This is a genomic window from Pseudomonas sp. P20 (assembly GCF_016463925.1).
Lineage (GTDB): Bacteria > Pseudomonadota > Gammaproteobacteria > Pseudomonadales > Pseudomonadaceae > Pseudomonas > Pseudomonas aeruginosa.
In genome coordinates this window covers 226,411-282,724 of the sequence record NZ_JAEMVM010000013.1, presented here as the reverse complement: position 1 = coordinate 282,724, position 56,314 = coordinate 226,411, and the positions used below count along the sequence as shown (strand labels likewise).

Sequence of the window (56,314 nt, the reverse complement as noted above, 5' to 3'; positions counted from 1 at the left end):
GCCAGGGTGTACTTGGCGCCCTCCAGGTTGGCGCGCAGTGTCTCGACCGTACCTTTCTCGGCGTACTGCTTGATGTCGTTGGTCATGGTGGGCATCCAGTTGCCCAGGAATACGTCGAGGTCGTTGTTGGCCAGGGAGCGGTAGGTCACCGGCACCGAGAGCAGATTGACCTTGGTCTTGTAGCCGAGGGACTCGAGGACCTGGCGGGTGACCGCAGTGGTCACTGTGATGTCGGTCCAGCCGACGTCGGCGAAACGCACCGACGCACAGGATTCGGGCTCCGCGGCCTGGGCTGCCAGCGGTGCGCACAGAGACACGGCCAGCAGCCAAGACTTGCAACCTTTCATAGCGAACTCCTCTGCAGGGTAAGGCGCCGGCGCTACCCCGAAGGGCGCGGCGGTCTGTCTGTATCGGGCCGACCGGTAGCGGCCCTCAGCGGGCAATTCGTGAACGATCATGAAACAGGACGCATCCGTCGCCTACAGGGTGGGTCGCAACCAGTGCAGGCGGGGTCGCATTCAGTACCCGCTGTGTCGCATTCAATCATAGTGGTCTTTGCCGGCGACCAGCGGATGCCGTTTTCGGAGCGGCGCGAGCCCGTTCTCATTCCGACGCCGTGCAGGTGCAGACGCCCCTCGGCCGCAGAGGTTCCCCGATCCGGGCGCGGACGCGGCGCTTTTGGACATGGCCGGGTCGGTGGCGGATGCGGCCCGCCCCGGGGAAAGCCCGATGATGCGCAGGAATCGCGGGCGGAGGAGCCGCCACCCCCACTACGCAGGCACGGATGCCGCGGCAATCCCGGAGGCCGGCATGGCTATCAGTGTGTTCGACCTTTTCAAGATCGGTATCGGCCCGTCCAGTTCGCATACCGTCGGCCCCATGCGCGCCGCCGCGCTGTTCACCGCTGCCCTGCGCCAGCGCCAGGCGCTGTCGGCGGTGCGGCGTCTCGAAGTGCGCCTGTATGGCTCGCTGTCCGCCACCGGCGTCGGCCACGGCACCGATCGCGCGGTGATCATGGGCCTGATGGGCGAATGGCCGGATCGTATCGACCCGACCCAGATCGCCCCACGCATGGCCGCGCTGCTCGATAGCGGCCTGCTGCAACTGGACGGCCGCGTGGCGGTACCGTTCGACTGGGTGCGCGACATGCGCCTGCTCGACGAGAACCTGCCCTACCACCCCAACGCCATGACCCTGGTCGCCTACGGCGAGCAAGGCGAACTGCACCAGGAGACCTACTACTCGGTGGGTGGCGGCTTCGTGGTCGATGCGGCACAGGCCGCCTCGGGACAGCTCGACCAGGACCACACGGTGCTGCCCTACGACTTCTCCAGCGCCGAGGAACTGTTGCTGCTGTGCAAGCGCCACAACCTGCGGGTATCCGAGCTGATGCTGGCCAACGAACGCATCTGGCGCAGCGAGACCGACATCCGCGAAGGCCTGCGGCGCATCTGGCAGGCGATGCGCGATTGCGTCGACAACGGGTTGCGCAACGAAGGCATCCTTCCCGGCGGGCTCAACGTGCAACGCCGCGCCGCGCGTCTGCACCGCAACCTGCAGGAGATCGGCAAGCCCAACGTGATCGGCTCGACCCTCAGCGCCATGGAATGGGTCAACCTGTTCGCCCTGGCGGTGAACGAGGAGAACGCCGCCGGCGGGCGCATGGTCACCGCGCCCACCAACGGCGCGGCGGGGATCATCCCGGCGGTGCTGCACTACTATATGAAGTTCAATCCCGACGCCCAGGACCGCGACGTCGTCGACTACCTGCTGGCCGCCGCCGCGGTGGGCATCCTGTGCAAAAAGAACGCCTCGATCTCCGGCGCCGAGGTCGGCTGCCAGGGCGAGGTCGGCTCGGCCTGCGCGATGGCCGCCGCCGGACTGGCGGAAGTCCTCGGCGCCACCCCGGCGCAGGTCGAGAACGCCGCCGAGATCGGCCTGGAGCACAACCTCGGGCTGACCTGCGACCCGGTCGGCGGGCTGGTCCAGGTGCCCTGTATCGAGCGCAACGCGATCGCCGCGGTGAAGGCCATCAACGCGGCGCAAATGGCCTTGCGCGGCGACGGCCAGCATTTCATCTCGCTGGACAAGGTGATCCGCACCATGCGCGACACCGGTGCCGACATGCACGACAAGTACAAGGAAACCTCGCGCGGGGGCCTGGCGGTGAACGCCATCGAGTGCTGAACCGGAATTGCTCACGAAACGATCGAGACGCCACTTTTTGGCGCATATGACGCGTGACCGGGCGGTCGTCATCCGTCACACTGCGGAGTAACGGCTCGCCGCCCGTCGTTACCTTTGTCGCCACGGCCGCTGCCCCGCCTTCTCGCCGGGGGCCGCCCTGGTGCTACCGAAATGCCCAGGCGCGCGGCGCGCCGCCAGCCGTCGCCCATGCTGTCGTTGTGCCAGGTCCGAGTGGAAATACCGGGCTAAAGCCTTCCGGCTTTTTTGATTGAACGCCCAATCAATATAGGCATGGCATTTGCCTTGCTCTGGTTACAAGCAACGCCGACGGCGTGGCCCAAGCAGCCACCCGGAAATTCCAACAATCATAAAAAAAGCCTCGTGAGAGGCCTGCTTGCTCAGCGTGAGGAGATACACCCATGACCACGTACGCGCCCGGAGTCCCACCACAGAACCGAAATCCGCAGTCCATCGGCTTCCTGCTGCTGGACAACTTCACCCTGATCTCCCTGGCCTCGGCGGTGGAACCGTTGCGCATGGCCAACCAGCTCTCGGGACGCGAACTCTACCGCTGGCATACGCTGAGCCTGGACGGCCGCCAGGTCTGGGCCAGCGACGGCCTGCAGATCACCCCCGACGCCGGTACCGACAACGCCCCGGCGGTGGATTGCGTGATCGTCTGCGGCGGCGTCGGCATCCAGCGCAGCGTCACCCGCGAGCACGTCACTTTCCTCCAGGCCCAGGCCCGCCAGGGTCGGCGCCTCGGCGCGGTGTGCACCGGCAGTTGGGCGCTGGCCCGCGCCGGCCTGCTCGACGGCTACGATTGCAGCGTGCACTGGGAATGCCTGGCGGCGATGCAGGAAGCCTTCCCCCGGGTGGCCATGAGCACCCGCCTGTTCTCCATCGACCGCAACCGCTTCACCTCTTCCGGCGGCACCGCGCCAATGGACATGATGCTGCACCTGATCGGCCGCGAGCATGGCCGCGAGCTGTCGGCGGCGATCTCCGAGATGTTCATCTACGAGCGCATCCGCAACGAGCAGGACCACCAGCGCGTGCCGCTCAAGCACATGCTCGGCACCAACCAGCCGAAGTTGCAGGAGATCGTCGCGCTGATGGAGGCCAACCTGGAGGAACCGATCGACCTCGACGAACTGGCGGTCTACGTCAACGTCTCGCGTCGCCAGCTCGAGCGGCTGTTCCAGAAGTACCTGCACTGCTCGCCGTCGCGCTACTACCTGAAGCTGCGCCTGATCCGCGCCCGCCAGTTGCTCAAGCAGACGTCCATGTCGATCATCGAGGTGGCCTCGGTCTGCGGCTTCGTCTCCACCCCGCACTTCTCCAAGTGCTACCGCGAGTACTTCGGCATCCCGCCGCGCGACGAGCGCCAGGGCCAGCCGCTGGGCCAGCCGGTGGTGCTGATGCCGATCCCGCAGGACCTGGCGTTGATGCCCAACTCCTCGGCGCTGTCGGCCCTGAGCCAGGCGCAGGGCGAGTCGACCTTCGCCAGCGTGCGGATCTGACGGCGCGTCCCTGCCCGCCCCGTCCACGGGAGCGGGCAGGGCCTTGTCAGCCCCGCGGCACCAGCGCCGGCAGCAATTGCCGGGAAATCGCCTCGCGCACCGCCGGGAGCAGCGTGGCGTGCCCGCCGAGCATGTCCTCCACCAGCCGCCGCAGCGCCTGGGCGCGCTCCGGGCTGAGGCCGCGCACGGCGTATTCGCAGGCCTGCTCCGGAGTCGAGTCCGGCGGCACGCTGAAGCCCAGCGCCTGCAGGCGTTCGCGGAAATCGTCCTGGTCGATCAGATCAGCGTGCATCATCGCGGCAGCTCCTTCGATGGGGATTGCCATCGATTCTGCTGAGCCCACGTCGCTCCCGGCAAGGGGGCTGTCCCGCCTGGACATGGGCAGGTCGTTTTCGGCTAATTCGACCGCCAGCGACACCGCCACAATCGCCTCCAGCGGCTTGCGGAATGCAGCGGACGGCTTCCGGAAAACGCCAGACTCACACTGAGGGCCGTTCCTGGCTCCTTTTTCATCCCCCTCCGCGCGTCGGGCGCGGCAGGGGGATTTTTTTGCCGGAAGCCAGCTAGCCGGCGCCGAGTCCCGCCCGACAGTGTTCCCAGAAACGCTCGAAGCCCGGCGAGAGGAACTTGTCGCGCTGGCGCAGCATGTAGAAGCGCCGGCGCAACGGCGGCAGGCTGCTGCGCAGTTCGACCAGCGCGCCGGAGGCCAACTGTTCCTCGACCACCCAGCGCGACAGGCAACTGATGCCCAGCCCGGCGGCGACGCTGTGCTTGATCGCCTCGGAGCTGCCCAGGTCCAGGCTGTCTTCCAGGTAATGCAGGTGGCCCAGCAGGGCGTGGCTGACCTCCTCGCGCGTGCCCGAGCCGGGCTCGCGCAGCAGCCAGCGCGCGCGGCGCAGGGCCTCGCGGGAGACCTGGGTGCGCGAGGCCAGCGGGTGGCCGGGCGCCGCCACCACGATCAGGCTGTCCTCGAGCCAGGGCTCCACCCGCAGGCCCGGCTCGTGGCAGGGGCCTTCGATGAGGCCGATGTCCGCCGCGAAGGTCACCACGTCCTGCACCGCCGAACCGGTGTTGCCGATGCTGGCGTTGACCCTCACGCCCGGCTGCTCCCGCTCGAAGGAGGCCAGCAGGCGCGGCAGCACGTAGTTGCCGATGGTGCTGCTGGCCGCCACCGTCAGGCTCGCCTGGGGCGCGGCGGAAACCGCGAACTGCTGCTCCAGTTGCGCCACCCCGTCGAGCAGGCGCAATGCCTGGGGCAGGAAGCGGCGGCCGACCTCGTTCAGTTGCAGGCGCTTGCCGACCCGGTCGAACAGGCGCGTGGAAAGCTGCGATTCCAGCTCGTTGAGCGCGGCGCTGGTGGCCGACTGCGACAGCGAGATGGATTCCGCCGCCGCCGTGGTACTGCCGCAGCGAGCCACCGCACAGAAGATCTGGAGCTGACGGAAACTGAGGGCCATGGACTCACCTACCTGTTTTTCAGGTATTTAATACAGAAACTATTCGTTTCACAAATTCATGCCCGCTACCTAACCTGCGTCCCGTGACCTCACCTGAGGAGCGAAGGATGCACACCCTCCCCGTCAAGACCGGTACCAGACCCCTGGCCCAGGTCCAGAAACTCATCCCCGGCCTGCTGCTCAGCGCCGCCCTGGCCGGCGCGGCGATCCTCCTGGGTCGTTCGCAATGGTTGCAGCACAACGGCATCAGCGCGCTGACCCTGGCCATCGTGCTCGGCATCGTCGTCGGCAACACCCTGTACCCTCGGATCGCCGCCGGCAGCGCCGCCGGCGTCGGCTTCTCCAAGCAGATCCTGCTGCGCGCCGGGATCATCCTCTACGGCCTGCGCCTGACCTTCCAGGACATCGCCGGCGTCGGATTGCACGGCGTGCTGCTGGACGCCCTGATGCTCGCCAGCACCTTCGGCCTGGCGTGCCTGCTCGGCACCCGGCTGTTCGGCCTGGACCGCACCACCACCCTGCTGATCGGCGCCGGCAGTTCGATCTGCGGCGCCGCCGCGGTGATGGCCACCGAGCCGGTGGTGCGTGGCCGCGCCGAACAGGTCGCGGTGGCGGTTTCCACCGTGGTGGTGTTCGGCACCCTGGGCATCTTCCTCTATCCGGCGCTGTTCCAGCTCGACCAGGACTGGGGGCTGCTACCGCGCGACCCTGGCCCCTGGGGCGTGTACATCGGTGCCACGGTGCATGAGGTGGCCCAGGTGGTCGCCGCGGGTCGCTCGATCGGCATCGAGGCAGCGGATACCGCAGTGATCGCCAAGATGGTCCGGGTAATGATGTTGGCGCCCTTCCTGATCCTGCTCTCGGCCTGGCTGGCACGCGACAAGGCGCACCGCCGGCAGCACAGCGGCGCGACCAAGATCACCATTCCCTGGTTCGCCGTCGGCTTCGTACTGGTCGCCGGGCTCAACTCGCTGGTCAGCCTGCCGCCGGCGCTGGTCAGCCACGTCAACAACCTCGACACCTTCCTCCTGGCCATGGCAATGGCCGGCCTCGGCCTCGGCACGCACCTCTCGGCGATCCGCCGCGCCGGCCTCAAGCCGCTGCTGCTGGCCGCCCTGCTATTCGCCTGGCTGGTGCTCGGCGGTGGATTCCTCACCCGCCTGGCGCTCGCCTGAGTCCTCCGCCAGGAAGCCCTGCACGGCCCGCCGCAAGGCCTCGTGCAGGGCTTCCACCTCATCGATGCCGTGGCCGCGCAGGCAGCCATGGACCAGCCCGCTTCCCGGATAGAACCCTGCCTCGCCACCCGCCGCGCGTAGCGCTGCGCCATAGCGCTCGCCGTCGTCGCGCAGCGGATCGAATTCGGCAACCGCCACGAAGGCCGGCGGCAGGCCAGTGAAATCAGCGGCCTCCAGGGGTAGCGCCAGCGGCTGTCGGTGCAGCGCCGCCAGCGGCAGGTAGGCGTCCAGGCACGCCTGCACATCGCCGAGGCCGAGCAACGGCGCGTCGGCGCAGTCGATCCGCGAGGGCGATGGCGCAGCGGACAGCAAGGGATAGAGCAATATCTGCGCGGCCGGCGACGGCGCGCCGCCATCGCGCAGTGCCAGGCACAGCGCCGCCGCCAGGTTGCCGCCGGCGCTGTCGCCGGCCACCAGCAGGCGTCGCCCATCCAGCGCTTCGTCCAGCTCGCCCAGGCTCAGCGCCTGCCAGGCACGCAGGCAATCCTGCAATGCCGCCGGGAACGGATGCTCCGGCGCCAGTCGGTAATCCACCGCCAGCACCAGCAGGCCCAGGCGCGCCGCCAGGTCGGCGCAGATGAAATCGTGTGAATCGAGGCCGCCGAGCATCCAGCCGCCACCGTGCAGGTAGAGCAGCGCCGGCCAGCCACCGGGCGGTGCCGGGCGGTCGGGGCGATAGCGGCGCACGCGCACCGGCGGCGCGGCCGGCAAGCAGGAGTCGAGCACCCGCAAACCGGCCGGGCGCGGCGGCGCGAACGCCTGGCACATCCGCGCGTAGGCCGCACGTTGCGCATCCAGGCGCGGACTGTCGCTGGCGAACGCCCGGCTGTGCTCGACGAAGCGCCACATCGCCGGAGACAGCGGATACTTCGCAGCCATCGCGCTCAGCGCACCGGCGGCAGGCCGATCACCCGACCGACACCTTCCGGCACGGGGAGCGCGCGATGTGCCTCGGCGAGCGCCTCGACCCGCGCCAGCACCTCGCCTTCGAACGGTACCGAGCGCGGGCCGTCGAGGCTGACGTGGAGCAGCATCTGCTCGCTCAGCGCCAGCGCCTGCCCGCTGCCAGGCAGGTACAGGGCATGGTGGATATGCAGGCGCTTGCGATCGTGACCGAGCAGTTGCGTACGCACCTCGACCCTGGCGCCCTCCTTCACCTCATGGAGGAAGTTCAGGTGGCATTCCAGGGTGAACAGCGAGTGTCCGCTGGCGTCGCGGTTCTGGCTGTCCAGGCCGATATGCGCCATCAGCGCATCGGTGGCGTAGCTGAACACCAGCAGGTAGAACGCATCGCGCAAGTGGCCGTTGTAGTCCACCCACTCGGGCAGGACCGGCGTCTCGTAGGTCGTCAGGACTTGGCTCATGGCAGGCTCCGTGGTTGCGCTACGCCCGGCGGGGCGGAAGGCGCGTCATGTCACTCGGCGAAGGCGAAGCCGTGCCGGGCCTTGGTTTCCCTGATCGCCCCGAGCACCGCCAGCAGGCAGTCGTCGCGGTAGCGCTCGAGCTCGGCGATGCTGCGCGCGCCCTGCTGCTCGGCGGTGCCCTCCACCACCCGGTCGATCAGGGCCTCGGTGAGTTCCGGCGCCGGCAGGTAGGTCCAGGGCAATTGCAGCGCCGGGCCGAACTGCGCCATGAAGTGGCGCATGCCGGCGTTGCCACCGGCCAGGGTGTAGGTCAGGAAGGTGCCCATGAACGACCAGCGCAGGCCGGCGCCGAAGCGGATCGCATCGTCGATCTCGCCGGTCGTGGCCACGCCGTCGTTGACCAGGTGCAGCGCCTCGCGCCAGAGCGCCTCGAGCAAGCGGTCGGCGATGAAGCCGGGCACTTCCTTGCGTACGTGCAGCGGACGCATGCCCAGCGATTCGTAGACCCGCATCGCCGTCCGCACGGCCTCGGCAGCGGTGCGTTCACCGCCGACCACCTCCACCAGCGGCAGCAGGTAGACCGGGTTGAACGGGTGGCCGACCAGGCAGCGCTCGGGGTGGCTCGCCTCGGCGTAGAACTCGCTGGGCAGCAGGCCCGAGGTGGAGGAACCGATCAGCACGTCGGGCCGCGCCGCGGCGCTGATCCTGGCGTGCAGGTCGAGCTTCAGGTCGAGCCGCTCGGGGGCGCTCTCCTGGATGAAATCGGCGTCGCCCACGCATTCCTCGATGCTCGCGACGAAGCGCAGGCGCTCCTGCGCCGCGCCGGGCGCCAGGCCCTGTTTCCGCAAGGCCGGCCAGGCATTGGCGACGCGCGCGCGCAACGCCGCTTCGGCGCCCGGCGCCGGATCCCAGGCGACGACGTCGAGGCCGTGGGCCAGGGCGCGGGCGATCCAGCCGCTGCCGATGACGCCGCTACCGAGGGCGGCGAAGGTCTTGATCTCGGTGACGAAGGACATGGACATCTCCAGAAGTTGTTCCCGCCCCCGACGGGGCGGGGAGGAAGAAATCAGCGCGGCTTCAGGTTCATCCTGCGGCGCCCTTCCGCCGGGCTCAGGGCGCGCCCGCCGAGGCGCTCGATGATCTCGATGGCGCGCTCCACCAGGCTGCCGTTGCTCGCCGGCACGCCCTTGTCCAGCCAGATGTTGTCCTCCAGGCCGACCCGCACGTTGCCGCCCAGCAACATGGCCTGGGCGACCATCGGCATCTGCGTGCGGCCGATGCCGAAGCCGGCCCAGGTCGCCCCCGGCGGCAGGTTGTCGGCCATCGCCTTCATGGTCGTGGTATCGGCCGGCGCGCCCCAGGGAATGCCCAGGCAGATCTGGAACAGCGGATCCTCCAGCAGCCCTTCCTTGAGCATCTGCTTGGCGAACCAGAGGTGGCCGGTATCGAAGATTTCCAGCTCGGCCTTGACCCCCAGCTCGGTGATGCGCCGGGCGCCGGCGCGCAGTTGCGCAGGGGTGGAGACGTAGATGTAGTCGCCGTCGCCGAAATTGAGGGTGCCGCAGTCCAGGGTGCAGATTTCCGGCAGCAGCTCCTCGACATGCCTGAGCCGCTCCAGCGGGCCGACCAGGTCGGTGCCGGCACCGAACTCCAGGGGCTGCTCGCCCTTGCCGATCTCCAGGTCGCCGCCCATGCCGGCGGTGAGGTTGATGATCACGTCGGTGTCGCTTTCGCGGATACGCTCGACCACTTCACGGTACAGCGCCACGTCGCGGCTGGGCTTGCCGGTGGCGGGGTCGCGGACATGGCAGTGGGCGACGGTGGCGCCGGCCCTGGCCGCCTCGATGGCGGCCTCGGCAATCTGTTTCGGAGTGACCGGGATCGCCGGATGCCGGCCGACGGTATCGCCGGCGCCGGTCACCGCGCAGGTGACGATGACTTCATGGTTCACGGTGGTAGCTTCCTGTATTCGGGGTGTACGAAGCCCCGCCCGGCCGCGCCGGGCGGAACGGATAGGTGCGGGTTACTTCAGCGAGGCCTGGAGCGCGGCCAGGCCGTCCTTGCCGTCGAAGGTGCTCACGCCATCCAGCCAGGCCTTCAGCGGCTCGGGGTTGGCCTTCAGCCACTGCCGCGCGGCGTCGAGGGGCTGGGTGCGATCGAGGATCGGCGCCATCACCTGGCTGACCTGGGCGCTGCTGAAGCGCAGGTTGTGCAGCAGCCGGGCGACGTTGCCGCACTGCGCCTGGTAGCCGGCGGCGGTCATGGTGGAGACGGTGGCCGCGCCTTCGTCGGGACCGAACACATCCTCGCTGCCGGTGAGGTAGGTCATGTCGATCTGCAGGTTCATCGGATGCGGCTTCCAGCCGAAGAACACCACCCACTGCTTGCGCTTGATCGCCCGCTTCACCGCCGTGAGCATCCCGGCCTCGCTGGACTCCACCAGCTGGAAGCCCTTCAGGCCGAAACGGTTGTCGTCGATCATCTTCCGGGTGATGCGGTTCGAGCCGCTGCCCGGCTCAATGGCGTAGATGCGGCCACCAAGCTTGTCCTTGAAGCGGGCGATGTCGGCGAAGGTCTTCAGCCCGCCCTCGGCGACGTAGCTCGGCACCGCATAGGTGGACTGCGCGTCGGCCAGGGTCGGCGGCTCGATCACTTCGATCCGGCCTTTGTCCAGATAAGGCCTGGCGACCGGCTGCATGGTCGGTTGCCAGTAGCCGAGGAACAGGTCCAGCTGCTTGTCGGCCAGGCCGGCCAGGACGATCTGTTGCGAGGCGCTGGTCTGCTTCACCTGGTAGCCCAGGCCGTCGAGCAAGGCTTCGGCCACGGCGCTGCTGGCGACCACGTCGGTCCAGTTCACCGTGCCCAGGCGCACCGTGCGGCACTGCTCGGGTTCGGCGGCCAGGGCGGCGCCACTGGCCAGGATCAGCAGGGCGCAGCCCAGCTGGCGAATCGTCGTCTTCATCGGTCTCCCCTCGTGCGGCTATTGATTGTTTTTCTGCGAGGTGGGCGCCGGCCCCTTGCGAGACCGACCCTGGCGACCAAGGTACGCAGCCGGGACGGCGGCGAAGCGCACTGCGGCGACCAGCTCTTGCACTGCAGCGACCTGGCCATTGCCAAGCGCGGCGGGCCTGCGCTACACACAGGCTGCGCAACCTCAACCCCGGAGCGCCCCATGTCCCAGGACTTCTGGTTTCTCCTGCTGCCCGGCTTCTCGGTAATGGGCTTCGTTTCCGCCGTGGAGCCACTGCGAGTGGCCAACCGCTTCCACGCCGACCTCTACCGCTGGCACGTGCTCAGCGCCGACGGCGGTCCGGTGCTGGCCAGCAATGGCATGTCGGTGAACAGCGACGGCGCGCTGGAGCCGCTGAAGAAAGGCGACCTGCTGTTCGTGGTGGCCGGTTTCGAGCCGCTGCGGGCGGTCACCCCGGCCCTGGTGCAGTGGCTGCGCAAGCTCGATCGCAACGGCGTGACCCTCGGTGGCATCGATACTGGCAGCGTGGTGCTGGCCGAGGCCGGTCTGCTCGACGGGCGCCGCGCGACCCTGCACTGGGAAGCCATCGACGCCTTCCAGGAGTCCTACCCGCAACTGAGCGTGACCCAGGAGCTGTTCGAGATCGACGGTCCGCGCATCACCTCGGCCGGCGGCACCGCCTCCATCGACCTGATGCTCGACCTGATCGCCCAGGCCCACGGTCCGCAACTGGCGGTGCAGGTTTCCGAGCAGTTCGTGCTCGGCCGCATCCGCCCGCGCCAGGACCACCAGCGCCTGCAGGTGGCGACCCGCTATGGCGTGAGCAACCGCAAGCTGGTGCAGGTGATCGGCGAGATGGAGCGGCATACCGAGCCGCCACTGACCACCCTGGAGCTGGCCGAGCGCATCCAGGTCACCCGCCGCCAGCTGGAACGGCTGTTCCGCGTGCACCTGGACGACACGCCCTCGAACTTCTACCTCGGCCTGCGCCTGGACAAGGCCCGCCAGTTGCTGCGCCAGACCGACCTCAGCGTGCTACAGGTGAGCCTGGCCTGCGGCTTCGAGTCGCCGTCGTACTTCTCCCGCAGCTACCGCGCGCGCTTCGCCGCCAGTCCCAGCCAGGATCGCGCGGTGCTGCCGCTCAAGGCTCCCGCAGCCACGCCGCCAGGCGCGCCAGCAGGGCATCGCACGCCTCGAGCTGAGCGAGGCTGACGAACTCGTCCGGCTTGTGGCCCTGGTCCATGCTGCCGGGACCGCAGATCACCGCCGGGATACCGGCCTGGTGGAACAGCCCGCCCTCGGTGCCGAAGGCCACGGTGGAGAAATCCGTCGAACCGCTGAGCAGGCCGATCAGCTCCGCCGCCTGGCTGTCGTCTGCGGTGAGCAGGCCGGGATAGGCCGATAGCGGCGTGAAGCGGATATCGGTACTTCGCTCCACCGCGCGCATCCGCGGCAGCAGTTCGCTTTCGGCATAGTCGCGGAGTTCCTCGGCGACCTGCCGCGGGTCGTCCGCCGGCAGCGCGCGGACCTCGAAGTCGAAGCGGCACTCGGCGGGCACGATGTTCAGCGCCCGGCCGCCCTGGATCAGTCCGGTCTGCACCGTCGAGTAGGGCGGGTCGAAACGCCGGTCGTGGCGCTCCGGCACCGCCAGGCGCGCGCCGATCTCGCCGAGGCGGCCGATCAGCCGCGCGGCGTATTCGATGGCATTCACCCCCTGCGGCGCGTAGGCCGAATGGCAGGCCGCGCCGTGCACCTCGCAGCGCATGGCCAGCTTGCCCTTGTGGCCGAGCACCGGCTTCAGCTCGGTGGGCTCGCCGATGATGCACAGCAACGGCTTGTGCGGACGCCGCTCCAGCGCCGCGAGCAGCGAACGGACGCCCAGGCAGCCGACTTCCTCGTCGTAGGAGAACGCCAGGTGCACCGGCAGGCGCAACGGCGCGGCGAGGAACGCCGGGACGGCCGCCAGCACGCAGGCCAGGTAGCCCTTCATGTCCGCCGTGCCACGCCCGTAGAGGCGGCCATCGCGCTCGCTGAGCCGGAACGGCGGCACGCTCCAGGCCTGGCCGTCCGCCGGCACCACGTCGGTATGCCCGGAAAGGCAGACGCCGCCACGGTCGCTGGGGCCGATGGTGGCATAGAGATTGGCCTTGCGGCCGTCGGCGTCGAAGAACAGTTCGCTGTCGACGCCGAAACCCGCCAGGTAGTCGCGGACGTAGTCGATCAGCGCCAGGTTGGACTCGCGGCTGACGGTGTCGAAGGCCACCAGGTCGGCGAGGATGTCGCGGCTGCCGGGCATGTCGGGCTCCAGGGCGCAGGTCTCGCGCTGCGCCGTCGAGGAAGGGAACGACCCGCTCACTCGTCGCCGGGCACGCCGTAGCTCGGCGCACGGGTCGGGTCGAGGGCGCGGGTCACATAGTCCTGCATCTGCGGCTTGTAGGCGAGCCACAGTCGCTCGAGCTGGCCGATGGGGTCGTGCTCGGCCCAGTCGACGCGCAGGTCGACCACCGGCCAGAGCAGGTCGCCGACCACCGACAGCGCCGCCGAATGCACCGGCCCGGCTTCGCCACCAGCGGCCAGCGCGGCACGCATCGCCGCCAGCAGGCGCTCGGCGAGCAGGCCTTCGGCGTTCTCGAAGGCATCCACCATCGCCTCGATCACTTCCGGCGCGGCCAGCAGGTTGCCGGCCGCCACGCATTGTTCGCCGGCCCGCGCATGGTGGACGCCGAGCGCCTCGCGGCCGGTGAACAACGCGGTGCGGCCGTGCTGGTCGATCACCGTGACCTGGCGATACTGGCCATAGCCGTTGCTGCTCAGCGCCTGGTCCAGCGCTTCGCCAGGGGCCAGGCCCTGGTCGAGGCGGTCGAGGATCTGCGGGCCGAGCGCCGGCAGGGTGATGTTCTGCGTAGCCACCGCGCCGGTGCCGGCGCGCAGCCAGGGACAACGGGCGCCGACGGCGATGCTCGACGAGCTGATGGCGATGCCCAGCTGGCCGGTTTCGGCGCAGCGGCCGACGATGGAAAAGGTCATGGCGCGCGCCTCCTCATTGCTGCCAGTCGTCGGGAATCACCGCGATCACGTCGATCTCCATCAGCCACTGCGGCTGGCCGAGGGCCGAGACCACCAGTCCGGTGGAGATCGGGAACACCCCTTTGAGCCACTTGCCGACTTCGCGATAGACCGGCTCGCGGTAGCGCGGATCGATCAGGTAGGTGGTGGTCTTGACGATGTGCGAGAGGTCGCTGCCGGCTTCCTCAAGCAGTTGCTTGACGTTCTTCATCGCCTGCTCGGCCTGGGCGCGCGGGTCGCCGAGGCCGACCAGGTTGCCGTCGAAGTCGGTGCCGACCTGGCCGCGCACGTACACCGTGTTGCCGGCGCGCACGGCCTGGCAGAGATCGTTGTCCAGGGACTGGTTGGGGTAGGTGTCCTTGGTGTTGAACATGCGAATGCGGGTATGGGTAGGCATCAGCTGACTTCCTGGAGGCTGGTTTGCGGAGCTTGCGAGGCGCGGTCCTGTTCCTGGCGCTGGGCAGCGTCGCGGTATGCGAGGTACTTGCGCTGGATGGCGATGTGGTCGGCGACATGGCGCGCGTCGTGCCAGACGCCCCAGATGAACGAGGAGCCGCGCCGCGACAGCCAGGGCAGGCCGATGAAATACACGCCGGGTTCGCTGGACACGCCACGCTGGTGGCGCGGCTTGCCGTCGCGGTCGAAGGCATCGACCTGCAGCCAGCCGAAGTCGACGGCATAGCCGGTGGCCCAGATGATGCTGCCCACCCCGGCCTCGGCCAGGTCCAGTTCGAGGATCGGATCGGTCACGCACTGCGGGTCCGGCAGCCGGCGGCGCGCCTCGGGCTCTTCCGGCAGGTCAAGGCCGTTGCGGGCGATATAGGCGTCGGCGGCGTCGAGCAACGCCAGGTAGTTCTCGTCGCCGCGCGCCAGGTTCTCCGCCAGGTCCGGCCGGAAGGTCGCGACGCCGTCGACGAAGGATTCGGTCAGTCCGACCAGGGTCACGCCCTGATGCGCCAGGGCGCGGAAGTCCACGGTATGTCCGCCGCGGGCACCGCTCACGGCGATGGTCACATGCTCGCGCCCGGGCTTGGCGACTTCCGCATCCCATTCGCCGAGCACGCCCAGCCACCAGCAGAAGTCGCGGTTGCGGTAGGAACGCGGCGGACGGTCATGAGCGCCCACCGAGAGGTAGACCTGGCGCCCGGCACGTTGCAGCTCGTCGGCGATCTGTACCCCCGACGAACCGGCGCCGACCACCAGTACCGCACCTTCGGGCAGCTGCTGCGGGTTGTAGTAGTGGGCCGAGTGGATCTGCCGGATACGCTCGTCGCGCGGCGCGATCGGCGGGATCACCGGACGCTGGAACGGGCCAGTGGCGGCGACCACGCGGTTGGCCTCGATGGTCCCTGCGGAGGTGTCCACGGTGAAGCCGGGGCGGCCGACATTGCGCACCACCTTCCTCACCTCGACGCCGGTACGGATCGGCGCGTCGAATTTCTTCGCGTAGGCCTCGAAATAGGCCGCCACCTGGTCCTTGCCGGGGAAACCGTCGGGATCGATGTCGAATTCCATTCCCGGGAAGCGGTCGTGCCAGGCCGGGCCGTTGGCCACCAGCGAATCCCAGCGTCCGCTGCGCCAGGCCTCGGCGATGCGGTTGCGCTCCAGGACCAGGTGCGGCACGCCGAGCCGGCTCAGGTGCTCGCTCATCGCCACGCCGGCCTGGCCGGCGCCGACGACGAGGGTGTCGGTCTTTTCCACGGTCCCGTCCGTGCGCGAGGGCAAGGCGGTGCGATTCAGGTCGGTCATGGCTCGGTTCCTCGGACTCTGGTCGTTCTTGTTCTGCGGTTGCGTGATGGCCGCATTCTGTTCAGAGCCGGGGAATAGCGAAATTATGATTTTTGTAGTCGCTGGCTAGGGAAAAGCTGCACGCCCGCGCGGTCGGCGGGCGGCAGAGGCGTCGCTCAGGACCTGCCGACGATCTGGCGAGCTGGAGAAACCGGGCGAAAACAGCCGGGGAAGCGGAGTCTCCGAACGGCAACCGAGTTTTCCGAAGCCGTTTCCAACGCGGTTTTGCCGACGTACAGAGTCCGCGAAGGTTTTCAGAGGATCGGCGAGACCAGCCGCGCCACGCGCATCCCCAGTTGCTGCAGGCGGCGCACGCTGCGGCGGTCTTCCGGAGTGAATTCGAGCGACTCGGCGAAGTCCGCCTCGAGCATCGCCTCCACCTCGCCGGCGAAGCCCTCGTCGACGGTCACCACCATCACCTCGAAATTCAGCCGGAACGAACGGTTGTCCAGGTTGGCGCTGCCGACGGCGGCGGTGTCGCGGTCCACCAGCACCACCTTCTGGTGGAGGAAGCCGGGCTGGTAGCGGAACACCTTGACCCCGGCACGGATCGCCTCCAGCGCGTAGAGGCTGGACGCGGCATACACCGTGCGGTGGTCCGGGCGCGAGGGTATCAGCAGGCGCACGTCGACGCCGCGCAGCACCGCCAGGCGCAGGGCGGCCATCACCGCTTCGTCGGGAACGAAATACGGCGAGGTGATCCAGACCCGCTCGTGGGCGGCGTTGATCATCTCGACGAAGAACAGCGAGCAGGTTTCCTGGGCATCCGCCGGACCGCTGGCGACTACCTGGCAGAGCGCGCCCTCGCTGTCGTACTGCGGCGGCAGGATCAGCGGCGGCAGGCTGTGGGTCGCCCAGTACCAGTCCTCGGCGAAGCTTTCCTGCAGGCACGCCACCGCCGGCCCGCGCAGTTCCATGTGGGTGTCGCGCCAGGGCGCCAGCGGCGGCTTCTCGCCGAGGTACTCGACGCCGACGTTGTGCCCGCCGACGAAACCGCACTCGCCATCCACCACCACGACCTTGCGGTGGTTGCGGAAATTCACCTGGAAGCGGTTGAGCATGCCGCTGCCGGTGCTGAAGCCATGCATCTGCACGCCGCCCTGGCGCAGCCGCTCGACATAGCGGTGCGGCAGCGCGTGGCTGCCGATGGCGTCATAGAGGAAGAACACCTCGACGCCGTTGGCCGCACGTTCCAGCAGCAGTTGCTGGAGGCGCTGGCCGAGGGCGTCGTCGCGGACGATGAAGAACTGCACCAGGATCACCTGGCGGGCGGCGGAAATCGCCTTGAACATCGCCTCGAAGCTGGCCTCGCCGTTGACCAGCAGGCGCACCCGGTTGTTCGCCAGGGTCGGCGTGCGGGTCATCCGCACCAGCGCCTTGAGCCCCTTGTAGCCGCTGACCTGGCGGGCCGCCAGGGCCTCCTCGACCCAGGGACGCCAGTCCAGCTCGGCGGCCGCCAGGTGCATCTCGCGGTTGGCCTGGCGCCGCGCCTCGATGTAGGCGTCGAAACGGCTGCGACCGAACACCAGGTACGGCAGCAGGGTCAGGTACGGCATGAATACCAACGAGGTGGCCCAGGCGATCGCGCCCTGGGCGGTGCGCACGGTGAGCACGGCATGGATGGCGGCGACGAAGCCGAGTACCTGGATACCGACCAGCAGCAGGCCGAGGTAGGTGGTGGAGGTCATTGCGCGAGGTCGATCCTTGTCCACTCCGGTGGCGGCCATCATAGCCCTCTCCGGGGTAGGTCTGGCCAGCCTGGCAAACAGCCAGGGGGGCGAGGCGGGATTGGCAGGATCCGTGGGATCGACGTCATTCGGCCGCGCTCGCCCTGCCCTACGCTGTTCCCATCGAAAACCACCGCAGACCGAGGAGCCCGCCATGAACGACGTCCGTCCCCCGCTTCCCCCCTTCACCGCCGAAACCGCCGCGCAGAAGGTCCGCGCCGCCGAGGACGGCTGGAACAGCCGTGACCCGCAGCGCGTCTCGCTGGCCTACAGCCCCGACAGCGTCTGGCGCAATCGCTCGACCTTCGTCCGCGGCCGCGAGCGGATCGTCGAATTCCTCAGCGGCAAGTGGCAGCGCGAGCAGGAGTACCGGCTGATCAAGGAACTCTGGGCGTTTACCGGCAACCGCATCGCCGTGCGCTTCGCCTATGAATGGCACGACGACTCGGGCAACTGGTTCCGCTCCTACGGCAACGAGAACTGGGCGTTCGACGAGCAGGGATTGATGTACGAACGTCACGCCAGCATCAACGACCTGCCGATCCGCGAGGACCAGCGGCTGTTCCGCTGGCCGCTGGGGCGCCGGCCGGACGACCATCCGTCGCTCGGCGAACTCGGCCTCTGAACCCGCGCCGGCAGGGGCGCGCGCACTCCCCGTTGCCGGCCCCGGGCGGCCAGCGCCTGTTCCATCCGCGACATTGCCCTCCGTCGTTGCGGTCGCACGCTTGACGCTTTCGGCACGACCCTGGTCGTTTTCGGGCCGGGTCGCGCCGGGCCCCGACGATATGCTGCCCCCAAAGCGTCGGCACAAGTCCCGGCGCGCCCAGCCTGAAAGGGGTATGCCAGATGAGCCCAGCCGAATTGCACGCCGACAGCATCGTCATCGACGGTCTGATCATCGCCAAGTGGAACCGCGAACTGTTCGAGGACATGCGCAAGGGCGGCCTGACCGCCGCCAATTGCACCGTATCGGTATGGGAAGGCTTCCAGGCGACGGTGAACAATATCGTCGCCAGCAACAAGCTGATCCGCGACAACAGCGACCTGGTGATCCCGGTGCGCAGCACCGCGGACATCCGCAAGGCCAAGGAGCAGGGCAAGACCGGCATCCTCTACGGCTTCCAGAATGCCCACGCATTCGAGGACCAGATCGGCTACGTCGAGGTGTTCAAGCAGCTCGGCGTGGGCATCGTGCAGATGTGCTACAACACCCAGAACCTGGTCGGCACCGGCTGCTACGAGCGTGACGGCGGGCTCTCCGGCTTCGGTCGGGAGATCGTCGCGGAGATGAACCGGGTCGGCATCATGTGCGACCTCTCCCACGTCGGCAGCAAGACCTCCGAAGAGGTCATCCTCGAATCGAAGAAGCCGGTCTGCTACTCCCACTGCCTGCCGTCCGGCCTCAAGGAACACCCGCGCAACAAGTCCGACGAGGAGCTGAAGTTCATCGCCGATCATGGCGGCTTCGTCGGTGTGACCATGTTCGCGCCGTTCCTCAAGAAAGGCATCGACTCGACCATCGACGACTACGCCGAGGCCATCGAGTACGTGATGAACATCGTCGGCGAGGACGCCATCGGCATCGGCACCGATTTCACCCAGGGCCACGGCCACGACTTCTTCGAGTGGCTGACCCACGACAAGGGCTACGCCCGGCGCCTGACCAACTTCGGCAAGATCGTCAACCCGCTGGGCATCCGCACCGTCGGCGAATTCCCCAACCTCACCGAGACCCTGCTCGAGCGCGGCATGCCCGAGCGCGTGGTGCGCAAGGTGATGGGCGAGAACTGGGTAAGGGTCCTGCGCGACGTCTGGGGCGAGTAACTCCCGGCCCACTCCCGACTCGTCGCCTCTTCCTCCAGGGAGGGGCATTGCATCGCACCCATCTTCCCTCTCCCCGCCTCTCTCCCTGAAGGGAGAGAGGGAGTCAAAAGAATCGGAGCTTACACCATGGCCAAACATGCCCCCCAACTGCCCATCGAGGTCGACAGCGAGACCGGCGTCTGGACCACCGACGCCCTGCCGATGCTCTACGTACCGCGACATTTCTTCGTCAACAACCACATGGGCATCGAGGAAGTGCTGGGCGCCGACGCCTACGCCGAGATCCTCTACAAGGCCGGCTACAAGTCCGCCTGGCACTGGTGCGAGAAGGAAGCCGAATGTCACGGCCTGGAGGGCGTGGCGGTGTTCGAGCACTACATGAAGCGCCTGTCCCAGCGCGGCTGGGGCCTGTTCGAGATCGAGCGGATCAACCTCGAGGAAGGCACCGCCGAGGTCCGCCTGCGGCACTCCGCCTTCGTCTACGTCTACGGCAAGGTCAATCGCAAGGTCGATTACATGTTCACCGGCTGGTTCGCCGGCGCCATGGACCAGATCCTCGCCGCCCGTGGCAGCAGCCTGCGCACCGTGGCCGAACAGGTCTACAGCGGCGCCGAGGACGGTCACGAAGACGGCCTGTTCGTCGTCAAACCCCTGTAAGCCGAGGAAAGGGTCATGGCCTTCGAAGCAATGTTCCAGCCGATCCAGATCGGCAAGCTGACCATCCGCAACCGCGTGCTCTCCACCGCCCACGCCGAGGTCTACGCCACCGACGGCGGGATGACCACCGAGCGCTACGTGAAGTACTACGAGGAAAAGGCCAAGGGCGGCATCGGCCTGGCCATCTGTGGCGGCTCCTCGGTGGTCGCCATCGACAGCCCGCAGCAGTGGTGGAGTTCGGTGAACCTGTCCACCGACCGGATCATCCCGCACTTCCAGAACCTGGCGGACGCCATGCACAAGCACGGCGCCAAGATCATGATCCAGATTACCCACATGGGGCGCCGTTCGCGCTGGGACGGCTACCACTGGCCGACCCTGATGTCGCCGTCGGGTATCCGCGAGCCGGTGCACCGCGCCACCTGCAAGACCATCGAGGTGGAGGAGATCTGGCGGGTCATCGGCAACTACGCGCAGGCCGCCCGCCGCGCCAAGGAAGGCGGCCTGGACGGCGTCGAGCTGTCCGCCGTGCACCAGCACATGATCGACCAGTTCTGGAGCCCACGGGTCAACAAGCGCACCGACGAATGGGGCGGTAGCTTCGAGGGGCGCATGAAGTTCGGCCTCGAGGTGCTCAAGGCGGTGCGCGCCGAGGTCGGCGAGGACTTCTGCGTCGGCATGCGCATCTGCGGCGACGAGTTCCACCCGGACGGCCTGTCCCACGAGGACATGAAGCAGATCGCCAAGTACTACAGCGATACCGGCATGCTCGACTTCATCGGCGTGGTCGGCTCCGGCTGCGACACCCACAATACCCTGGCCAACGTCATCCCCAACATGACCTTCCCGCCGGAGCCGTTCCTGCACCTGGCGGCCGGCATCAAGGAAGTGGTCGACGTGCCGGTGCTACACGCGCAGAACATCAAGGACCCGAACCAGGCCACGCGCATCCTCGAAGGCGGCTACGTGGACATGGTCGGCATGACTCGCGCGCACATCGCCGACCCGCACCTGATCGCCAAGATCAAGATGGGTCAGGTCGACCAGATCAAGCAGTGCGTCGGCGCCAACTACTGCATCGACCGCCAGTACCAGGGCCTGGACGTGCTGTGCATCCAGAACGCCGCGACCTCCCGCGAATACATGGGCGTGCCGCACATCATCGAGAAGTCCGCCGGACCGAAGCGCAAGGTGGTGGTGGTCGGCGGCGGGCCGGCCGGGATGGAAGCGGCCCGCGTGGCGGCCGAGCGTGGCCACGACGTGACCCTGTTCGAGAAGAAGGAGCAGCTCGGCGGCCAGATCACCACCGCCGCCAAGGCGCCGCAACGCGACCAGATCGCCGGCATCACCCGTTGGTACCAGCTGGAGCTGGCGCGCCTGGGCATCGACCTGCGCCTGGGCACCGCGGCCGACCCCGAGACCATCCTCGACCTGCGCCCGGACGTGGTGGTGCTGGCCAACGGCGGACATCCGTTCCTCGAGCAGAACGAACACTGGGGCGCCGCCGAAGGCCTGGTGGTGAGCAGCTGGGACGTGCTCGACGGCACGGTCGAGCCAGGCAAGAACGTGCTGGTCTACGACACCATCTGCGAGTTCAGCGGCATGTCGGTGGCGGACTTCCTCGCCGACAAGGGCGCCCAGGTGGAGATCGTCACCGACGACATCAAGCCGGGCGTGGCCATCGGCGGCACCACCTTCCCCACCTACTACCGCAGCATGTATCCCAAGGAAGTGATCATGACCGGCGACCTCATGCTGGAGAAGGTCTACCGCGAGGGCGACAAGCTGGTGGCGGTGCTGGAGAACGAATACACCGGCGCGCGGGAAGAGCGGGTGGTCGACCAGGTGGTGGTGGAAAACGGCGTGCGCCCCGACGAGAGCCTCTACTACGCGCTCAAGCAGGGCTCGCGGAACAAGGGCCAGATCGACGTCGAGGCGCTGTTCGCGATCCAGCCGCAGCCCTGCCTCAGCCAGTCCGGAGAAGGCTACCTGCTGTTCCGCATCGGCGACTGCGTGGCCCAGCGCAACACCCATGCGGCGATCTATGACGCGCTGCGCTTGTGCAAGGATTTCTAAGACACGCCTCGTGGCATCCGACCGGCACGGCCGGCCCCCCTCTCCCGCAAGCGGGAGAGGAGGCCGATCCAGCGCCGCCTGACGTCCCGCAGGGAGACCAGAAATGCTCGACACCCTCCTCCCCGTCCTGCTCTTCGCCGCCCTGGCACTTGCCGTGCTCGGCGCCGCGAAGCGCTTCCTCATGTGGCGCCGCGGCCGACCCGCCAAGGTCGACTGGATCGGCGGCCTCTTGCAGATGCCGCGTCGCTACCTGGTGGACCTGCACCATGTGGTAGAGCGCGACAGGTACATGTCCAGGACCCACGTCGCCACCGCCGGCGGCTTCGTCCTGGCGGCGCTGCTGGCGATCCTGGTACACGGTTTCGGGCTGCACGGCCGGATCCTCGGCTTCGCCCTGCTGGCGGCCACGGCGCTGATGTTCGTCGGCGCGCTGTTCGTCGCCCGCCGCCGCCTCGACCCACCGTCGCGGCTGTCGAAGGGCCCCTGGATGCGCCTGCCGAAGAGCCTGCTGGCGTTCGCCGCGAGCTTCTTCCTCGCCACCCTGCCGGTGGCCGGCATCCTGCCGGAAGGCTTCGGCGGCTGGTTCCTCGCCGGCCTCCTCGCCATTGGCGTGGCCTGGGGCGTGTCCGAGCTGTTCCTCGGCATGACCTGGGGCGGGCCGATGAAGCATGCCTTCGCCGGTGCCCTGCACCTGGCCTGGCACCGCCGCGCCGAACGCTTCGGCGGCGGCCGCTCCACCGGCCTCAAGGCGCTCGACCTGGCCGATCCGCAGGCGCCGCTGGGCGTGGAAAAACCCAGCGACTTCACCTGGAACCAGTTGCTCGGGTTCGACGCCTGCGTGCAGTGCGGCAAGTGCGAGGCGATGTGCCCGGCGTTCGCCGCCGGCCAGCCGCTGAACCCGAAGAAGCTGATCCAGGACATGGTCATCGGCCTGGCCGGAGGCAACGACGCGAAGTTCGCCGGCAGCCCCTATCCAGGCAAACCGCTGGGCGAGCACGGCGGCGGCCCGCACCAGCCGATCGTCGCGCTGGATGGCAAGGCCCTGGTCGACGCCGACACCCTGTGGTCCTGCACCACCTGCCGGGCCTGCGTCGAGGAGTGCCCGATGATGATCGAGCACGTCGACGCCATCGTCGACATGCGCCGCCACCTGACCCTGGAGAAAGGCGCCACGCCGAACAAGGGCGCCGAGGTGCTGGACAACCTGATCGCCACCGACAACCCCGGCGGCTTCGCCCCCGGCGGCCGGTTGAACTGGGCGGCCGACCTGAACCTGCCGCTGATGAGCGAGAAGAAGAGCGCCGACGTGCTGTTCTGGGTCGGCGACGGCGCCTTCGACATGCGCAACCAGCGCACCCTGCGCGCCTTCGTGAAGATCCTCAAGGCGGCCGCGGTGGACTTCGCCGTGCTCGGCCTGGAGGAGCGCGACAGCGGCGACGTGGCGCGCCGGCTGGGCGACGAGGCGACCTTCCAGAACCTGGCCAGGCGCAATATCGCGACCCTGGCGAAATACCGCTTCACCCGCATCGTCAGCTGCGACCCGCACAGCTTCCATGTGCTGAAGAACGAATACGGCGCCCTCGGCGGCGACTACCAGGTACTGCACCACAGCACCTTCATCGACGAACTGCTGCGCGCCGGCACACTGCAACCGGGCCGCAGCAAGGCCGGCAGCGTCACCTACCACGACCCCTGCTACCTGGGCCGCTACAACGGCGAGTACGAGGCGCCGCGCAACGTGCTGCGCGCACTCGGCATCGAGGTCAAGGAAATGCAACGCTCCGGCTTCCGCTCGCGCTGTTGCGGCGGCGGTGGCGGCGCGCCGATCACCGACATCCCCGGCAAGCAACGGATTCCCGACATGCGCATGGCCGACATCCGCGAGACCGGCGCCGAGCTGGTGGCCGTCGGCTGCCCGCAGTGCACCGCGATGCTCGAAGGCGTGGTGGCACCGCGGCCGGAGATCAAGGACATCGCCGAGCTGGTGGCGGAAGCGCTGATAGAGCAGGCGGAAGCGCCGGCAAAAAAGCCGGTGCGGCGTGAAGCCGTGGCGGAGGTGCATTGATGAGAGTGTCGAGCTTCACATCGAATCCGCTGCTGACCGGGGCAGTACGGATAGCGGCCTCTCCCTCCAGGGAGGGGGCCGCGGGATCGGGTAGCCGCAGCCACAGGAAGCATTCCGCATGAACGACATCGTCCGTCGCGATCCACGCGCCGAATGGATCGCCCGCAACCGCCTGCATCCGCTGCATGCGGCCATGCACTCCGCCCAAGGCGGCGAGGTGCGCTGGATGGGCCCCCACGGCGTGGTCCGCAAGAACCCGCACGCCGTCGGCTTCGTCGGCCCCAACGGCATCCGCCGCATCGATCGCTCCGGCGGCCAGCAGGGCAGCGGCGCGCGCCGCGCCAGCGCAGTGCAGGAAGCGCAGTTGCCGCTGCATGTGGTCGAGCAACCGGCATTCCTCGTCGCGGTGGTCCCGGACATGGTCGGCGGCCGTCTCTCCAGCCACGACAAGGACCTCCTCGGACTGGCCCGCAAGCTCGCCGGCAACGACGGCGCGGTGCTCGCCGTGGTGTTCGGCGAACACAAGGAAAGCGCCTTCGACAGCGCCGGCGTCGACCGTCTGCTGCACCTCGCCGGCGGCGAGTACGACGGCTACGCGCCCGAGCAGCGAATACTCGCCCTGCGCAACCTGGAGAACCAGCTCGCCCCGCGCCACTGGCTGTTCCCGGACAGTCGCAACGGCGGTGGCGAACTGGGCCGGCGCCTGGCCGCCGCACTCGGCGAACGGCCGGCCGGACGCGTCTGGCAGGTCGAGGACGGCCGCTGCATCGGCCGCGCCGGCGCCGGCCGCGAGGACATCCAGCGCGCCCTGCCGCGCCTGCTGCTGGCCGCGGCGGAATGCGCCGAGCCGGTCAGCGAGACCCGCCATGAGGTTCGCGAACTGCACATGGCCGAGCAGGTGGCGCGCAACCTGCCACGCATCGAGGACCTCGGCCCGGTGGCCGTGGACCCGGCGCGGATTCCCATGGCCGAGGCCGAATTCATTCTCTCCGGCGGCAACGGCGTGCAGGACTGGACGCTGTTCCACCAGGCCGCCGCCGTCCTCGGCGCCACCGAGGGCGCCTCGCGGGTGGCGGTGGACGACGGGCACATGCCGCGCAACCGCCAGGTCGGCGCCACCGGTACCTGGGTCACCGCGCGGGTCTACCTGGCGGTGGGCATCTCCGGGGCGATCCAGCATCTGCAGGGCATCGGCGCCTGCGACAAGGTGGTGGCGGTGAACCGCGACGCCGGCTGCGACATGATCAAGCGCGCCGATCTCTCGGTGATCGGCGACTCGACGGAAATCCTCCGCGCGCTGATCCGCCTGGCCGAGGCACACCGCAACGGCGCCGCCCGCGATGCGGCCTGAACCCGCTTCAACGTACCTTTCATCGGTATCGAACCATGACTGAGCTGAACATCGTCGCGCTGGTCTCCATCGGCGCCCATCCCGCCTCCGGACGCCCGCGCCGTGCCGAACAGGACGCCCGCGCGGTGGAACTCGGCCTGCGCCTGAGCGGCCCACGCCTACAGGTGCTGCACGCCGGCGACCCGCACGCCGAGGCGCTGCGCGGCTATCTCGGCATGGGCCTGGAACGCTTGTCCGTGCTGGAACAGCCGGCCGGCGCCGACGCCCTGCCCGCACTGGCCGAGCACCTGCGCGACTCCCGCGCGCAACTGGTGCTCACCGGCAGCCAGGCGGAAACCGGGGAAGGCTCCGGGATGCTGCCCTTCCTCCTCGCCGAGCGCCTGGGCTGGCCACTGGTGGTCGGCCTGGCCGAGGTCGAGAAGGTCGAAGACGGCAGCGCCCAGGTCCTCCAGGCTCTGCCTCGCGGCCAGCGACGCCGGCTGCGGGTACGCCTGCCGTTCGTCGCCAGCGTCGACAACGCCGCACCGGCGGCCCGGCAGAGCGCCTTCGGCCCGGCGCGGCGTGGCGAGGTCGAGGCCCATGAGGTGGAGGTGGTCGACGACCCGCTGCTCGCCGAAGACAGCCTGCAACCGGCCCGGCCGCGCCCGAAGCGGCTCAAGGTAATCAAGGCGAAGACCGGCGCCGAGCGGATGAAAGCCGCCACCGCCAAGGCCTCCGGCGGTACCGGGCAGGTACTCAAGGATCTTTCGGCGGAAGCCGGCGCCGAAGCCATCTTCAAGCTCCTGCGCGAGGAAGGCGTGATCCGCTGAAGCGGGTCAGAACGCACTGTGCGCCAGATCACAAGTTATGACGTGGTGACGATAAATTATTGTATTACGATAATTTATTCCCTAGTTTCGCCATCCAGACGCGAAACACACAGGGGAACCCGGCATGGCGCTGTCCACGCATATCAGCAACCACAAGCTCTATCTGCTCGGCATGCTCTGCGCCATCCTGGCCTGGGGCATGGCCTGCATCGAACTCGGAGCGAACACCCACCTCTGGTTCTCCGGCCTCAGCGAGCAGGGCTACCTGCAGGCCTGGAGCGATGAAATGCCGCGCCTGGCCAGCGACGGCTTCGTCCTGTCCTGGAGCAGCCGGGCGCTGCTGATGCTGCTGGACTACCTGCCGACCCTGCTTTCCGCGTTCGGCCTGGCGCTCACCGGCCTGTTCTTCCGCCGCCTGGCCAAGGGCGAACGCTGGTCGCAGCGCAACGCCAGGACCCTGGTGCACATCGGCCTGCTGTCCTTCTTGGCACTCTTGCTCCAGCCATTTATCAATACGCTGCAAGGTCTTGTACTATCTCTCGACCTGCCCGACGGCGAGCGTGTCCTGAGCGTTTCGATAGGACTCACTTCCGAAGCGGCCTACGAGTTCCTCAAGGCGATCTTTCTCTGCTCGTTCGGCCTGATGATGAGCGAAGCCAGGAAACTGGACGAAGAAGTAAGAGCCTTCATATGACGACCCCATGATCATCATCCGACTAGACGTCATCCTGGCGAAGAACAAGGTCCGCTCCAAGGAGCTGGCGGAAGCCATCGGTATCACCGAACAGAACCTGTCCCTGCTGAAGAACGGCAAGGTCAAGGGCATCCGCCTCGACACCCTGGAGAAGATCTGCGCCTTCCTGGACTGCCAGCCGGGCGACATCCTGGAATACGTCGCGGACGACTGATCCCCGCTCCACCCTTTCCCAACCAGAAACCATGAACAGACACCTGAACCTCTCGGGCGTTGCGCTCGCGCTCGCCCTGATCTCGGGCTGCGGCCCCTCCGTCCGCTACCAGTACGTGATGCCGCCAAGCGAGGCGGGACGCACCTGCGTCGCCCAGTGCCGCACGCAACAGAGCCAGTGCGAAAGCCTCGCGCGCCTGGAATGGCAGAACGAAAACCGCCTGCGCGAAGCGGAACGGCGCAGCTACCACTATTGCAGCCAGGGCAAGAGCAAGAAGCAGGCGCGCAAGGAATGCCTGGCGCCAGGCTATTCCTCCTCGTTCGGCTACAACGGCTTCGGCGGCTCCGGCAACTTCAACTGCAGTTCCGACTACGACCGCTGCTTCACCGACATCTGCGGCGGCACCATCCGCCGCATCGTCGAGCAACCTCAATGATCGGAGTATCCCCATGAGCCGACGCCTCTTCCCTCTCCTGCCGTTCCTGTTCCTGGTCGGCTGCGCCCAGGGCTATCCCTCCTTCTCCGGCATCCTTCCGGACGTCCGCGTCAGCGGCGACGAACGCAGCTACGCCGAGCGCGCCGAAGACTGCCTGAAACGGCGCAACTGCCCGCCGGCCACCGATCGCGATCCCTTCGTCGCCGACCCCGGGCACTACTCGCTGGGCGGCAGCTTTCACTGGTGAAGCCGGGTGCCGAAGCCTGGCAACCGACCACGGACCTGGCTTCGGCAGGCGCTTTTCTTTATCCTGCGCGCCCTTTGAACGACTGGGACGAGATCATGCTGGAGAACACCCTGGAACGCCTGGAAACCCTGGTAGCCGAGCTGCTGCAACAGAACCAGGCCCTGCGCGACAGCCACGACCAGCTTCAGCAGCAGCTGCGCCAGGCCACCGAGGAAAACGAAACCCTGCAACTCTCCATGCTCGAGCAGGAAGAAAAGCAGAGCGGCACCCAGGCCCGCCTGGAAGCCCTGGTCGAGCGCCTCAGCGCGCAGCAACCGGTTAGCGCATGAGCCGCGACGGCGTCCAGGTCCTGTCGATCCTCGGCCGGGACTATTCGATCCGCGTGCCGGCCGGCGAGGAGAGGGCCCTAGCGGACGCCGCCGCGTTGCTGCAAGCGGAAGTGGACGCCAACAAGCGCAAGTTTCCCTACGTCACCAGCAACGAGCTGGTGGTGCTCTCCGCGCTCAATCTCTGCGCCCGCCAGCTCGGCGCGAACGACGGCGAGTCGCCGCGCCTGCGAGCGGTGGAGCAGCGCCTGGAAGCGCTGGTCGAGCGGATCGCCGGGGCATCCGGCTAGTCGCGCGCCTGCGGACTCGCCCAATACAGCTGCCGATGCCCGCGCGCCTGGTAGTCCTTGACCAGCGCGCAGGCCTCGTCGCGCGTCAGGTCGCGGCGCATGACGAAGGCATTGCCGTTGTCGTCCTGGCGCCACAGGCACCAGCGCGTTTCCTCCGCCGGCTTCGCCGCCACCGCGTCAGGCCTTCAGGGTCGAAGTCTTGCGCAAGCGCAGCGCGAGCATGACCAGCAACACGCCGAAGAACACCGCGTAGGCGCCGATCACCCAGACCACCGCCAGCGCCCCGGCGCCGGGGTTGGCGATCATCAGCACGCCGAACAGCACCGAGATGGCACCAGAGAGGATCATCCACCATTCGTTCTGGATCGACTTGCGCAGGCGGATCGCCGCGACGATCTGGAAGATGCCCATCGCCAGTGCCCAGCCGGCGATGATCAGGAGCAGGCCGATGGCGGTCAGTTGCGGCCAGAAGAACGCAACCAGGCCGGCCGCCACGCCGATCACCCCGACCAGCGCCAGCGGCCAGTTGAACTGCCCATCGCTGCGCATGTTGAACGCGGCGATCAGGGCGAACGCTCCGTCCACCAGCGCGTAGGCACCCCAGAACAGCACCAGCACGGTCAGCGCCAGGGCCGGCGAGAGCAGGGTCAGGACGCCGAACACCAGCGCCGCCACGCCGCGCAGGGCCACCAGTTTCCAGTGCTTGCCCAGTTCGGCCCACAGGGGATTGTTTTCCACGCTTGCCTCCAGAGGCCGCCCTTGAGCGGCCCGTTCAGGTTGAGTCCTCCCACCTTAGTCCTTTTGCCGGGAGGCTGTCAGGGGGCGGAGGCGGGAGGCAAGGCGTGCGCGCGGGCTCAGGGCCGGGACTTCTCCGGCGGCCGCTGGCGGCGCCAGCAGGCGAACAGGTTCCAGGCCAGCAGCAGGCTGACGAAAGCGGAACTGACGTAGAACAGCAGATTGTCCATGACCTTTCCTCCGCAGCGGCGCCCCGCCAGGGGGCGCCTCGTCCGGCTCAGCTGCCGGCCACCTTGCGCACGTGGGCGGACTCCTCGCCGAGGTTGTTCAGCATGCGCTCGCTGTACCAGTCGAGGAAATTGATCACACCGAACTCGTAGGTCTTCGAGTATGGACCAGGCTGGTAGGCGTCGGAGTTGATCCCGCGCTGGTTCTCCTCGGCCAGCCGACGATCCTGGTCGTTGGTCGCGTCCCATACCTCGCGCAGGCGCGCCACGTCGTAGTCGACGCCTTCCACCGCGTCCTTGTGCACCAGCCATTTGGTGGTGACCAGGGTTTCCTGGGCGCTGATCGGCCACACGGTGAAGACGATCAGGTGGTCGCCCATGCAGTGGTTCCAGGAGTGCGGCAGGTGCAGGATGCGCATCGAGCCGAGGTCGGGGTTCTTGATCCGGCCCATGAGCTTCTTGCTGCCCTGCTTGCCGTCCATGGTCATCGACACCGTGCCGTCCAGCAGCGGCATGCGCACGATGCGATTGCGCAGGCCGAAGCTGGCATGGGCGTACGGGATCTTCTCGGCGTCCCAGGCGCTGGTGCAGGCCGCCACCTGGTCCTTGAACGCCTGGCTGGCGCGCGGGTCGGTGACGTCGTCCCACTCCAGCAGGGTCTTCAGCAGCTCCGGGTGGGAGCCGTTGCAGTGGTAGCACTCGCGGTTGTTCTCGATCACCAGCTTCCAGTTGGCGGCTTCGCGGATGGTGGTCTGCACCGCCACCTTGGCGTTCTCCATGTCGTACGGCTCCATGTAGTGCTCGAGCGTCGCCAGGAAGTCGTCGATGGCCGGCGGGTTCTCCGCCAGGCTGATGAAGATGTAGCCGCCGGCGGTCTTCACCTGGATCGGCTTCAGGCCGTACTCCTTCATGTCGAAGTCGGCGCCCATCTCGGTGCCGGCGAACAGCAGGCGGCCATCCAGCTCGTAGGTCCACTGGTGGTAGGGGCAGACCAGCTTGGCCACCTTGCCTTTCTCGCTCACGCACAGGCGCGAGCCGCGGTGCCGGCAGACATTGTGGAAGGCATGCACCTGGCCTTCGGCGCCACGGATCACCAGGACCGGGTTCTTGCCGATCTGCAGGGTGAGGAAATTGCCCTTGGCGGGAATCTCGCAGGTCATGCCGGCGATCAGCCATTCCTTGTGGAAGATCTCCTGCATGTCGATCTCGAACAGGCGCTGGTCGCAGTAGAAGGGCTGCGGCAGCGAGAAGCTGTGGTCGCGGCTGCGCAGCATGTCGGCGGTGGCCTTGCGGGCCGGTTCCAGGGGATCGCCGAGACTCAGGGTGGAAGTGACGTCCATCGGTAACTCCTCATGCCGCCCCCGCGCGGGTGGCGGCGGAAAAAGTGGCTGATACGGTTGCTACGCAAGGTGGCGTTCACAGCCTTCCTCATCCCGGCGCGGCGTCCGGAATCCCGCCCTGCCGATGGACGGGCCCCGCCGTGGCGGGAATGAAGGTCAGTCGCTCTACACGTCCGGGCTCTACCCTCCCGGGGTTCATGCAAACCCTCGTCTCGGCTGGTCTGGAGTGTGGGCCCGCGCCCGCCGCCGACCTTATCCATGGGCGACATGACCGCATCCGTTTCCGACGCTCCGGGCCGCGCCCCAGCAGGCAGGTCGCGATAAGCATGTAAATGTCGCTGGCAGGTAAATGAGCGGCCACGGCGATGCGCACAATCCGCCCCATCAGGCCATCGTTCGGCCCCGTGCGCACGGAGAGATCATCATGTCGAGCAACTTCCTCAATCCGGTCACCACCCAGACCTGGGCCAACGGCCGGCACCTCGTGCGCTGCGTCAAGGTCATCCAGGAAACCTGGGACGTGCGCACCTTCTGCTTCATGGCCGACCAGCCGATCCTGTTCTTCTTCAAGCCGGGCCAGTTCGTCACCCTGGAGCTGGAGATCGACGGCGAGCCGGTGATGCGCTCCTACACCATCTCCAGCTCGCCCTCGGTGCCCTACAGCTTCTCCATCACCATCAAGCGGGTGCCGGGCGGGCGGGTTTCCAACTGGCTGCACGACAACCTCAAGGAAGGCCAGGAGCTACCGGTGCACGGTCCGGTCGGCCTGTTCAACGCCATCGACTTCCCGGCCGACAAGGTGCTGTTCCTCTCCGGCGGGGTCGGCATCACCCCGGTGATGTCCATGGCGCGCTGGTTCTTCGACACCAACGCCAACGTCGACATGGTCTTCGTCCACAGCGCCCGTTCGCCGAAGGACATCATCTACCACCGCGAGCTGGAGCACATGGCCTCGCGGATCGACAACTTCAGCCTGCACATCATCTGCGAGCGCCACGGCCTCGGCGAAGCCTGGGCCGGCTACCGTGGCTACCTGAACCTGCACATGCTGGAACTGATCGCCCCGGACTTCCTCGAGCGGGAAATCTTCTGCTGCGGCCCGACGCCCTATATGAGCGCGGTGAAGCACCTGCTGCAGGGCCACGGCTACGACATGAGCCGCTACCACGAGGAAGCCTTCGGGCCGACTCCGCCGGAGGTCCGCGCCGACGTCAGGGAACTGGCCGCGGAAGCCGCCGAGGCGCCGGAGGTACCGGTCGCCGACCAGCACCAGGTGGAATTCACCGCCACCGGCAAGAGCATCCGCGTCAGCCCCGGGGAAACCGTGCACGCCGCCGCCGCCAAGCTCGGCCTGCACATTCCGAAGGCCTGCGGGATGGGCATATGCGGCACCTGCAAGGTAATGAAGACCGCCGGCGAGGTGGAGATGGAGCACAACGGCGGGATCACCGACGAGGATGTCGCCGAAGGCTACATCCTCTCCTGCTGCAGCGTGCCCAAGGGCGACGTGGTCATCGACTACTGAGGGCGCGAGGGAAACGCCAGGCGCTCCCAGTAGCGCCGCCGCGGCAGTTCCTCGGCCGGCAGCCAGCGTCCGGCGCAGGCCTGCAGCGGCTCGGCGGGAGCCTTCAGCAGCGAGTCCAGGGCCAGCACGTAGCGCCCCGTCCCCGCGCAGCGGAAGCACAGGTCGTCGTCGAAGCTGTCGAAGCACGGGTACTCGCCGAGGTCGTCGCGGTAGCGACGCAACGTCCGCTCTTGCACGTCGAGCAGCAGCAGGCGCCACTGGTCCCGTTCCAGGTCGCTTTCCTCGTAGCGCTGGACGTGCCGGGTCAGCGCCAGGTAGCGACCGTCCGCCGACCAGATCATTGGCGCCGCCAGGTTGCCCAAGCCGATGCCCGACGCGGTCAGCAGGTAGCCGTCGCGGCTGAACCCGGCGCGCACGTCCTCGTCGCGGTGCATGCCCTCGTAGTGGAAACCGAAGCCCCAGGCGGCGTCCTCCGCGCCCACCGACGGCAAGACGAAGTCGCCGTCGCTCCAGGGCCGTGGCGCTGCGTCCAGCCAGCGCGACGTGGGGCACAGCCGCCAGGCCGTGCCATCGAACGCCACCCGCGCCTGCTCGTAGTAATGCCGCCAGTCGTCGTGGAAGCGGCCGAATGCGTGCCAGGCGCCGGGCTCGGGCAAGCCTTCGTCGAAGCGGCGCAACAGGCCGGGGTCGCCTTCGCCCGGCCCGCCCGGCGGCTGGTAGGCGTTGCGGCCGAGCAGGTGGAGCAAATGCACCTGGCCATCGATGAAACCTTGCAGGTGTAGATCGGCCAGCGGCTCGGCGAGCCACTCCAGGCGCCGCTCCCGGCTATCGAGTATGGCCAGGCGCTGCGGCAGGGTCGGCGCCTCGGCGAAGGCCACCACGGCCAGGTAGCGACCGCAATCGGACACGCGGTGGTCGAGCGTCCACTCGCCATCCAGGCGCCAGTCGCCCAGGCGCAAGGCATAGGCGCCGCGATCCGCCTCCTGATCGTCGCGCAACCACTCCCAGACGGCCCGGCTGCCATCGGCCAGCGGTGCGCTCTGCAACAGGCATCCCGGCCTGCCGGCCGCGCCATCCAGCGGCAGCAACAGGTCCAGGCGCGGCATGTCGGCCTCACGCCAGCGCGGCCGGTCGTCCGCATCGCGAGCGTGCAGAAGGTAGAGGCTGGAATGGCTGTACGAACCCAGCGTGCCGTAGCGTTCGTAGGTCAGGCAGGGTTGCGCCAGGTCCAGGCCGAAACGCAGCCAGCCATCCTCCAGCCCGAGCAGTTCGGGCCCGCCGGCATGGGGCTCGGCGGGCAACGCCGACCACGGCGCGCCCAGCGCACGCAGACCGCCGTCCTCTCGCCAAAGCCAGTAGGTATCCTGCCCCAGCGGCTCGCCTGCAGCCTGCAGCGCCAGCGCCCGGCCGTCATCGCTCCAAGCCAATGGCGGCGCTTCACGGGACAGGTAGAGGCCGCTGGCCTCGCCGTTTATCCACAGCTCGCCGCGGTTGGCGCGCAGCGGCGCGAAAGGATCGTCCAGGGCCAGCAGGCTGGCCGGCAGCCAGGGGCGGATTTCCAGCGCGGGCCCGCCAAGCGGGGACGGTAGCGGTTGCGCGCGCAGATCCCTGCTCCAGCGCTGCCATTCGCTCTCGGGCAGCCAGAGGTCGCCGATGGCAACGAAGGCCTCGGCCTCGCTGCCGGCCTTGAGCGCCTGCAGCTCGAGGCGCTGCGGTGCGTTGGACGTCAGCGGACTGTGCCGCCCGATCACCTCGCGCTCGGTGACGCTGTCCAGCTCCCAGAAGTTGTCCACGGCACAGCGGTAGAGCAACCGCTCCTGCCGGTCGAAGATCGCCAGGCCCCACGCGCCTCGGCTCGGTATCGGCGAAACGAAGTGGCGGCCATCGCTGGAAAAGCGTGCCGAAGGATTGCAGTCGGGGATGAAACAGCCGTCGGGCATCAGGTAGTGGCATACCAGCGGGCCGCCCATGGCGATCTCGCCGCCGTCGAACAGGCGGATCGCCTCGCCCTCGGGGGTCCGCTCGGGCGCTTCGCCGCCCCATGCGCTACCTCCGGCCGGCAGGGGTACGTCCAGCGCTTGCGGAGCCTGGCGCTCCAGGCGCAGGCCGCGCTCGAAGCGGATCTGCAACAGCACGCCGCCGATCACCGCCAGCAAGCCACCGCCCAGTCCCAGCCAGAAGCCCGGCAGTGCCTGGCCCAGGGCGATGCCGCCACCCAGAACCCAGAAGAACAGCGCCTGTTGCAGGCGATACGGCACCTTGCCGCGCCAACGATCCGTGGCCCACTCGGCGCCCAGCAGCAGCACCCAACCCAGCGCTACCAGCGGCAACGGAAGGAGGACGCCAAGGGCCACCAGCACGGCGATCCAGGCGATCTCGCCGAGGCCTTCGAGCAACAAGCGGCCGAGCGGCTTGTCTGACATCCGATCATCCATGATCCATCCCACTTTCCTGGCAAAAGCCAAGGGTAATCAAGGCTCCGGCCAACCACCAGAGCCAAGGCGAAGCTGACCTTCTCATACTGGAAAACACCAGGGCGCCAAGGTTGTCCACATTCGGACTGGAATTCCATACAGGTGTTTCTTCGCCGCCTGGATGTCCGTCATGTGTTCACTCAAGCATTTGAAATAAAAGATAAATTCTACAAATTCAAGTGCATTTCAGGGCCGGCTATTCAGCCCGTCCCTGCCTCCGGGAAGCCCTTTCCAGGCTAGGTTGATCACAGACTTATCCACAAGTTGTGCAATCCATCGCCTCCTCTATGTCCTGCGGGTCCAGGCACAACATACCGACAATACCTCCTCCGTGGCGCGAGGGCTCCGCAAGCCCATCCGGCTTTCCTTCCGGGTAAATCGCACTTCGCCGCACGCTCGGCCTGGCCGCACTCTCCTGCTCATTTAACGATCAATACGCCAGAGACCCCGCCGTACGGCCCCCCCAAGCGTGAGCGAACAACTTTTCCACAGGGCTTTACACTTCCCGTGGGGAAAAACAAAAAAATATTCACAGCATGAAGAAAAATCTCTGCTTTCTCAGGCAGTCCGGCTCTTCCCATGCGCACCGATCGTTTATTGATCAATCCACCGCAGACTTAGCCCTATGCGGCTTCTGGCGCTATCCATACAGGTTGTCCACAAGACTTTCCAGGCCTTTTGTGGGCAACCCTGCATTTATACACAAGCTCCCTAAAGCAAGCCCGCCACCTGTTGACAGAACATCCGGTCAATTCTTGATCAATTCCCTGAAAGGCTCGCCCCACCGGGCTCTCCGCACTCTATAAACAGGCTCTTCACATCGACCTCAACAGGAATTGGGGGAAATTCCCCTCGGCGATTGCTTCCATTGTCCCAGCGACTTCGGAACGGAAGAATTTTGTCTTTTTCCTCAAGCCGTTACGTCCACGCAGGGTGTTTTCGACTTTTGCGCCCACTTCGCTCCCCGTCTTTTCTATCCACAGGCTTGCATGGGCCCGGAGGGGACAATACCCGTCACCGTTTCGTCAGCGCGTTTCACCCGAACCGTCATCCTCTGTTCACAAACGGCTGTTTTCGCTCAAAAACCGACCAGCCTCCGGAGAGCCCGGCGGGGCGCTGCCCGGAAGCGACTGCGAACACGTTATTCACATTCGGTTCCACAGTGTTTGTGGATTGGACAGGTTATCCCGCCACTGGAGTGGAGCCGCGTGGATAAAGGCTTTCGGCGTCTCGGGCGGAGACAGGAAGGACGTTCCAGGGAGCACTTTTGCATAGCTCCCGAACAGTTAGCCCACAGAGTTATCCACAGGATTTGGGGAAAGAGCGGCCGCCCCGCGCCATGGGGGCGACCGAGAGCGGACTCAGGCGCCCATCACCAGGCGGATGTCCCGCGCCAGTTCGCGGACCCGCTCGATATCGGTATCCCAGGAACACATGAAACGCGCGCCACCTTCACCGATGAAGGTGTAGAAGCGCCAGCCGCGCGCGCGCAAGGCTTCGATCGCCGGCTCGGAAAGCTGTAGGAACACGCCGTTGGCTTCTACCGGGAACATCAGGCTGACGCCGGGAACGTCGGCCACCAGCTCGACCAGCAGGCGCGCGCAGCGGTTGGCGTGATCGGCGTAGCGCAGCCAGGCATCGTCCTGCAGTACGCCGACCCAGGGCGCGGCGAGGAAGCGCATCTTCGAGGCCAGTTGGCCGGCCTGCTTGCAGCGGTAGTCGAAGTCCTCGGCCAGGTCGCGGTTGAAGAACAGGATCGCCTCGCCCACCGCCATGCCGTTCTTGGTGCCGCCGAAGCAGAGCACGTCGACCCCGGCCTTCCAGCTCAGCTCCGCCGGCGAGCAGCCGAGGAAGGCGCAGGCGTTGGAGAAGCGCGCGCCGTCCATGTGCAGGTGCAGGCCGAGCTCCTTGCAGGTGGCGCTGATCGCCTTCAGCTCGTCCGGGCGGTACACCGTGCCGACCTCGGTGGCCTGGGTGAGAGTCACCACGCGCGGCTTCGGATAGTGGATATCCTGGCGCTTGAGAGCGATGTCGCGGATCGACGCCGGGGTCAGCTTGCCGACCTCGGTCTGCGCCAGCAGCAGCTTGGAGCCATTGGAGAAGAACTCCGGCGCGCCGCACTCGTCGGTCTCGACGTGGGCGGTCTCCGAGCAGATCACGCTGTGGTAGCTCTGGCACAGCGCAGCCAGGGCCAGGGAGTTGGCGGCGGTGCCGTTGAAGGCGAAGAACACTTCGCAATCGGTCTCGAACAACTGGCGGAAGTAGTCCGAAGCACGCGCGGTCCACTGGTCGTCGCCATAGGCGCGTTCGTGGCCGCGGTTGGCTTCGGCCATCGCCGCCCAGGCTTCGGGGCAGATGCCGGAATAGTTGTCGCTGGCGAACTGTTGGGTGTGATCGGTCATGTGGGCCTCTGGAACGGTTGCCGAGCCCTTGTGGGGCTCCATGCGGTCGTGCCGGCACGGGTACGTGCCGGCACAGTCTGTCAGGGTAGCTTGGTCAGCTTCATCTGCTCGACGAACGGCACCAGCACCTGGCGCATCGCCGTGGCGCTGCCGCCATTGGGCGTGTCGCGGGTGCTGAGGGTCAGTACGTAGCGGTTCTTGATCACTCCGCTGAGGGTCGAGACGCCCTCCTCGCCCTTGGCCGGGACCATCACTCCCAGCGGGTCGCCCATCCGCGTGGTATCGATCAGCGGCAGGTAGTCCTCGCCGCCGAAGCGCTCGGCGGTGCCGTTCTTAAGGGCGGTCTCGCGGGTCTTGTGGAGCAGGGTCAGGTTGGTCTGGGTCATCTCGCGCAGCTTGTCCTGCGCCGCCCGATAGGCCACCGCGTCGCCCTCGGTCGGCGGCGCCGGCAGGCCGGTGTCGGTGAGGACGATCTCCAGGCGCTTGCTGCCGTCGGCAGCGCCGAAGACCACGGTGGCGTCGTTGTAGCCGCACTGGCGGGAGAGGAAGTCGTAGCCGAACAGTGGCTTGCCGGCCGGCGGCAAGGCCACTTCGAGTTCATGGCCGGTGCAGGAATCGGCCGGCAGCGCAGGCGCGGCGGCCTGCTTTTCATCGCCGCCCCCGCACCCTTGCAGGGATGCGCCGAGCAGCACGGCGGAAAGGAAGATCAGCGGGCGTTTCATGGTGTTCTCGCAGGACGAAGAGCACGCAGTTTAGCGCCAGCCCGGGGCGTTCCGCATCGGTTGCCGATTCCCACCGCCATGTCGCAAACGCACCTCCCCGTGGCGTGCATAGGCATCTGGGCCGGCAGGGCCGGTCATACCATCGCTGGCAAAGGGACCGCGTGTCCCGTTGCAGCCATTCCGGCGCGGTTCCGGCGCCGCAGGGAGACCCAGCGATGTTCAGCAAGCATGACCAGATCCGCGGCTACGACGACGAACTGCTCGCCGCGATGGACGCCGAAGAGGCCCGCCAGGAAGACCATCTCGAACTGATCGCCTCGGAGAACTACACCAGCAAGCGGGTCATGCAGGCGCAGGGCAGCGGCCTGACCAACAAGTATGCCGAGGGCTATCCGGGCAAGCGCTACTACGGCGGCTGCGAACACGTCGACAAGGTCGAGCAGTTGGCCATCGACCGCGCCAGGCAGCTGTTCGGCGCCGACTACGCCAACGTCCAGCCGCATTCCGGTTCCTCGGCCAACGCCGCGGTGTACCTGGCGCTGCTCAACGCCGGCGACACCATCCTCGGCATGAGCCTGGCCCACGGAGGCCATCTCACCCACGGCGCCAAGGTGTCCTCCTCCGGCAAGCTGTACAACGCCGTGCAGTACGGCCTGGACACCGCTACCGGGCTGATCGACTACGACGAAGTCGAGCGCCTGGCCGTGGAGCATAAGCCGAAGATGATCGTCGCCGGCTTCTCCGCCTACTCCAAGACCCTCGACTTCCCGCGCTTCCGCGCCATCGCCGACAAGGTCGGCGCGCTGCTGTTCGTCGACATGGCCCACGTCGCCGGGCTGGTCGCCGCCGGCCTCTACCCGAACCCGATCCCCTTCGCCGACGTGGTCACCACCACCACCCACAAGACCCTGCGCGGCCCGCGCGGCGGCCTGATCCTGGCGCGCGCCAACGAGGAGATCGAGAAGAAGCTCAACTCCGCGGTATTCCCTGGCGCCCAGGGCGGCCCGCTGATGCACGTGATCGCGGCCAAGGCGGTGTGCTTCAAGGAAGCGCTGGAGCCGGGCTTCAAGGACTACCAGGCGCAGGTGATCCGCAACGCCAAGGCGATGGCCGAGGTGTTCATCGGGCGCGGCTACGACGTGGTTTCCGGTGGCACCGACAACCACCTGATGCTGATCAGCCTGGTGCGCCAGGGCCTGACCGGCAAGGAAGCCGACGCCGCCCTCGGCCGGGTCGGCATCACGGTGAACAAGAACGCCGTGCCGAACGATCCGCAGAGCCCGTTCGTCACCTCCGGCATCCGCATCGGCACCCCGGCCATCACCACCCGCGGGCTGCAGGAAGCGCAGAGCCGCGAACTGGCTGGCTGGATCTGCGACATCCTCGACCACCTCGGCGATGCCGACGTGGAGGCCAAGGTCGCCACCCAGGTCGCCGGTCTCTGCGCGGACTTCCCGGTCTATCGCTGAGCCCCCCCGAAGACGGTCGGGGAGCCCGACGCGCCCCGGCCCAACCCTCTCCGCGGGAGAGGGAGCAACAGTTCAGGAGCATCCACATGCAACGCTACTCCGGCTTCGGCCTGTTAAAGCATTCACTGAGCCATCACGAGAACTGGCAACGCATGTGGCGCACGCCCACGCCGAAGCCGGTCTACGACGTGGTCATCGTCGGCGGCGGCGGGCACGGCCTGGCCACCGCCTACTACCTGGCCAAGGAACACGGCATCAGCAACGTGGCGGTAGTCGAGAAAGGTTGGCTGGGCGGCGGCAACACCGCGCGCAACACCACCATCGTGCGCTCCAACTACCTGTGGGACGAGTCCGCGCTGCTCTACGAACACGCGATGAAGCTGTGGGAGGGCCTGTCCCAGGACCTCAACTACAACGTGATGTTCTCCCAGCGCGGGGTCTACAACCTCTGCCACACCCTCCAGGACATGCGCGACGGCGAGCGCCGGGTCAGCGCCAACCGCCTCAACGGCGTCGACGGCGAATTGTTGAACGCGCAGCAGGTGGCGGAGGAGATTCCCTACCTGGACTGCAGCAAGAACACCCGCTACCCGATCATGGGCGCGACCATCCAGCGTCGCGGCGGCGTCGCCCGCCATGACGCGGTGGCCTGGGGCTTCGCCCGCGCCGCCGATGCCCTCGGCGTGGACCTGATCCAGCAGACCGAAGTCACCGGCTTCCGCAAGCAGGACGGCGCGGTGATCGGCGTCGAGACCAACCGCGGCTTCATCGGCGCGCGCCGTGTCGGAGTGGTCACCGCCGGCAACTCCGGGCACATGGCCAGGCTCGCCGGCTTCCGCCTGCCGCTGGAGTCGCACCCGTTGCAGGCGCTGGTCTCCGAGCCACTGAAGCCGATCATCGACAGCGTGATCATGTCCAACGCCGTGCATGGCTACATCAGCCAGTCGGACAAGGGCGACCTGGTCATCGGCGCCGGCATCGACGGCTACAACGGCTACGGCCAGCGCGGCTCTTACCCGGTGATCGAGCACACCCTGCAAGCCATCGTCGAGATGTTCCCGGTGCTCTCGCGGGTACGCATGAACCGCCAATGGGGCGGCATCGTCGACACCACCCCGGACGCCTGCCCGATCATCGGCAAGACTCCGGTGCAGAACCTGTTCTTCAACTGCGGCTGGGGCACCGGCGGCTTCAAGGCCACTCCCGGCTCCGGAAACGTCTTCGCCGCCACCCTGGCCAAGGGCGAACCGCATCCGCTGGCCGCGCCCTTCTCCATCGAACGCTTCCACAGCGGTGCGCTGATCGACGAGCACGGCGCGGCAGCAGTGGCGCACTGACAAAAGCCGCCCGAAGGGCGAAATCCGCTGCCCCTCGCCCTTCAGGGAGAGGGTGCCGGTCAACCGGCAAGAACAGTTTCCGGAGGCTACAAAATGCTGAATATCTTCTGCCCCCACTGCGGCGAACTGCGTTCCGAAGAGGAATTCCACGCCAAGGGTCAGGCCCACATCCCGCGCCCGCTCGACCCGAACGCCTGCAGCGACGAGGAATGGGGCGACTACATGTTCTTCCGCGACAACCCACGCGGCCTCCATCACGAGCTGTGGGTGCACGCCGCCGGCTGCCGCAAGTACTTCAACGTCACCCGCCATACGGTGACCTACGAGATCCTCGAGACCTACCTGATCGGCGAGCAGCCCAGCGTCGTCGCCGACGGTGAGAAGAAACCCGCCGTACAAGGGGAACCGGCATGAGCCAGATCAATCGCCTGTCCAGCGGCGGCCGCATCGACCGCAACCGCCCGCTGACCTTCAGCTTCAACGGCCAGCACTACCAGGGCTATGCCGGCGACACCCTGGCCGCCGCGCTGCTGGCCAACGGCGTCGACATCGTCGGCCGCAGCTTCAAGTACTCGCGGGCGCGCGGCATCGTCGCCGCCGGCGCCGAGGAGCCCAACGCGATCCTGCAGATCGGCTCCCGCGAAGCCACCCAAATCCCCAACGTACGCGCCACCCAGCAGGCCCTCTACGGCGGCCTGGTGGCCACCAGTACCAACGGCTGGCCGAACGTGCAGAACGACTTGATGGGAATCTTCGGCAAGGTCGGCGGCAAGCTGATGCCGCCCGGTTTCTACTACAAGACCTTCATGTACCCGCAGTCGATGTGGATGACCTACGAGAAGTACATCCGCAAGGCCGCCGGCCTGGGCCGCGCGCCGACCGAGGTCGATCCGGACAGCTACGACTGGATGAACCACCACTGCGACGTGCTGGTGGTCGGCGGCGGCCCGGCCGGCCTGGCCGCCGCCCTCGCCGCCGCTCGCAGCGGCGCGCGGGTGATTCTCGCCGACGAGCAGGAAGAGTTCGGCGGCAGCCTGCTGGACACCCGCGAGACCCTCGACGGCAAGCCCGCCGCCGAGTGGGTCGCGGACGCCGTGGCCGAGCTGCAAGGCCTGCCGGAAGTCATCCTGCTACCGCGCTCCACGGTCAACGGCTACCACGACCACAACTTCCTCACCATCCACGAGCGGCGCACCGACCACCTCGGCGAGGTCGCCCCGCTCGGCCAGGTCCGCCAGCGCGTGCACCGCGTACGCGCCAAGCGCGTGGTACTGGCCGCCGGCGCCCATGAGCGGCCGCTGGTCTACGGCAACAACGACCTGCCCGGCAACATGCTCGCCGGCGCGGTTTCCACCTATGTACGGCGCTACGGCGTGGCACCGGGCAAGAAACTGGTGCTGGCCACCAACAACGACTACGCCTACCGCGTCGCCCTCGACTGGCAGGAAGCCGGCCTGCAAGTGGTGGCCATCGCCGACGCCCGGGCCAATCCGCGCGGCGAGTGGGTCGAGGAAGCACGCCAACGCGGTATGCGGGTGATCACTGGCAGTTCGGTGATCGAGGCTCGCGGCGGCAAGCGGGTCAGCGGCGCCAAGGTCGCCCGGATCGACCTGCAGGCCATGCGCGCCAGCGGCGGCGAATGGCTGGACTGCGACCTGATCGCCAGCTCCGGCGGCTACAGCCCGGTCGTGCACCTGGCCTCGCACCTGGGCGGCAAGCCGGAATGGCGCGAGGAAATCCTCGCCTTCGTCCCCGGCGACGGCCTGCAGAAACGCATCTGCGCCGGCGCCGTGAACGGCGTGTTCGGGCTCGCCGAGGTGCTCGCCGACGGCTACCAGGCCGGGAGCCGCGCCGCCCTCGACGCCGGCTACAAGACCGCCGCCGGCAGCCTGCCGAAGGTCCAGCCGCGCCGCGAGGAAGCACCCGTCGCGCTGTTCCAGGTGCCCCACGAAAAGCCCACGGCGCGCGCGCCGAAGCAGTTCGTCGATCCGCAGAACGACGTCACCGCCGCCGCCATCGAACTGGCCTGCCGCGAGGGCTTCGAGTCCATCGAGCACGTCAAGCGCTACACCGCGCTGGGCTTCGGCACCGACCAGGGCAAGCTGGGCAACATCAACGGCCTGGCGATCGCCGCGCGGGCCCAGGGCAAGAGCATCGCCGACACCGGCACCACCATGTTCCGTCCGAACTACACCCCGGTGACCTTCGGCGCCGTCGCCGGCCGCCACTGCGGGCACCTGTTCGAACCGGTGCGCTTCACCGCCCTGCACGCCTGGCACGTGAAGAACGGCGCCGAGTTCGAAGACGTCGGCCAGTGGAAGCGGCCGTGGTACTTCCCGCGCCGCGGCGAGGACATGCACGCCGCCGTGGCCCGCGAATGCCGCGCGGTGCGCGAGGCGGTCGGCCTGCTCGACGCCTCGACCCTGGGCAAGATCGACATCCAGGGCCCGGACGCGCGGGAGTTCCTCAACCGGGTCTACACCAACGCCTGGACCAAGCTCGACGTCGGCAAGGCGCGCTACGGCCTGATGTGCAAGGAAGACGGGATGGTCTTCGACGACGGCGTGACCGCCTGCCTGGCCGACAACCACTTCGTCATGACCACCACCACCGGCGGCGCCGCCCGCGTACTGGAGTGGCTGGAGCTGTACCACCAGACCGAATGGCCGGAGCTGAAGGTGTACTTCACCTCGGTCACCGACCACTACGCGACCCTCACCCTGTCCGGCCCGAACAGCCGCAAGCTGCTCGCCGAAGTCACCGACATCGACCTGGACAAGGATGCCTTCCCCTTCATGACCTGGAAGGAAGGCAAGGTCGCCGGGGTGCCGGCGCGGGTGTTCCGCATCTCCTTCACCGGCGAGCTGAGCTACGAGGTGAACGTCCAGGCCGACTACGCCATGGGCGTGCTCGAAGCGCTCGCCGAGCACGGCGCGAAGTACGGCCTGACGCCCTACGGCACCGAGACCATGCACGTCCTGCGCGCCGAGAAGGGCTTCATCATCGTCGGCCAGGACACCGATGCCTCGGTCACCCCGGACGATCTCAACATGGGCTGGGCGGTGGGCCGCAGCAAGCCGTTCTCCTGGATCGGCTGGCGCGGCATGAACCGCGCCGACTGCCTGCGCGAGGATCGCAAGCAACTGGTCGGACTCAGGCCGAGCAACCCGCAGGAGGTACTGCCCGAAGGCGCGCAACTGGTGTTCGACACCCAGCAGGCGATCCCGATGAAGATGGTCGGCCACGTCACCTCCAGCTACATGAGCGCCAGCCTCGGCCACGGCTTCGCCCTGGCGGTGGTGAAAGGCGGCCTCAAGCGCATGGGCCAGAAGGTCTACGCGCCGCTGGCGGACGGCCGCTTCATCGAGGCGGAGATCTGCTCCTCGGTGTTCTACGACCCCAAAGGGGAGCGGCAGAACGTGGATTGACCGGAGAGGGATGCGCTCCTCTCCCCGGCCCTCTTCCCGAAGGGAGAAGGCAGACAGGCTACCAGGGCGCTCGGCGCCCCAAGGTGAAAACGAATGAGCAAGGCAAACGTCTACCAGCAACGCCCCGAACCCGGCGTCCACGCCGAATCGCCGCTGCACCATGCCGAGCTGCACAAGCTCGCCGGCAAGACCGCCGCGAAGGCCGGTATCGTCCTGCGCGAGAAGAAGCTGCTCGGCCACCTGGTGCTGCGCGGCGATGCCGCCGACCCGGCCTTCGCCGCCGCCGTGCACCAGGCCCTCGGCCTGGAACTGCCGGTGGCCCTGACCCTGGTCGCCAGCGGCGAGACCTCGCTGCAATGGCTGGCCCCGGACGAATGGTTGCTGATCGTCCCCGGCGGCGAGGAATACGCCGTCGAACAGCGCCTGCGCCAGGCCCTGGGCGAGGAGCTGCACTACGCGGTGGTCAACGTCAGCGGCGGGCAGACGCTGCTCGAACTGAGCGGAGCGAACGTCCGCGAACTGCTGATGAAATCCACCAGCTACGACGTGCATCCGAGCAACTTCCCGGTGGGCAAGGCGGTCGGCAGCATCTTCGCCAAGTCGCAATGCGTGATCCGCCATACCGGCGAGGACACCTGGGAGCTGGTCGTGCGCCGCAGCTTCGCCGACTACTTCTGGCTCTGGTTGCAGGACGCCAGCGCCGAATACGGCCTGCAGGTAGCGGCATGAGCAGCCTTCCCCTCTCCCCGAGAGGGGATACCGGACCCGGAGCCTCGCGATGAGCCGTACCCCCGACACCTGGATCCTCACCGCCGACAGTCCCAGCCTGCTGGGCACCGTCGACGTGGTGACGCGCTACCTCTTCGAGCAGCGCTGCTACGTCACCGAGCACCACTCGTTCGACGACCGCCTGGCGCAACGCTTCTTCATCCGCGTGGAGTTCCGCGCCGGCGACGGCTTCGACGAAGCCTCCTTCCGCGCCGGACTGGCCGAACGGGTGGCACCGTTCGGCATGCGTACCGAGCTGACCGCGCCGGGCTACCGCAGCCAGGTGGCGATCATGGTTTCCAAGGCCGACCACTGCCTGAACGACCTGCTCTACCGCCAGCGCATCGGCCAGTTGCCGATGGACGTGGTGGCGGTGATTTCCAATCACCCGGACCTGGAGCCGCTGGCGCGCTGGCACGGCATTCCCTACCACCACTTCCCGCTCGACCCGAACGACAAGCCGGCCCAGGAAGCCAGGGTCTGGCAGGTGCTCGAAGAGAGTGGCGCCGAGCTGGTGATCCTCGCTCGCTACATGCAGGTGCTGTCGCCGGAACTGTGCCGGCGCCTGGACGGCTGGGCGATCAACATCCATCACTCCCTGCTGCCCGGCTTCAAGGGCGCCAAGCCGTACCACCAGGCCTACCAGAAGGGCGTGAAGCTGGTCGGCGCCACCGCCCACTACATCAACAACGACCTCGACGAAGGGCCGATCATCGCCCAGGGCGTCGAGACGGTCGACCACGCCCACTACCCCGAGGACCTAATCGCCAAGGGCCGCGACATCGAGTGCCTGACCCTGGCACGGGCGGTGGGCTACCACATCGAGCGGAGGGTATTCCTCAACGCCAATCGGACCGTGGTGCTGTAAGCGCGCCCTCTCTTCCCAACCCTCGCTGAAGGAAGAGGGCCAGGGAGAGGGGCGCTTCCCACGGCCTCGCGTCCCGAGCAACACCGACAGCCCGCCGGCTGCCAGCATTCTCCGGCCCTGTCGCGCAACAGACGACTTTCCAGTGCAAAGCCACGCGGCCGTGGACGCCGCGCATTTGTACCCACAACGACAAAGAGGAAACGCGTATGTCTGGCAATCGTGGTGTGGTCTATCTCGGCCCGGGCAAGGTCGAGGTGCAGAACATTCCCTATCCGAAGATGCAGGACCCGCAGGGCCGGCAGATCGACCACGGGGTGATCCTGCGGGTGGTCTCCACCAACATCTGCGGCTCCGACCAGCACATGGTGCGCGGCCGCACCACCGCGCCGGAAGGCCTGGTGCTGGGCCACGAGATCACCGGCGAGGTGGTGGAGATCGGGCGTGGCGTGGAAACCATGAAGATCGGCGACCTGGTCTCGGTACCGTTCAACGTCGCCTGCGGCCACTGCCGTACCTGCAAGGAACAGCACACCGGCGTCTGCCTGACGGTCAATCCGGCGCGGGCCGGCGGCGCCTACGGCTACGTCGACATGGGCGGCTGGGTCGGCGGCCAGGCCGAATACGTGCTGGTGCCCTACGCCGACTTCAACCTGCTGAAACTGCCCAACCGCGAAGCGGCGATGGAGAAGATCCGCGACCTGACCTGCCTTTCGGACATCCTCCCCACCGGCTACCACGGCGCGGTCACCGCCGGCGTCGGCCCGGGCAGCACGGTCTACATCGCCGGCGCCGGTCCGGTCGGCCTGGCCGCGGCGGCCTCGGCACGCCTGCTCGGCGCGGCGGTGGTGATCGTCGGCGACGTCAACCCGACCCGCCTGGCCCACGCCAAGAAACAGGGCTTCGAGATCGCCGACCTGTCCAAGGACACCCCGCTGCACGAACAGATCGCCGCTCTGCTGGGCGAGCCGGAGGTCGACTGCGCGGTCGATGCGGTCGGTTTCGAGGCGCGCGGCCACGGCCATTCGGGCTCGCAGCAGGAAGCCCCGGCCACCGTGCTCAACTCGCTGATGGGCATCACCCGGGTCGCCGGCAAGATCGGCATTCCCGGCCTGTACGTCACCGAAGACCCGGGCGCGGTGGACGCGGCCGCCAAGCACGGCGCCCTGAGCATCCGCTTCGGCCTGGGCTGGGCCAAGTCGCACAGCTTCCATACCGGCCAGACCCCGGTGATGAAGTACAACCGCCAGCTGATGCAGGCGATCATGTGGGACCGGATCAAGATCGCCGACATCGTCGGGGTGGAAGTCATCACCCTCGACGATGCGCCGAAAGGCTATGGCGAGTTCGACGCCGGGGTGCCGAAGAAATTCGTCATCGACCCACACAACCTGTTCCGCGCGGCCTGAACCTCCGGCAACAACCGACGCGGCCCACGGGCCGCGTCGTCGTTGGCGCTATCCGGGGGAACTGCCGGCGATAAAATGGATCGGTGATACTGCTGCCATCCATTCGCCTCCCGGAGACCGCCATGAACACCGATAGCCCGATCAACCGCGTCGAACAGGTACAGGTCGACGACCTGGCCTGCTGGCGCATCCACACCGCCCATGGCGAGGCGCTGATCGCCCAGCAGGGCGCGCAACTGCTCAGCTACCAGCCCCACGAACAGCCGCCGCTGGTCTGGCTCAGCGACGAGGCCGGCTACCGGCGCGGGCAGTCGGTACGCGGCGGGGTGCCGGTGTGCTGGCCGTGGTTCGGTCCGCTGGAGCGCAACCCGCAGGAAGTCCGCGGCCAGGTGGAAGATGGCCTGAAGGCGCCCGCCCACGGGCTGGTCCGGGCAGTCGACTGGGAAATCGACGACATCGCCGAGGAGGACGGCGACCTCTGCGTCAGCTTCCGCCTCGACGCCCCCGATGGCCTCCCCGGCTGGCCGCACCCGGCGGCGCTGCGCATGCTGTTCCGCTTCGGCGAGCGCCTGACCCTGCGACTCACCAGCGAGAACCTCGGCAGCAAGCCGCTGGTGCTCAGCCAGGCACTGCACACCTACTTCGCGGTCAGCGACAGCCGCGAGATCGCCATCGAGGGCCTGGAAGGCGCGCGCTACATCGAGACCCTGGAGAACTGGGAAGAACGCACTCAGCACGGCGCGGTACGGGTCAAGGGCGAACTGGACCGCATCTACCTCGGTCTCGAACGCGACCTGCTGATCAAGGACCCGCGCTGGGAACGCAGCATCCACCTGCACGCCCTCGACTCGCGCTCGGCGGTGGTCTGGAACCCCTGGGTGGACAAGTCCCGGCGTCTCTCGCAGTTCGCCGACGACGCCTGGCAGCAGATGCTCTGCATCGAGACCGGGCGGGTCTGGGACGACCTCATGGTGGTCGCCCCCGGGCGCAGCGAAAGCTTTGGCGTGCAGATCTGGAGCGAGCCGCTGAAACGACCCTGAGCGGGTCGGCGAGCGGACGGGGCGGCTCGCATCGTCCGCCATGGACCGTTGCGCAGGTGCCGGCCCTACAGGTCCGCTTCCTCCACCACCTTCACCCGCGCCTTGTCGATGGCGTAGGCGGCATCGGCCAGGTCATTGCTCACCTGCTCGATCTTCAACGTGCCGCTGACCCACAGCGGGGTGTAGATATCGGTCAGCTTCAGCCCCTGTGGATAATGCACCAGGACGATCTGGTTCGGCGGCGGCGGCGGCACGTGGATGCAGGCGCCCGGATAGGGCACCAGGAAGAATTCGGTGACGCGGCCCTTGGCGTCGTTCTCCAGCGGCACCGGGTAGCCGCCGAGGCGGATCGCCTTGCCATCCAGGCTGGCGACGGTCTTGGCCGAATACATCACCGCCGGCATCTTCCGGTCCGACTGCTTCAGGCCCCCCTTGCTGGTGAAGGTGCCGGCGGCCTCCGGGGTGTCGTGGATGATGTCGGGCATTTCTTCCAGCGCCTTGCGGTCAGCCGGCGGCATCAGTTCCAGCCAGTCGGTCTCGGGCAGTTCGGCGTGGGCCAGGGGTGAGGACAACAGGGCGAGCAGCAACAGGCGGGCGAACGGGAAGCGGCGCATGATGGCGGGAATACCGGCGAAGTGAGGAAACGCCGGCCCCCGCGGGGGCCGGCCAGAGCCATCAATTCTTCTTGATCAGGCCGTAAATGACCAGCAGTACGACGGCGCCGACCACCGCGCCGATGAAACCGGCCGCCTGGCCAGCCTGGTAGAAGCCGATCGCCTGGCCGCCGTAGGTGGCCAGCAGCGAACCGCCGATGCCGAGCAGGATGGTCATGATCCAGCCCATGCTGTCGTCACCTGGCTTCAGAAAGCGTGCAACGAGACCAACGATCAGTCCGACGATGATGGTTCCGATTAATCCCATGACAGTCCCTCCTTACGGGTGTATGCGCATGTATTGCGCCTGCCATGGGACAGTGTAGAAAAGCCTTGGGTTCAGTGCCGCCCGCCAACCCAAGGATGGGCGGACGGCAATCGCTCACGCCTCGATCAGCGCCTCGACCTCGGCGATGCGCGCCTGCAGCGTCGCCCGGTCGGCACAGCGCAGGGTGGCGTGGCCAACCTTGCGGCCGTTCTTGAAGGCCTTGCCGTAGTGATGCAGGTGGCAATCGGCGACGGCGACCACCTGATCCACCGGGGGCACCGCGCCGATGAAATTGAGCATCGCGCTCTCGCCGACCTTGGCGGTCGAGCCCAGCGGCAGGCCGGCAACGGCGCGCAGGTGGTTCTCGAACTGGCTGCACTCGGCGCCTTCGATGGTCCAGTGCCCGGAGTTGTGCACGCGCGGGGCGATCTCGTTGGCCTTCAGGCCGCCGTCCACCTCGAAGAACTCGAAGGCCAGCACGCCGACGTAGTCGAGCCGGGCCAGCACGCGGCCGACGTAGTCCTCGGCCAGCGCCTGCAATGGATGCGCGCTGCTGGCCACGGAGAGCTTGAGGATGCCGCTGTCGTGGGTGTTGTGCACCAGCGGGTAGAAACGCGTCTCGCCATCGCGAGCGCGCACCGCCACCAGCGAGACTTCCCCGGTGAACGGCACGAAGCCCTCGAGGATGCACGGCACGCTGCCCAGTTCGGCGAACGCGCCCTGCACGTCGGCCGGCTGGCGCAGGACCTTCTGGCCCTTGCCGTCGTAGCCCAGGGTGCGGGTCTTGAGCACCGCCGGCAGGCCGATGGCGGCTGCGGCGGCATCGAGGTCGGCCTGGGACTGGACGTCGGCGAAGTCCGGAGTGGGAATGCCGAGGTCCTTGAACATCGACTTCTCGAACCAGCGGTCGCGGGCGATGCGCAGCGACTCGGCGTTCGGGTAGACCGGCACGAACTGGGAGAGGAAGGCCACGGTTTCCGCCGGCACGCTCTCGAACTCGAAGGTCACCAGGTCGACCTCGTCGGCCAGTTGCCGCAGGTGCTCCTGGTCGCCGTAGTCGGCGCGGATGTGCTCGCCCAGGGAGGCCGCGCAGGCGTCCGGCGCCGGGTCGAGGAAAGCGAAGTTCATGCCCAGCGGGGTTCCCGCCAGGGCCAGCATGCGGCCCAGCTGGCCGCCACCGATGACACCGATTTTCATGGTTCGAGCCTTACCTTCTCAGAGCCTGTCTCACGCATCGCGCGGGTCGGGATTGTCCAGCACGGTTTCGGTCTGGTTGGCGCGGAACTGCTTCAGCGCCTCGTGGTACTGCGGGTGCTTGGCGCCGAGGATGCTCGCCGAGAGCAGCGCCGCGTTGACCGCGCCGGCCTTGCCGATGGCCAGGGTGGCGACCGGTACGCCGGCGGGCATCTGCACGATGGAGAGCAGCGAGTCGACACCCGACAGCATCGACGACTGTACAGGCACGCCGAGTACCGGCAGGTGGGTCTTGGCCGCGCACATGCCCGGCAGGTGGGCGGCGCCGCCAGCGCCGGCGATGATCACTTCGAGGCCGCGGCCTTCGGCTTCCTCGGCGTACTGGAAGAGCAGGTCCGGGGTGCGGTGGGCGGAAACCACCTTCACTTCGTAGGGGATGCCCAGCTTGTCCAGCATGTCCGCGGTGTGACTGAGGGTGCTCCAGTCCGATTTGGAACCCATGATCACGCCAACCAGTGCGCTCATCGTCGTGCCTCTCTCAAATGCGCCGTCCGGCGCGTCAGAAACCAACAAGCCACGCTTCGTCGAGGGGCGTGGCTTGTACTGGGCCGAGCCGGCGGGCAGTGCCGGTTCGAAGGCGGCGCAGTATACCGCAAAGGCAGGCCGGGCGCGCGCCGGGGGCTACCGTCCGTCCCGTTTTTTCGCGCCATGGCGGGAAACTTGCCGCAACTCAATGCGCGCCTGCCACGAGCGGCCAGACTGGTTGTCGCGGCGCGCTCCGAGGGAGCGGCGGCCGCGCCGGTTCCGCAGCCTGTCGCGGTGCCCGTCAAAGGCGCCGCGACAGGCGCTCAGCCCCGTCCAAGGAGATGACCATGACCCTGCCACAGACCATGAAAGCCGCGGTCGTGCACGCCTACGGCGCGCCGCTGCGGATCGAGGAAGTCAAGGTTCCGCTGCCCGGCCCCGGGCAGGTACTGGTGAAGATCGAAGCCTCCGGCGTCTGCCACACCGACCTGCACGCCGCCGAGGGCGACTGGCCGGTGAAGCCGCCGTTGCCGTTCATTCCCGGTCACGAAGGCGTCGGCTACGTCGCCGCGGTGGGCAGCGGAGTGACCCGGGTGAAGGAAGGCGACCGGGTCGGCATCCCCTGGCTGTACACCGCCTGCGGCTGCTGCGAGCACTGCCTGACCGGCTGGGAGACCCTCTGCGAGAGCCAGCAGAACACCGGCTACTCGGTGAACGGCGGCTATGCCGAATACGTATTGGCCGACCCGAACTACGTCGGAATTCTGCCGAAAAACGTCGAATTCGCTGAAATCGCGCCGATCCTCTGCGCCGGCGTCACCGTCTACAAGGGGCTCAAGCAGACCAACGCGCGCCCCGGCCAGTGGGTGGCGATCTCCGGCATCGGTGGCCTCGGCCACGTCGCCGTGCAGTACGCCAGGGCCATGGGCCTGCACGTCGCCGCCATCGACATCGACGACGCCAAGCTGGAACTGGCGCGCAAGCTCGGTGCCAGCCTGACGGTCAACGCCCGGCAGGAAGACCCGGTGGAGGTGCTCCAGCGCGACATCGGCGGCGCCCACGGGGTGCTGGTCACCGCGGTATCCAACAGCGCCTTCGGCCAGGCCATCGGCATGGCGCGCCGCGGCGGCACCATCGCCCTGGTCGGCCTGCCGCCGGGTGACTTCCCGACGCCGATCTTCGACGTGGTGCTCAAGGGCCTGCACATCGCCGGCTCAATCGTCGGCACCCGCGCGGACCTTCAGGAAGCCCTCGACTTTGCCGGCGAAGGCCTGGTCAAGGCGACCATCCATCCGGGCAAGCTGGACGACATCAACCAGATCCTCGACCAGATGCGCGCCGGGCAGATCGAGGGGCGCATCGTCCTCGAGATGTGACCTGCGGGGCGGCGTCCCGGCGCCGCCCTTGCCTGTCTACTCGACGCTGCCCAGCCCGCCTTCCAGCTTGCGCCAGAGCAGGCGGATCGCCGCCTTGCGTACCAGCGCGCAGCGGTACAGGCGGATTTCCTGCGGCACGAACCATTGCGGCCCGCCACAGATCGCCAGCTCACCGCGCTCCAGTTCGTTGACCACGCTCAGCCGTGGCACCCAGGCCACGCCCATGCCTTGCAGCGCCATGCTCTTCAGGCTGTCGGCCATCGCCGTCTCGTAGACCGTGGTGTAGCGCAGGTTGCGCTGGCGCAGCAGCAGGTTGACCCCGCGGCCGAGGAAGGCGCTGGCGCTGTAGGCGAGCAGCGGCACGCTCTGGCCGTTCTCCAGGTCGAACAGCGGCTGGCCCTCGGCGTTCACCGCGCAAACCGGCAGCATCTCGGTGCGCCCCAGGTGCAGCGAGGGGAAGATCTCCGGGTCCATCTGCAACGCGGCGTCAGGGTCGTAGAACGCCAGCATCAGGTCGCAGCTACCCTCGCGCAGGGAATGCACCGCCTCGCCGACGTTGGTGGCGATCAGCCGGCTAGCGATGTTCAGCCCCTCGTTGCGCAGCCGCGCGATCCACTGCGGGAAGAAGCCCAGCGCCAGCGAGTGGGCGGCGGCGAACTGCAGCACCTCGCCCTGCCCGCCTTCCAGGTGGTGCAGGTGGCGCACCACCTGGCCGAGCTGCTCGACCACGCTGCGCGCGGTGACCAGGAACAGCTGCCCGGCCTCGGTCAGTTCCACCGGCGTGCGCTGGCGATTCACCAGGGTCAGGCCGAGGGCGTCCTCCAGGCTGCGAATGCGCCGGCTGAAGGCCGGCTGGGTGACGAAGCGTTTCTCCGCCGCCTGGGAAAAGCTGCGGGTGCCGGCCAGGGCGATGAAATCCTCCAGCCACTTCAGTTCGAGGTTCACGACGGGAAAGGCTCCGGTAATGCGATGACACGTCCGCCATCATACCAGCGTCACATCCAACATTATGCCGTTTGTGCATGAGGCAGCGTTTAACAGCATTGGCCACGAAATCGTCACATCCTTAGTCTAGTGGGCATCGCGGCACTGGCCGTGTCCCTCTGAGACAAATCCCGTCATGTCCCCCGTTGCATCTTCCCGTATCGAGAAAGACCTGCTCGGCACCCTCGAAGTGCCCGCTGACGCCTACTACGGCATCCAGACCCTGCGCGCCGTGAACAACTTCCGCCTCTCCGGGGTGCCGCTGTCGCACTACCCGAAGCTGGTCGTTGCCCTGGCCATGGTCAAGCAGGCCGCCGCCGACGCCAACCGTCAGCTCGGCCATCTCCCGGAAGACAAGCACGCCGCCATCAGCGAGGCCTGCGCCCGCCTGATCCGCGGCGATTTCCACGAGCAGTTCGTGGTGGACATGATCCAGGGCGGCGCCGGCACCTCCACCAACATGAACGCGAACGAAGTGATCGCGAACATCGCGCTGGAAGCCATGGGCCACACCAAGGGTGAGTACAAGTACCTGCACCCGAACAACGATGTGAACATGGCGCAGTCGACCAACGACGCCTACCCGACCGCCATCCGCCTGGGCCTGCTGCTCGGCCACGACACCCTGCTGGCCAGCCTCGACAGCCTGATCCAGGCCTTCGCCGCCAAGGGCGTCGAATTCGCCGGCGTACTGAAGATGGGCCGCACCCAGTTGCAGGACGCCGTGCCGATGACCCTCGGCCAGGAATTCCACGCTTTCGCCACCACCCTCGGCGAAGACCTCGACCGCCTGCGTCGCCTGGCGCCGGAGCTGCTCACCGAAGTGAACCTCGGTGGCACCGCCATCGGCACCGGCATCAACGCCGACCCCGGCTACCAGAAGCTCGCCGTCGAGCGCCTGGCCGCCATCAGCGGGCAGCCGCTGAAGCCGGCCGCCGACCTGATCGAAGCCACCTCCGACATGGGCGCCTTCGTGCTGTTCTCCGGCATGCTCAAGCGCACCGCGGTCAAGCTGTCGAAGATCTGCAACGACCTGCGCCTGCTCTCCAGCGGCCCGCGCACCGGCATCAACGAGATCAACCTGCCGCCGCGCCAGCCGGGCAGTTCGATCATGCCGGGCAAGGTCAACCCGGTGATCCCGGAAGCGGTCAACCAGGTCGCCTTCGAAGTGATCGGCAACGACCTCGCCCTGACCCTGGCGGCCGAAGGCGGCCAGTTGCAACTGAACGTGATGGAGCCGCTGATCGCCTACAAGATCTTCGACTCGATCCGCCTGCTGCAACGCGCCATGGACATGCTCCGCGAACACTGCATCACCGGCATCACCGCCAACGTCGAGCGCTGCCACGAACTGGTCGAGCACAGCATCGGCCTGGTCACCGCGCTGAACCCGTACATCGGCTACGAGAACTCCACGCGGATCGCCAAGACCGCCCTGGAGAGCGGCCGCGGCGTCCTGGAACTGGTACGCGAGGAAAAGCTGCTGGACGAAGCCACCCTGGCCGACATCCTGCTGCCGGAAAACATGATCGCGCCGCGCCTGATTCCGCTGCGCGCCTGATCCGATACGAGATCGAGCGCGCCCAGGTCCGGCTGTCGACGCAGCCGGGCCGCAGCGCAGCCGATCGAAGAAGGCTCACCGGTAGAGGGGGAGTACTACCCCCTCGACCTTTAGGGATGGATACCCTTCATCCCTTCTTTTATACCCGGCGCCCCGGCCCAGCCGCGGCGCCACGCTCACCGGTCGAGAGGGATACCAACTTTCCCTCTCTACACTCTGAGGGACACGGCGACCTGCGGTGTCCCTTCTTTTTTTCACCGCTCAAGACGGCCCGCAGATCTTCCCCGTTGCCGAGGTGTTGTGTGGCTGCGCTCACCTGTGGATAACGTCCGCGTCATACGTCCTACGAAGGCATATCCCCTCTCAACACCCCGTCAACCCTTGCTCCCGCCGCTCCTCCGGGAAGAAATAGGGCCTCAATACCCGTACCCCGACGCTGTTGCCGGCAAACGCCGCCACCAACCACAACCAGCCATGCAGGCTGCCGGACGCGATCCCGCTGAAATACGCGCCGATGTTGCAGCCATAGGCCAGGCGCGCGCCGTAGCCGAGCAGCAGCCCGCCGATCACCGCCGCCGCCAGCGAACGGCGCGGGATGTCCAGGTTCGGCGCGAAGCGTCCGGCCAGGCCGGCGGCGAGCAGCGCGCCGAGGACGATGCCGATGTCCATCACGCTGGTGATGTCTTCCCACAGCGGCGCGGCCAGCGCCTTGGCGTTCGCCGGCGTCTGCCAGAAGGCCCAGGCGCCGACGTCCAGGCCCACGCCCTGGGCGATCTTCGCGCCCCACAGGGCGAAGGCCGACGTGATGCCCCAGGGGCGTCCGGCGAGGTACAGGGTGAGGAAGTTGAGCAGCGCCAGCGCCAACGCGCCCCAGACCAGCGGCCAGGGGCCGCGGAGGAAGCGCCGCCAACCCCGCCATTCGGCGCTCGGCGGGGTTTCCAGGGTGCCGTGGCGGGCCTTCTCCATGCGTACCGTGACCCCGGCGATGCCGATGAACACCGCCAGGCTCAACACCAGCGCCGGTGCCAGGCCCAGTTCGGCGACCAGCGAGATCGGCGGCAGCGACGGCAGGGCGAACCACCAGCCGACATGCTGGGTGGCGATCAGCGAGCCGAGGATGAAGAACAGCAGGGTCACCAGCATCCGCGCGTTGCCGCCGCCGACGGTGAACAGGGTGCCGGAGGCGCAGCCGCCGCCCAGTTGCATGCCGATGCCGAAAATGAAGGCGCCGACGATCACCGAAGTACCGACCGGCGAGACGAAACCGCTCACCGGCTGGCCGAACAGGCTGCCCGCCGCCAGCGCCGGGAAGAACAGCAGCACCGCCAGCGCCAGCATCACCATCTGCGCGCGCAGCCCGGCGCCGCGCCGTTCGCGGATGAATACCCGCCAGGCGGAGGTGAAGCCGAAGGCGGCGTGGTAGAGGGTCAGGCCCAGGGCGCCGCCGACGATGAAGAGGATGGCCTGGCGCGCGCTGACCGCGTTGAACAGGAACAGCCCGCCGAGCACCAGCAGGGCGAAGGCGATCAGGGGGGCGGCGAGCTTGCGCTCGGGCGCGGCGGAAAGGGCGACACTCATGGCTACTCCTGGGCGCGAGGGTGATCCGGGGGCATTCTAGTCAGTCGCGACGACGGGTCCAACCAGGGCCTCCCGCCGCCAGGCCTTGCGCAACGCCCGCAGCGCCTCGTCGATACGCGCCTCGGGT

Annotated in this window: 54 protein-coding genes (2 of these 54 running past the window's edge); 28 read left to right on the top strand and 26 right to left on the bottom strand. The window is 67.7% G+C overall.

What is annotated here, in order from left to right:
* On the bottom strand, positions 1-347 hold the 5' portion of the coding sequence (locus JHD77_RS19045) for a choline ABC transporter substrate-binding protein (protein WP_003104841.1). The gene continues 592 nt to the left of window position 1, outside the view; 347 of the gene's 939 nt are visible here — the first part of the coding sequence; it begins with the start codon at positions 345-347; its stop codon lies off the left edge, out of view.
* 463 nt (positions 348-810) lie between these two features.
* Between JHD77_RS19045 and JHD77_RS19040 the strand changes: the two genes are divergently transcribed.
* Together JHD77_RS19040 and JHD77_RS19035 are read left to right on the top strand one after the other, a co-directional pair.
* The gene (locus tag JHD77_RS19040) at positions 811-2,187 is read left to right on the top strand and encodes an L-serine ammonia-lyase (protein WP_003111339.1); all 1,377 of its coding nucleotides are present in this window, start codon (positions 811-813) and stop codon (positions 2,185-2,187) included.
* Between the two features lie 419 nt (positions 2,188-2,606).
* Positions 2,607-3,710: a GlxA family transcriptional regulator gene (locus tag JHD77_RS19035; RefSeq protein WP_003096699.1), complete on the top strand. Its 1,104-nt coding sequence runs from the start codon at positions 2,607-2,609 to the stop codon at positions 3,708-3,710.
* 46 nt (positions 3,711-3,756) lie between these two features.
* Here the strand turns inward: JHD77_RS19035 and JHD77_RS19030 are convergent, their stop codons facing one another.
* Both JHD77_RS19030 and JHD77_RS19025 read right to left on the bottom strand, forming a co-directional pair.
* The gene (locus JHD77_RS19030) at positions 3,757-4,005 is read right to left on the bottom strand and encodes a hypothetical protein (RefSeq protein ID WP_003096701.1); all 249 of its coding nucleotides are present in this window, start codon (positions 4,003-4,005) and stop codon (positions 3,757-3,759) included.
* A 268-nt stretch (positions 4,006-4,273) separates the two neighbouring features.
* Entirely contained in the window at positions 4,274-5,167 is an 894-nt protein-coding gene (locus JHD77_RS19025; RefSeq protein ID WP_003104838.1) for a LysR family transcriptional regulator, read from the bottom strand.
* 107 nt (positions 5,168-5,274) lie between these two features.
* Here JHD77_RS19025 and JHD77_RS19020 point away from each other — a divergent pair, with 107 nt between their 5' ends.
* Positions 5,275-6,342 (top strand): YeiH family protein, encoded by a 1,068-nt coding sequence (locus JHD77_RS19020; RefSeq protein WP_031756089.1) that lies wholly within the window; start codon positions 5,275-5,277, stop codon positions 6,340-6,342.
* Here JHD77_RS19020 and JHD77_RS19015 read toward each other — a convergent pair.
* The 5 genes from JHD77_RS19015 to JHD77_RS18995 all read right to left on the bottom strand — a co-directional run bounded on the left by JHD77_RS19015 (position 6,286) and on the right by JHD77_RS18995 (position 10,728).
* Positions 6,286-7,281 carry an acylcarnitine hydrolase gene (locus JHD77_RS19015; protein WP_003115631.1) on the bottom strand — a complete coding sequence of 332 codons (996 nt, stop codon included), beginning with the start codon at positions 7,279-7,281 and terminating at the stop codon, positions 6,286-6,288. The two genes, JHD77_RS19020 and JHD77_RS19015, sit on opposite strands and share 57 nt — an antisense overlap.
* Positions 7,282-7,286: 5 nt before the next feature.
* Entirely contained in the window at positions 7,287-7,766 is a 480-nt protein-coding gene (locus tag JHD77_RS19010; RefSeq protein ID WP_003117175.1) for a thioesterase family protein, read from the bottom strand.
* Positions 7,767-7,816: 50 nt separating this feature from the next.
* Positions 7,817-8,782, bottom strand: a complete 966-nt coding sequence (locus tag JHD77_RS19005) for an L-carnitine dehydrogenase (protein WP_031756090.1) — start codon at positions 8,780-8,782, stop codon at positions 7,817-7,819.
* A gap of 50 nt (positions 8,783-8,832) precedes the next feature.
* The gene (locus JHD77_RS19000) at positions 8,833-9,717 is read right to left on the bottom strand and encodes a 3-keto-5-aminohexanoate cleavage protein (protein ID WP_003096716.1); all 885 of its coding nucleotides are present in this window, start codon (positions 9,715-9,717) and stop codon (positions 8,833-8,835) included.
* A gap of 72 nt (positions 9,718-9,789) precedes the next feature.
* A complete protein-coding gene (locus JHD77_RS18995; protein WP_003096718.1) occupies positions 9,790-10,728 on the bottom strand; it encodes a choline ABC transporter substrate-binding protein in 939 nt (312 codons plus the stop codon).
* Positions 10,729-10,938: 210 nt separating this feature from the next.
* Between JHD77_RS18995 and cdhR the strand changes: the two genes are divergently transcribed.
* Positions 10,939-11,949, top strand: a complete 1,011-nt coding sequence (gene cdhR / locus JHD77_RS18990) for an HTH-type transcriptional regulator CdhR (protein WP_003114442.1) — start codon at positions 10,939-10,941, stop codon at positions 11,947-11,949.
* Here the strand turns inward: cdhR and argE are convergent.
* The 5 genes from argE to cls all read right to left on the bottom strand — a co-directional run bounded on the left by argE (position 11,879) and on the right by cls (position 17,318).
* Positions 11,879-13,033: an acetylornithine deacetylase gene (gene argE, locus JHD77_RS18985; RefSeq protein WP_003106035.1), complete on the bottom strand. Its 1,155-nt coding sequence runs from the start codon at positions 13,031-13,033 to the stop codon at positions 11,879-11,881. The genes cdhR and argE overlap by 71 nt on opposite strands.
* 56 nt (positions 13,034-13,089) lie before the next feature.
* Positions 13,090-13,764, bottom strand: a complete 675-nt coding sequence (locus JHD77_RS18980; protein ID WP_003106037.1) for a DUF1028 domain-containing protein — start codon at positions 13,762-13,764, stop codon at positions 13,090-13,092.
* Positions 13,765-13,777: 13 nt separating this feature from the next.
* Positions 13,778-14,200 (bottom strand): RidA family protein, encoded by a 423-nt coding sequence (locus JHD77_RS18975; protein WP_003096732.1) that lies wholly within the window; start codon positions 14,198-14,200, stop codon positions 13,778-13,780.
* Positions 14,200-15,552 (bottom strand): flavin-containing monooxygenase, encoded by a 1,353-nt coding sequence (locus JHD77_RS18970; RefSeq protein WP_003122387.1) that lies wholly within the window; start codon positions 15,550-15,552, stop codon positions 14,200-14,202. Before JHD77_RS18970 ends, JHD77_RS18975 begins: the two co-directional genes overlap by 1 nt.
* Before the next feature lie 293 nt (positions 15,553-15,845).
* Entirely contained in the window at positions 15,846-17,318 is a 1,473-nt protein-coding gene (gene cls / locus JHD77_RS18965) for a cardiolipin synthase (RefSeq protein WP_003121332.1), read from the bottom strand.
* Between the two features lie 154 nt (positions 17,319-17,472).
* On the opposite strand from cls, the gene JHD77_RS18960 reads away from it, so the two are divergent.
* The 13 genes from JHD77_RS18960 to JHD77_RS18900 all read left to right on the top strand — a co-directional run bounded on the left by JHD77_RS18960 (position 17,473) and on the right by JHD77_RS18900 (position 28,307).
* Entirely contained in the window at positions 17,473-17,943 is a 471-nt protein-coding gene (locus tag JHD77_RS18960) for a nuclear transport factor 2 family protein (RefSeq protein WP_031756092.1), read from the top strand.
* A 221-nt stretch (positions 17,944-18,164) separates the two neighbouring features.
* Positions 18,165-19,142, top strand: coding sequence for a dipeptidase (locus JHD77_RS18955; RefSeq protein ID WP_003106042.1), 978 nt, complete (start codon positions 18,165-18,167; stop codon positions 19,140-19,142).
* Between the two features lie 126 nt (positions 19,143-19,268).
* Positions 19,269-19,799 (top strand): DUF5943 domain-containing protein, encoded by a 531-nt coding sequence (locus JHD77_RS18950; protein ID WP_003107282.1) that lies wholly within the window; start codon positions 19,269-19,271, stop codon positions 19,797-19,799.
* Between the two features lie 15 nt (positions 19,800-19,814).
* Complete coding sequence (gene dgcA, locus JHD77_RS18945; protein WP_003107280.1) at positions 19,815-21,875, top strand: dimethylglycine demethylation protein DgcA; 2,061 nt, start codon at positions 19,815-19,817, stop codon at positions 21,873-21,875.
* Between the two features lie 103 nt (positions 21,876-21,978).
* Entirely contained in the window at positions 21,979-23,940 is a 1,962-nt protein-coding gene (gene dgcB / locus JHD77_RS18940) for a dimethylglycine demethylation protein DgcB (protein WP_015503865.1), read from the top strand.
* A 118-nt stretch (positions 23,941-24,058) separates the two neighbouring features.
* Positions 24,059-25,291: an electron transfer flavoprotein subunit alpha gene (gene etfA / locus JHD77_RS18935; RefSeq protein WP_031756094.1), complete on the top strand. Its 1,233-nt coding sequence runs from the start codon at positions 24,059-24,061 to the stop codon at positions 25,289-25,291.
* A 35-nt stretch (positions 25,292-25,326) separates the two neighbouring features.
* Entirely contained in the window at positions 25,327-26,100 is a 774-nt protein-coding gene (etfB, locus tag JHD77_RS18930; protein ID WP_016852270.1) for an electron transfer flavoprotein subunit beta, read from the top strand.
* 124 nt (positions 26,101-26,224) lie between these two features.
* Positions 26,225-26,794, top strand: coding sequence for a hypothetical protein (locus JHD77_RS18925; protein WP_031756096.1), 570 nt, complete (start codon positions 26,225-26,227; stop codon positions 26,792-26,794).
* A gap of 7 nt (positions 26,795-26,801) precedes the next feature.
* Positions 26,802-27,008 (top strand): helix-turn-helix domain-containing protein, encoded by a 207-nt coding sequence (locus JHD77_RS18920; RefSeq protein WP_003096753.1) that lies wholly within the window; start codon positions 26,802-26,804, stop codon positions 27,006-27,008.
* Positions 27,009-27,039: 31 nt separating this feature from the next.
* A complete protein-coding gene (locus tag JHD77_RS18915; RefSeq protein WP_003114450.1) occupies positions 27,040-27,444 on the top strand; it encodes a hypothetical protein in 405 nt (134 codons plus the stop codon).
* 13 nt (positions 27,445-27,457) lie between these two features.
* Positions 27,458-27,691, top strand: a complete 234-nt coding sequence (locus JHD77_RS18910; protein ID WP_003105712.1) for a hypothetical protein — start codon at positions 27,458-27,460, stop codon at positions 27,689-27,691.
* 95 nt (positions 27,692-27,786) lie between these two features.
* On the top strand, positions 27,787-28,020 hold the full coding sequence (locus tag JHD77_RS18905) for a hypothetical protein (protein ID WP_003105710.1): 234 nt from the start codon (positions 27,787-27,789) through the stop codon (positions 28,018-28,020).
* The gene (locus JHD77_RS18900) at positions 28,017-28,307 is read left to right on the top strand and encodes a cell division protein ZapA (RefSeq protein ID WP_003105708.1); all 291 of its coding nucleotides are present in this window, start codon (positions 28,017-28,019) and stop codon (positions 28,305-28,307) included. The genes JHD77_RS18905 and JHD77_RS18900 overlap by 4 nt, the downstream gene beginning before the upstream one ends.
* On the opposite strand, the gene JHD77_RS18895 is transcribed toward JHD77_RS18900, so the two are convergent.
* The 3 genes from JHD77_RS18895 to gbcA all read right to left on the bottom strand — a co-directional run bounded on the left by JHD77_RS18895 (position 28,304) and on the right by gbcA (position 30,609).
* Positions 28,304-28,480 carry a hypothetical protein gene (locus JHD77_RS18895; RefSeq protein ID WP_003096763.1) on the bottom strand — a complete coding sequence of 59 codons (177 nt, stop codon included), beginning with the start codon at positions 28,478-28,480 and terminating at the stop codon, positions 28,304-28,306. The genes JHD77_RS18900 and JHD77_RS18895 overlap by 4 nt on opposite strands.
* Positions 28,481-28,484: 4 nt before the next feature.
* Positions 28,485-29,045, bottom strand: a complete 561-nt coding sequence (locus JHD77_RS18890) for an HdeD family acid-resistance protein (protein ID WP_003096765.1) — start codon at positions 29,043-29,045, stop codon at positions 28,485-28,487.
* A gap of 274 nt (positions 29,046-29,319) precedes the next feature.
* Positions 29,320-30,609 (bottom strand): glycine-betaine demethylase subunit GbcA, encoded by a 1,290-nt coding sequence (gene gbcA, locus JHD77_RS18885; protein ID WP_003096766.1) that lies wholly within the window; start codon positions 30,607-30,609, stop codon positions 29,320-29,322.
* 424 nt (positions 30,610-31,033) lie between these two features.
* Here gbcA and gbcB point away from each other — a divergent pair, with 424 nt between their 5' ends.
* Positions 31,034-32,134: a glycine-betaine demethylase subunit GbcB gene (gene gbcB, locus JHD77_RS18880; RefSeq protein ID WP_003161131.1), complete on the top strand. Its 1,101-nt coding sequence runs from the start codon at positions 31,034-31,036 to the stop codon at positions 32,132-32,134.
* Here the strand turns inward: gbcB and JHD77_RS18875 are convergent.
* The 3 genes from JHD77_RS18875 to JHD77_RS18865 form a co-directional block, all read right to left on the bottom strand.
* Positions 32,128-34,557 (bottom strand): hypothetical protein, encoded by a 2,430-nt coding sequence (locus tag JHD77_RS18875; RefSeq protein WP_031756098.1) that lies wholly within the window; start codon positions 34,555-34,557, stop codon positions 32,128-32,130. The two genes, gbcB and JHD77_RS18875, sit on opposite strands and share 7 nt — an antisense overlap.
* A gap of 1,412 nt (positions 34,558-35,969) precedes the next feature.
* The gene (locus JHD77_RS18870; RefSeq protein ID WP_012614697.1) at positions 35,970-37,010 is read right to left on the bottom strand and encodes a threonine aldolase family protein; all 1,041 of its coding nucleotides are present in this window, start codon (positions 37,008-37,010) and stop codon (positions 35,970-35,972) included.
* A gap of 80 nt (positions 37,011-37,090) precedes the next feature.
* Positions 37,091-37,732: a hypothetical protein gene (locus JHD77_RS18865; RefSeq protein ID WP_003114452.1), complete on the bottom strand. Its 642-nt coding sequence runs from the start codon at positions 37,730-37,732 to the stop codon at positions 37,091-37,093.
* A gap of 215 nt (positions 37,733-37,947) precedes the next feature.
* On the opposite strand from JHD77_RS18865, the gene glyA reads away from it, so the two are divergent.
* The 8 genes from glyA to JHD77_RS18825 all read left to right on the top strand — a co-directional run bounded on the left by glyA (position 37,948) and on the right by JHD77_RS18825 (position 48,048).
* Complete coding sequence (gene glyA / locus JHD77_RS18860; RefSeq protein WP_003117183.1) at positions 37,948-39,201, top strand: serine hydroxymethyltransferase; 1,254 nt, start codon at positions 37,948-37,950, stop codon at positions 39,199-39,201.
* A gap of 86 nt (positions 39,202-39,287) precedes the next feature.
* Positions 39,288-40,538 carry a sarcosine oxidase subunit beta gene (locus tag JHD77_RS18855; RefSeq protein ID WP_003096779.1) on the top strand — a complete coding sequence of 417 codons (1,251 nt, stop codon included), beginning with the start codon at positions 39,288-39,290 and terminating at the stop codon, positions 40,536-40,538.
* A gap of 93 nt (positions 40,539-40,631) precedes the next feature.
* On the top strand, positions 40,632-40,952 hold the full coding sequence (locus tag JHD77_RS18850) for a sarcosine oxidase subunit delta (RefSeq protein ID WP_003096781.1): 321 nt from the start codon (positions 40,632-40,634) through the stop codon (positions 40,950-40,952).
* A complete protein-coding gene (locus JHD77_RS18845; protein WP_023082145.1) occupies positions 40,949-43,966 on the top strand; it encodes a sarcosine oxidase subunit alpha in 3,018 nt (1,005 codons plus the stop codon). Before JHD77_RS18850 ends, JHD77_RS18845 begins: the two co-directional genes overlap by 4 nt.
* Positions 43,967-44,059: 93 nt before the next feature.
* Positions 44,060-44,695 (top strand): sarcosine oxidase subunit gamma, encoded by a 636-nt coding sequence (soxG, locus tag JHD77_RS18840; RefSeq protein WP_003096784.1) that lies wholly within the window; start codon positions 44,060-44,062, stop codon positions 44,693-44,695.
* A gap of 49 nt (positions 44,696-44,744) precedes the next feature.
* Positions 44,745-45,602, top strand: coding sequence for a formyltetrahydrofolate deformylase (locus JHD77_RS18835; RefSeq protein ID WP_003096786.1), 858 nt, complete (start codon positions 44,745-44,747; stop codon positions 45,600-45,602).
* Between the two features lie 206 nt (positions 45,603-45,808).
* Positions 45,809-47,008 carry a formaldehyde dehydrogenase, glutathione-independent gene (gene fdhA, locus JHD77_RS18830; protein WP_003096788.1) on the top strand — a complete coding sequence of 400 codons (1,200 nt, stop codon included), beginning with the start codon at positions 45,809-45,811 and terminating at the stop codon, positions 47,006-47,008.
* A gap of 83 nt (positions 47,009-47,091) precedes the next feature.
* Positions 47,092-48,048 carry a D-hexose-6-phosphate mutarotase gene (locus tag JHD77_RS18825; protein ID WP_003122353.1) on the top strand — a complete coding sequence of 319 codons (957 nt, stop codon included), beginning with the start codon at positions 47,092-47,094 and terminating at the stop codon, positions 48,046-48,048.
* A gap of 65 nt (positions 48,049-48,113) precedes the next feature.
* Here JHD77_RS18825 and JHD77_RS18820 read toward each other — a convergent pair whose 3' ends face one another.
* From JHD77_RS18820 to purE, 4 genes are all read right to left on the bottom strand, one after another.
* Positions 48,114-48,662, bottom strand: coding sequence for a DUF3299 domain-containing protein (locus JHD77_RS18820; RefSeq protein WP_003106310.1), 549 nt, complete (start codon positions 48,660-48,662; stop codon positions 48,114-48,116).
* A 61-nt stretch (positions 48,663-48,723) separates the two neighbouring features.
* Entirely contained in the window at positions 48,724-48,969 is a 246-nt protein-coding gene (locus JHD77_RS18815) for a GlsB/YeaQ/YmgE family stress response membrane protein (protein ID WP_003096795.1), read from the bottom strand.
* A 114-nt stretch (positions 48,970-49,083) separates the two neighbouring features.
* Positions 49,084-50,166 (bottom strand): 5-(carboxyamino)imidazole ribonucleotide synthase, encoded by a 1,083-nt coding sequence (locus tag JHD77_RS18810; RefSeq protein WP_021263192.1) that lies wholly within the window; start codon positions 50,164-50,166, stop codon positions 49,084-49,086.
* Positions 50,167-50,196: 30 nt separating this feature from the next.
* Positions 50,197-50,688, bottom strand: a complete 492-nt coding sequence (gene purE, locus JHD77_RS18805) for a 5-(carboxyamino)imidazole ribonucleotide mutase (protein ID WP_003106314.1) — start codon at positions 50,686-50,688, stop codon at positions 50,197-50,199.
* Between the two features lie 347 nt (positions 50,689-51,035).
* On the opposite strand from purE, the gene adhP reads away from it, so the two are divergent.
* On the top strand, positions 51,036-52,064 hold the full coding sequence (adhP, locus tag JHD77_RS18800; protein WP_003096816.1) for an alcohol dehydrogenase AdhP: 1,029 nt from the start codon (positions 51,036-51,038) through the stop codon (positions 52,062-52,064).
* 36 nt (positions 52,065-52,100) lie between these two features.
* Here the strand turns inward: adhP and JHD77_RS18795 are convergent, their stop codons facing one another.
* Positions 52,101-53,009, bottom strand: coding sequence for a LysR substrate-binding domain-containing protein (locus tag JHD77_RS18795; protein WP_003096819.1), 909 nt, complete (start codon positions 53,007-53,009; stop codon positions 52,101-52,103).
* A gap of 175 nt (positions 53,010-53,184) precedes the next feature.
* On the opposite strand from JHD77_RS18795, the gene aspA reads away from it, so the two are divergent.
* On the top strand, positions 53,185-54,609 hold the full coding sequence (gene aspA, locus JHD77_RS18790; protein ID WP_003096822.1) for an aspartate ammonia-lyase: 1,425 nt from the start codon (positions 53,185-53,187) through the stop codon (positions 54,607-54,609).
* 363 nt (positions 54,610-54,972) lie between these two features.
* On the opposite strand, the gene JHD77_RS18785 is transcribed toward aspA, so the two are convergent.
* Both JHD77_RS18785 and pdxR read right to left on the bottom strand, forming a co-directional pair.
* Positions 54,973-56,187: a YeeE/YedE family protein gene (locus tag JHD77_RS18785; RefSeq protein WP_003106317.1), complete on the bottom strand. Its 1,215-nt coding sequence runs from the start codon at positions 56,185-56,187 to the stop codon at positions 54,973-54,975.
* A 36-nt stretch (positions 56,188-56,223) separates the two neighbouring features.
* On the bottom strand, positions 56,224-56,314 hold the end of the coding sequence (gene pdxR / locus JHD77_RS18780; protein WP_003136388.1) for a MocR-like pyridoxine biosynthesis transcription factor PdxR. 1,385 nt of this gene lie beyond the right edge of the window; only the last 91 of its 1,476 coding nucleotides appear in the window; its start codon lies off the right edge, out of view; the stop codon is at positions 56,224-56,226.

Coding starts and splice junctions, on each gene's coding strand:
- JHD77_RS19040 (WP_003111339.1), top strand. CDS start 811: ATGGCTATCAGTGTGTTCGACCTTTTCAAGATCGGTATCGGCCCGTCC.
- JHD77_RS19035 (WP_003096699.1), top strand. CDS start 2,607: ATGACCACGTACGCGCCCGGAGTCCCACCACAGAACCGAAATCCGCAG.
- JHD77_RS19030 (WP_003096701.1), bottom strand. CDS start 4,005: ATGATGCACGCTGATCTGATCGACCAGGACGATTTCCGCGAACGCCTG.
- JHD77_RS19025 (WP_003104838.1), bottom strand. CDS start 5,167: ATGGCCCTCAGTTTCCGTCAGCTCCAGATCTTCTGTGCGGTGGCTCGC.
- JHD77_RS19020 (WP_031756089.1), top strand. CDS start 5,275: ATGCACACCCTCCCCGTCAAGACCGGTACCAGACCCCTGGCCCAGGTC.
- JHD77_RS19015 (WP_003115631.1), bottom strand. CDS start 7,281: ATGGCTGCGAAGTATCCGCTGTCTCCGGCGATGTGGCGCTTCGTCGAG.
- JHD77_RS19010 (WP_003117175.1), bottom strand. CDS start 7,766: ATGAGCCAAGTCCTGACGACCTACGAGACGCCGGTCCTGCCCGAGTGG.
- JHD77_RS19005 (WP_031756090.1), bottom strand. CDS start 8,782: ATGTCCTTCGTCACCGAGATCAAGACCTTCGCCGCCCTCGGTAGCGGC.
- JHD77_RS18995 (WP_003096718.1), bottom strand. CDS start 10,728: ATGAAGACGACGATTCGCCAGCTGGGCTGCGCCCTGCTGATCCTGGCC.
- cdhR (WP_003114442.1), top strand. CDS start 10,939: ATGTCCCAGGACTTCTGGTTTCTCCTGCTGCCCGGCTTCTCGGTAATG.
- argE (WP_003106035.1), bottom strand. CDS start 13,033: ATGCCCGGCAGCCGCGACATCCTCGCCGACCTGGTGGCCTTCGACACC.
- JHD77_RS18980 (WP_003106037.1), bottom strand. CDS start 13,764: ATGACCTTTTCCATCGTCGGCCGCTGCGCCGAAACCGGCCAGCTGGGC.
- JHD77_RS18975 (WP_003096732.1), bottom strand. CDS start 14,200: ATGCCTACCCATACCCGCATTCGCATGTTCAACACCAAGGACACCTAC.
- JHD77_RS18970 (WP_003122387.1), bottom strand. CDS start 15,552: ATGACCGACCTGAATCGCACCGCCTTGCCCTCGCGCACGGACGGGACC.
- cls (WP_003121332.1), bottom strand. CDS start 17,318: ATGGCCGCCACCGGAGTGGACAAGGATCGACCTCGCGCAATGACCTCC.
- JHD77_RS18960 (WP_031756092.1), top strand. CDS start 17,473: ATGAACGACGTCCGTCCCCCGCTTCCCCCCTTCACCGCCGAAACCGCC.
- JHD77_RS18955 (WP_003106042.1), top strand. CDS start 18,165: ATGAGCCCAGCCGAATTGCACGCCGACAGCATCGTCATCGACGGTCTG.
- JHD77_RS18950 (WP_003107282.1), top strand. CDS start 19,269: ATGGCCAAACATGCCCCCCAACTGCCCATCGAGGTCGACAGCGAGACC.
- dgcA (WP_003107280.1), top strand. CDS start 19,815: ATGGCCTTCGAAGCAATGTTCCAGCCGATCCAGATCGGCAAGCTGACC.
- dgcB (WP_015503865.1), top strand. CDS start 21,979: ATGCTCGACACCCTCCTCCCCGTCCTGCTCTTCGCCGCCCTGGCACTT.
- etfA (WP_031756094.1), top strand. CDS start 24,059: ATGAACGACATCGTCCGTCGCGATCCACGCGCCGAATGGATCGCCCGC.
- etfB (WP_016852270.1), top strand. CDS start 25,327: ATGACTGAGCTGAACATCGTCGCGCTGGTCTCCATCGGCGCCCATCCC.
- JHD77_RS18925 (WP_031756096.1), top strand. CDS start 26,225: ATGGCGCTGTCCACGCATATCAGCAACCACAAGCTCTATCTGCTCGGC.
- JHD77_RS18920 (WP_003096753.1), top strand. CDS start 26,802: ATGATCATCATCCGACTAGACGTCATCCTGGCGAAGAACAAGGTCCGC.
- JHD77_RS18915 (WP_003114450.1), top strand. CDS start 27,040: ATGAACAGACACCTGAACCTCTCGGGCGTTGCGCTCGCGCTCGCCCTG.
- JHD77_RS18910 (WP_003105712.1), top strand. CDS start 27,458: ATGAGCCGACGCCTCTTCCCTCTCCTGCCGTTCCTGTTCCTGGTCGGC.
- JHD77_RS18905 (WP_003105710.1), top strand. CDS start 27,787: ATGCTGGAGAACACCCTGGAACGCCTGGAAACCCTGGTAGCCGAGCTG.
- JHD77_RS18900 (WP_003105708.1), top strand. CDS start 28,017: ATGAGCCGCGACGGCGTCCAGGTCCTGTCGATCCTCGGCCGGGACTAT.
- gbcA (WP_003096766.1), bottom strand. CDS start 30,609: ATGGACGTCACTTCCACCCTGAGTCTCGGCGATCCCCTGGAACCGGCC.
- gbcB (WP_003161131.1), top strand. CDS start 31,034: ATGTCGAGCAACTTCCTCAATCCGGTCACCACCCAGACCTGGGCCAAC.
- JHD77_RS18875 (WP_031756098.1), bottom strand. CDS start 34,557: ATGTCAGACAAGCCGCTCGGCCGCTTGTTGCTCGAAGGCCTCGGCGAG.
- JHD77_RS18870 (WP_012614697.1), bottom strand. CDS start 37,010: ATGACCGATCACACCCAACAGTTCGCCAGCGACAACTATTCCGGCATC.
- JHD77_RS18865 (WP_003114452.1), bottom strand. CDS start 37,732: ATGAAACGCCCGCTGATCTTCCTTTCCGCCGTGCTGCTCGGCGCATCC.
- glyA (WP_003117183.1), top strand. CDS start 37,948: ATGTTCAGCAAGCATGACCAGATCCGCGGCTACGACGACGAACTGCTC.
- JHD77_RS18855 (WP_003096779.1), top strand. CDS start 39,288: ATGCAACGCTACTCCGGCTTCGGCCTGTTAAAGCATTCACTGAGCCAT.
- JHD77_RS18850 (WP_003096781.1), top strand. CDS start 40,632: ATGCTGAATATCTTCTGCCCCCACTGCGGCGAACTGCGTTCCGAAGAG.
- JHD77_RS18845 (WP_023082145.1), top strand. CDS start 40,949: ATGAGCCAGATCAATCGCCTGTCCAGCGGCGGCCGCATCGACCGCAAC.
- soxG (WP_003096784.1), top strand. CDS start 44,060: ATGAGCAAGGCAAACGTCTACCAGCAACGCCCCGAACCCGGCGTCCAC.
- JHD77_RS18835 (WP_003096786.1), top strand. CDS start 44,745: ATGAGCCGTACCCCCGACACCTGGATCCTCACCGCCGACAGTCCCAGC.
- fdhA (WP_003096788.1), top strand. CDS start 45,809: ATGTCTGGCAATCGTGGTGTGGTCTATCTCGGCCCGGGCAAGGTCGAG.
- JHD77_RS18820 (WP_003106310.1), bottom strand. CDS start 48,662: ATGCGCCGCTTCCCGTTCGCCCGCCTGTTGCTGCTCGCCCTGTTGTCC.
- JHD77_RS18815 (WP_003096795.1), bottom strand. CDS start 48,969: ATGGGATTAATCGGAACCATCATCGTCGGACTGATCGTTGGTCTCGTT.
- JHD77_RS18810 (WP_021263192.1), bottom strand. CDS start 50,166: ATGAAAATCGGTGTCATCGGTGGCGGCCAGCTGGGCCGCATGCTGGCC.
- purE (WP_003106314.1), bottom strand. CDS start 50,688: ATGAGCGCACTGGTTGGCGTGATCATGGGTTCCAAATCGGACTGGAGC.
- adhP (WP_003096816.1), top strand. CDS start 51,036: ATGACCCTGCCACAGACCATGAAAGCCGCGGTCGTGCACGCCTACGGC.
- aspA (WP_003096822.1), top strand. CDS start 53,185: ATGTCCCCCGTTGCATCTTCCCGTATCGAGAAAGACCTGCTCGGCACC.
- JHD77_RS18785 (WP_003106317.1), bottom strand. CDS start 56,187: ATGAGTGTCGCCCTTTCCGCCGCGCCCGAGCGCAAGCTCGCCGCCCCC.